The 57,671-nt window shown below is 49.5% G+C and carries 53 protein-coding genes and 1 tRNA gene (2 of these 54 running past the window's edge); 22 read left to right on the top strand and 32 right to left on the bottom strand.

From position 1 onward, the window contains the following. Positions 1 to 113: the end of a type IX secretion system membrane protein PorP/SprF gene (locus IPF95_14520; protein ID MBK6475901.1), read on the top strand. It extends 892 nt beyond the left edge of the window; 113 of the gene's 1,005 nt are visible here — the last part of the coding sequence; its start codon lies beyond the left edge, outside the window; its stop codon occupies positions 111 to 113. Between the two features lie 266 nt (positions 114 to 379). On the opposite strand, the gene IPF95_14525 is transcribed toward IPF95_14520, so the two are convergent. From IPF95_14525 to rocF, 4 genes are all read right to left on the bottom strand, one after another. After that, complete coding sequence (locus IPF95_14525) at positions 380 to 1,084, bottom strand: hypothetical protein (GenBank protein MBK6475902.1); 705 nt, start codon at positions 1,082 to 1,084, stop codon at positions 380 to 382. A gap of 339 nt (positions 1,085 to 1,423) precedes the next feature. Beyond that, positions 1,424 to 3,202 (bottom strand): arginine--tRNA ligase, encoded by a 1,779-nt coding sequence (locus IPF95_14530; GenBank protein MBK6475903.1) that lies wholly within the window; start codon positions 3,200 to 3,202, stop codon positions 1,424 to 1,426. A 47-nt stretch (positions 3,203 to 3,249) separates the two neighbouring features. Then, positions 3,250 to 4,230 carry an amidinotransferase gene (locus tag IPF95_14535; protein MBK6475904.1) on the bottom strand — a complete coding sequence of 327 codons (981 nt, stop codon included), beginning with the start codon at positions 4,228 to 4,230 and terminating at the stop codon, positions 3,250 to 3,252. An 11-nt stretch (positions 4,231 to 4,241) separates the two neighbouring features. Beyond that, positions 4,242 to 5,183 (bottom strand): arginase, encoded by a 942-nt coding sequence (rocF, locus tag IPF95_14540; protein MBK6475905.1) that lies wholly within the window; start codon positions 5,181 to 5,183, stop codon positions 4,242 to 4,244. Between the two features lie 104 nt (positions 5,184 to 5,287). Between rocF and IPF95_14545 the strand changes: the two genes are divergently transcribed. From IPF95_14545 to IPF95_14565, 5 genes are all read left to right on the top strand, one after another. Further along, the gene (locus IPF95_14545; protein MBK6475906.1) at positions 5,288 to 5,992 is read left to right on the top strand and encodes a hypothetical protein; all 705 of its coding nucleotides are present in this window, start codon (positions 5,288 to 5,290) and stop codon (positions 5,990 to 5,992) included. A 325-nt stretch (positions 5,993 to 6,317) separates the two neighbouring features. Continuing rightward, positions 6,318 to 8,843, top strand: coding sequence for a DNA translocase FtsK 4TM domain-containing protein (locus IPF95_14550; protein ID MBK6475907.1), 2,526 nt, complete (start codon positions 6,318 to 6,320; stop codon positions 8,841 to 8,843). A gap of 30 nt (positions 8,844 to 8,873) precedes the next feature. Beyond that, positions 8,874 to 10,913 carry a class I SAM-dependent DNA methyltransferase gene (locus IPF95_14555; protein MBK6475908.1) on the top strand — a complete coding sequence of 680 codons (2,040 nt, stop codon included), beginning with the start codon at positions 8,874 to 8,876 and terminating at the stop codon, positions 10,911 to 10,913. A 357-nt stretch (positions 10,914 to 11,270) separates the two neighbouring features. Then, a complete protein-coding gene (locus tag IPF95_14560) occupies positions 11,271 to 11,708 on the top strand; it encodes a hypothetical protein (GenBank protein MBK6475909.1) in 438 nt (145 codons plus the stop codon). A gap of 106 nt (positions 11,709 to 11,814) precedes the next feature. Next, the gene (locus tag IPF95_14565) at positions 11,815 to 14,031 is read left to right on the top strand and encodes a tetratricopeptide repeat protein (GenBank protein MBK6475910.1); all 2,217 of its coding nucleotides are present in this window, start codon (positions 11,815 to 11,817) and stop codon (positions 14,029 to 14,031) included. A gap of 69 nt (positions 14,032 to 14,100) precedes the next feature. On the opposite strand, the gene IPF95_14570 is transcribed toward IPF95_14565, so the two are convergent. Together IPF95_14570 and creD are read right to left on the bottom strand one after the other, a co-directional pair. Beyond that, complete coding sequence (locus IPF95_14570) at positions 14,101 to 15,540, bottom strand: hypothetical protein (GenBank protein MBK6475911.1); 1,440 nt, start codon at positions 15,538 to 15,540, stop codon at positions 14,101 to 14,103. A gap of 137 nt (positions 15,541 to 15,677) precedes the next feature. After that, a complete protein-coding gene (creD, locus tag IPF95_14575) occupies positions 15,678 to 16,997 on the bottom strand; it encodes a cell envelope integrity protein CreD (protein MBK6475912.1) in 1,320 nt (439 codons plus the stop codon). Between creD and IPF95_14580 the strand changes: the two genes are divergently transcribed. Then, a complete protein-coding gene (locus tag IPF95_14580) occupies positions 16,981 to 17,139 on the top strand; it encodes a hypothetical protein (protein ID MBK6475913.1) in 159 nt (52 codons plus the stop codon). The genes creD and IPF95_14580 overlap by 17 nt on opposite strands. Before the next feature lie 75 nt (positions 17,140 to 17,214). On the opposite strand, the gene IPF95_14585 is transcribed toward IPF95_14580, so the two are convergent. The 11 genes from IPF95_14585 to IPF95_14635 form a co-directional block, all read right to left on the bottom strand. Further along, complete coding sequence (locus IPF95_14585) at positions 17,215 to 18,171, bottom strand: MCE family protein (protein ID MBK6475914.1); 957 nt, start codon at positions 18,169 to 18,171, stop codon at positions 17,215 to 17,217. Further along, positions 18,168 to 18,950, bottom strand: coding sequence for an ATP-binding cassette domain-containing protein (locus tag IPF95_14590; protein MBK6475915.1), 783 nt, complete (start codon positions 18,948 to 18,950; stop codon positions 18,168 to 18,170). The genes IPF95_14585 and IPF95_14590 overlap by 4 nt, the downstream gene beginning before the upstream one ends. 1 nt (position 18,951) lies before the next feature. Further along, the gene (locus IPF95_14595; GenBank protein MBK6475916.1) at positions 18,952 to 19,722 is read right to left on the bottom strand and encodes an ABC transporter permease; all 771 of its coding nucleotides are present in this window, start codon (positions 19,720 to 19,722) and stop codon (positions 18,952 to 18,954) included. 84 nt (positions 19,723 to 19,806) lie between these two features. After that, positions 19,807 to 20,955, bottom strand: a complete 1,149-nt coding sequence (locus IPF95_14600; GenBank protein ID MBK6475917.1) for a prolyl oligopeptidase family serine peptidase — start codon at positions 20,953 to 20,955, stop codon at positions 19,807 to 19,809. 117 nt (positions 20,956 to 21,072) lie between these two features. Then, positions 21,073 to 21,819: a glycosyltransferase gene (locus IPF95_14605; protein ID MBK6475918.1), complete on the bottom strand. Its 747-nt coding sequence runs from the start codon at positions 21,817 to 21,819 to the stop codon at positions 21,073 to 21,075. After that, the gene (wcaF, locus tag IPF95_14610) at positions 21,816 to 22,382 is read right to left on the bottom strand and encodes a colanic acid biosynthesis acetyltransferase WcaF (protein ID MBK6475919.1); all 567 of its coding nucleotides are present in this window, start codon (positions 22,380 to 22,382) and stop codon (positions 21,816 to 21,818) included. Before wcaF ends, IPF95_14605 begins: the two co-directional genes overlap by 4 nt. After that, entirely contained in the window at positions 22,379 to 23,524 is a 1,146-nt protein-coding gene (locus IPF95_14615) for a glycosyltransferase (protein MBK6475920.1), read from the bottom strand. The genes wcaF and IPF95_14615 overlap by 4 nt, the downstream gene beginning before the upstream one ends. Continuing rightward, positions 23,511 to 24,632, bottom strand: a complete 1,122-nt coding sequence (locus IPF95_14620) for a glycosyltransferase family 4 protein (GenBank protein MBK6475921.1) — start codon at positions 24,630 to 24,632, stop codon at positions 23,511 to 23,513. Before IPF95_14620 ends, IPF95_14615 begins: the two co-directional genes overlap by 14 nt. A gap of 78 nt (positions 24,633 to 24,710) precedes the next feature. Further along, the gene (locus IPF95_14625; GenBank protein ID MBK6475922.1) at positions 24,711 to 25,427 is read right to left on the bottom strand and encodes a hypothetical protein; all 717 of its coding nucleotides are present in this window, start codon (positions 25,425 to 25,427) and stop codon (positions 24,711 to 24,713) included. Beyond that, complete coding sequence (locus IPF95_14630; protein ID MBK6475923.1) at positions 25,424 to 26,815, bottom strand: hypothetical protein; 1,392 nt, start codon at positions 26,813 to 26,815, stop codon at positions 25,424 to 25,426. Before IPF95_14630 ends, IPF95_14625 begins: the two co-directional genes overlap by 4 nt. A gap of 29 nt (positions 26,816 to 26,844) precedes the next feature. Continuing rightward, the gene (locus tag IPF95_14635; GenBank protein MBK6475924.1) at positions 26,845 to 28,326 is read right to left on the bottom strand and encodes a hypothetical protein; all 1,482 of its coding nucleotides are present in this window, start codon (positions 28,324 to 28,326) and stop codon (positions 26,845 to 26,847) included. A gap of 39 nt (positions 28,327 to 28,365) precedes the next feature. Here IPF95_14635 and IPF95_14640 point away from each other — a divergent pair, with 39 nt between their 5' ends. Then, positions 28,366 to 29,613 carry a metallophosphoesterase gene (locus IPF95_14640; protein MBK6475925.1) on the top strand — a complete coding sequence of 416 codons (1,248 nt, stop codon included), beginning with the start codon at positions 28,366 to 28,368 and terminating at the stop codon, positions 29,611 to 29,613. A gap of 6 nt (positions 29,614 to 29,619) precedes the next feature. Here the strand turns inward: IPF95_14640 and IPF95_14645 are convergent, their stop codons facing one another. The 3 genes from IPF95_14645 to IPF95_14655 are packed head-to-tail and all read right to left on the bottom strand — an operon-like array spanning position 29,620 to position 33,841. After that, entirely contained in the window at positions 29,620 to 30,480 is an 861-nt protein-coding gene (locus IPF95_14645) for a hydroxymethylglutaryl-CoA lyase (GenBank protein ID MBK6475926.1), read from the bottom strand. Beyond that, positions 30,468 to 31,544, bottom strand: a complete 1,077-nt coding sequence (locus IPF95_14650; GenBank protein MBK6475927.1) for a quinone-dependent dihydroorotate dehydrogenase — start codon at positions 31,542 to 31,544, stop codon at positions 30,468 to 30,470. The genes IPF95_14645 and IPF95_14650 overlap by 13 nt, the downstream gene beginning before the upstream one ends. A gap of 53 nt (positions 31,545 to 31,597) precedes the next feature. Then, positions 31,598 to 33,841: a TonB-dependent receptor gene (locus tag IPF95_14655; protein ID MBK6475928.1), complete on the bottom strand. Its 2,244-nt coding sequence runs from the start codon at positions 33,839 to 33,841 to the stop codon at positions 31,598 to 31,600. Between the two features lie 86 nt (positions 33,842 to 33,927). Here IPF95_14655 and IPF95_14660 point away from each other — a divergent pair, with 86 nt between their 5' ends. The 4 genes from IPF95_14660 (at position 33,928) to IPF95_14675 (ending at position 38,001) form a co-directional block, all read left to right on the top strand. Next, positions 33,928 to 34,590 (top strand): metal-dependent transcriptional regulator, encoded by a 663-nt coding sequence (locus IPF95_14660; protein MBK6475929.1) that lies wholly within the window; start codon positions 33,928 to 33,930, stop codon positions 34,588 to 34,590. A gap of 6 nt (positions 34,591 to 34,596) precedes the next feature. Next, entirely contained in the window at positions 34,597 to 35,418 is an 822-nt protein-coding gene (locus IPF95_14665) for a ZIP family metal transporter (protein ID MBK6475930.1), read from the top strand. 142 nt (positions 35,419 to 35,560) lie between these two features. Continuing rightward, complete coding sequence (gene smpB / locus IPF95_14670) at positions 35,561 to 36,004, top strand: SsrA-binding protein SmpB (protein ID MBK6475931.1); 444 nt, start codon at positions 35,561 to 35,563, stop codon at positions 36,002 to 36,004. Then, positions 36,004 to 38,001, top strand: coding sequence for a glycosyltransferase family 39 protein (locus IPF95_14675; GenBank protein MBK6475932.1), 1,998 nt, complete (start codon positions 36,004 to 36,006; stop codon positions 37,999 to 38,001). The genes smpB and IPF95_14675 overlap by 1 nt, the downstream gene beginning before the upstream one ends. Positions 38,002 to 38,325: 324 nt before the next feature. Here IPF95_14675 and IPF95_14680 read toward each other — a convergent pair whose 3' ends face one another. The 6 genes from IPF95_14680 to IPF95_14705 all read right to left on the bottom strand — a co-directional run bounded on the left by IPF95_14680 (position 38,326) and on the right by IPF95_14705 (position 42,434). Beyond that, positions 38,326 to 39,246, bottom strand: coding sequence for a DUF3078 domain-containing protein (locus IPF95_14680; protein MBK6475933.1), 921 nt, complete (start codon positions 39,244 to 39,246; stop codon positions 38,326 to 38,328). A gap of 107 nt (positions 39,247 to 39,353) precedes the next feature. Beyond that, positions 39,354 to 40,166, bottom strand: coding sequence for a mechanosensitive ion channel (locus IPF95_14685; GenBank protein MBK6475934.1), 813 nt, complete (start codon positions 40,164 to 40,166; stop codon positions 39,354 to 39,356). Positions 40,167 to 40,259: 93 nt separating this feature from the next. Further along, complete coding sequence (locus tag IPF95_14690; GenBank protein ID MBK6475935.1) at positions 40,260 to 41,093, bottom strand: mechanosensitive ion channel; 834 nt, start codon at positions 41,091 to 41,093, stop codon at positions 40,260 to 40,262. 29 nt (positions 41,094 to 41,122) lie between these two features. Further along, the gene (locus IPF95_14695) at positions 41,123 to 41,326 is read right to left on the bottom strand and encodes a hypothetical protein (GenBank protein ID MBK6475936.1); all 204 of its coding nucleotides are present in this window, start codon (positions 41,324 to 41,326) and stop codon (positions 41,123 to 41,125) included. After that, positions 41,323 to 41,910 (bottom strand): RNA polymerase sigma factor, encoded by a 588-nt coding sequence (locus IPF95_14700; GenBank protein ID MBK6475937.1) that lies wholly within the window; start codon positions 41,908 to 41,910, stop codon positions 41,323 to 41,325. Before IPF95_14700 ends, IPF95_14695 begins: the two co-directional genes overlap by 4 nt. Before the next feature lie 449 nt (positions 41,911 to 42,359). Next, positions 42,360 to 42,434: transfer RNA gene (locus IPF95_14705), tRNA-Val, on the bottom strand. Positions 42,435 to 42,805: 371 nt separating this feature from the next. Here IPF95_14705 and IPF95_14710 point away from each other — a divergent pair. Beyond that, positions 42,806 to 43,441 carry a sterol desaturase family protein gene (locus IPF95_14710; protein MBK6475938.1) on the top strand — a complete coding sequence of 212 codons (636 nt, stop codon included), beginning with the start codon at positions 42,806 to 42,808 and terminating at the stop codon, positions 43,439 to 43,441. Between the two features lie 129 nt (positions 43,442 to 43,570). Here the strand turns inward: IPF95_14710 and IPF95_14715 are convergent, their stop codons facing one another. From IPF95_14715 to IPF95_14735, 5 genes are all read right to left on the bottom strand, one after another. Then, a complete protein-coding gene (locus tag IPF95_14715; GenBank protein ID MBK6475939.1) occupies positions 43,571 to 43,951 on the bottom strand; it encodes a DUF805 domain-containing protein in 381 nt (126 codons plus the stop codon). A 267-nt stretch (positions 43,952 to 44,218) separates the two neighbouring features. Next, the gene (locus IPF95_14720) at positions 44,219 to 45,220 is read right to left on the bottom strand and encodes a S1/P1 Nuclease (GenBank protein MBK6475940.1); all 1,002 of its coding nucleotides are present in this window, start codon (positions 45,218 to 45,220) and stop codon (positions 44,219 to 44,221) included. Positions 45,221 to 45,222: 2 nt separating this feature from the next. Further along, the gene (locus IPF95_14725; GenBank protein MBK6475941.1) at positions 45,223 to 45,984 is read right to left on the bottom strand and encodes a 2-phosphosulfolactate phosphatase; all 762 of its coding nucleotides are present in this window, start codon (positions 45,982 to 45,984) and stop codon (positions 45,223 to 45,225) included. Continuing rightward, positions 45,984 to 47,078: a glycine cleavage system aminomethyltransferase GcvT gene (gcvT, locus tag IPF95_14730; GenBank protein ID MBK6475942.1), complete on the bottom strand. Its 1,095-nt coding sequence runs from the start codon at positions 47,076 to 47,078 to the stop codon at positions 45,984 to 45,986. Before gcvT ends, IPF95_14725 begins: the two co-directional genes overlap by 1 nt. A 77-nt stretch (positions 47,079 to 47,155) precedes the next feature. Further along, a complete protein-coding gene (locus IPF95_14735; GenBank protein ID MBK6475943.1) occupies positions 47,156 to 48,259 on the bottom strand; it encodes a glycosyltransferase family 4 protein in 1,104 nt (367 codons plus the stop codon). A 68-nt stretch (positions 48,260 to 48,327) separates the two neighbouring features. Here IPF95_14735 and IPF95_14740 point away from each other — a divergent pair, with 68 nt between their 5' ends. From IPF95_14740 to IPF95_14775, 8 genes are all read left to right on the top strand, one after another. Next, positions 48,328 to 50,211, top strand: a complete 1,884-nt coding sequence (locus IPF95_14740; protein MBK6475944.1) for a polysaccharide biosynthesis protein — start codon at positions 48,328 to 48,330, stop codon at positions 50,209 to 50,211. A gap of 34 nt (positions 50,212 to 50,245) precedes the next feature. Then, the gene (locus IPF95_14745) at positions 50,246 to 50,647 is read left to right on the top strand and encodes a hypothetical protein (GenBank protein ID MBK6475945.1); all 402 of its coding nucleotides are present in this window, start codon (positions 50,246 to 50,248) and stop codon (positions 50,645 to 50,647) included. A 138-nt stretch (positions 50,648 to 50,785) separates the two neighbouring features. After that, entirely contained in the window at positions 50,786 to 51,166 is a 381-nt protein-coding gene (locus tag IPF95_14750; protein MBK6475946.1) for a four helix bundle protein, read from the top strand. A 111-nt stretch (positions 51,167 to 51,277) separates the two neighbouring features. Next, positions 51,278 to 51,679: an acyl-CoA thioesterase gene (locus IPF95_14755; GenBank protein MBK6475947.1), complete on the top strand. Its 402-nt coding sequence runs from the start codon at positions 51,278 to 51,280 to the stop codon at positions 51,677 to 51,679. Then, positions 51,676 to 52,386, top strand: coding sequence for a DUF4197 domain-containing protein (locus IPF95_14760; GenBank protein ID MBK6475948.1), 711 nt, complete (start codon positions 51,676 to 51,678; stop codon positions 52,384 to 52,386). Before IPF95_14755 ends, IPF95_14760 begins: the two co-directional genes overlap by 4 nt. A 9-nt stretch (positions 52,387 to 52,395) precedes the next feature. Further along, positions 52,396 to 53,295, top strand: a complete 900-nt coding sequence (locus tag IPF95_14765) for a nucleoside phosphorylase (GenBank protein ID MBK6475949.1) — start codon at positions 52,396 to 52,398, stop codon at positions 53,293 to 53,295. Positions 53,296 to 53,304: 9 nt separating this feature from the next. Then, positions 53,305 to 54,111, top strand: coding sequence for an FkbM family methyltransferase (locus IPF95_14770; protein MBK6475950.1), 807 nt, complete (start codon positions 53,305 to 53,307; stop codon positions 54,109 to 54,111). After that, on the top strand, positions 54,104 to 54,964 hold the full coding sequence (locus IPF95_14775; GenBank protein MBK6475951.1) for a GntR family transcriptional regulator: 861 nt from the start codon (positions 54,104 to 54,106) through the stop codon (positions 54,962 to 54,964). The genes IPF95_14770 and IPF95_14775 overlap by 8 nt, the downstream gene beginning before the upstream one ends. A gap of 45 nt (positions 54,965 to 55,009) precedes the next feature. Here IPF95_14775 and IPF95_14780 read toward each other — a convergent pair whose 3' ends face one another. After that, positions 55,010 to 56,719, bottom strand: coding sequence for a M28 family peptidase (locus IPF95_14780; GenBank protein MBK6475952.1), 1,710 nt, complete (start codon positions 56,717 to 56,719; stop codon positions 55,010 to 55,012). Between the two features lie 227 nt (positions 56,720 to 56,946). On the opposite strand from IPF95_14780, the gene IPF95_14785 reads away from it, so the two are divergent. After that, positions 56,947 to 57,671 carry the 5' portion of an ABC transporter permease gene (locus IPF95_14785; protein MBK6475953.1) on the top strand. 118 nt of this gene lie beyond the right edge of the window, so only the first 725 of its 843 coding nucleotides appear in the window; its start codon is at positions 56,947 to 56,949; the stop codon falls past the right edge of the window.

Below are 57,671 nucleotides of genomic sequence, written 5' to 3' on the forward strand. Positions count from 1 at the left end.
TAAGCAAATTGGGATTGAAGAGTGGAGGCGCCCACGAGATCAGCTTGATCTACGAATGGCCGAAACGCAGAAAGGAGCGGAATTACAAGATCGTACCGTGTCCGAAATTCTAGTGTTCAGAGGCACGATTTTCGGGATCTGAAAAAGTAGGAGTAATGGACAAAAAGAATGGTTTTTTTGAGACGTTGCTCTCTAATGGACAAAAATGATGGTCTTTATTTTCGAGACTTTGTCGAAGGAATGATAGGACTTGTGAACTTTGACATTGTTGGGTGAAACGGAAACGAGCTCTGCTGGAGAGCAACTCGTCAGGGATACATCCGATGGGAGATAAATGAATGGTTGAACGGTGGGTCATTAACTGGCCTGCCGTTTCCATTTAGAGGCCGGCATGCCTTAAAAACTCATTGATGAACTTGCGTTTCCGTGTAGTTGAAAGTCCATTGTGGTTGCGCAAAGAAGTCTTCAAATGGGCGAAGTGTCCATCTATTGAATTGGTCGTGTTTGGAATGTTGACCTCCGGATGGTCATACCAAGTAAACAACCAATACAGGTTGCGTTTCAGGCTCAGGTATGCACTTCGCAATCGCTTGTGAGTATAGTGTGACTTTCCGGTGTTCTGGTTTATGGTACGCTCATTCAGGAATACAGCCCATTTTGCATACCATTGTTCCAAACCACCAGTAAAGCTCTCTTTATCAGTTCGGGTCAGGATCTTAATCAGGTCCCTCAATTCCTGAGCTGCCGGTAGTTTAGGTCTGCGAGTTAGGTATCGGGTAATGATTGCAATTTGGTGGAACTGGCACATCTGCACCGGCACATCTCCACAAAGTCCAAATAGCCCCCTGCGTCCATCACAGACCACGGCCAGCACGGTTATACCAAGCCCCTTTAAATGCACAATGCCGTCGGCATAAAGCTGGTTGGTCTCATGCTTAACGTAAATCCAATACAAGTTCCGTCTCGTGCGAGCATCCCTGAACAACATTACTCCATAACCTCTGCCGAAGTAGGTAGTGTCCATCAATAGAACTACTTTCTCGGGCGTCTCTATGGGCAGTGAAATAGGCTTATGCCGATCCAAGCAACGCTGAACGGTACGAACGCTACAACCATAAGTGTTGGCTAATTGGACATAGGTCTGTTTGCCCTAATGATATGCATCCCATAACTCTTTTGGATGCCGCCGGACACCACCCAAAAATTGCTTACCACAGACATGACAGAGATAGCGCTGAACTCCCTTCACATGTCCGTATTTCTGTACCTGTTTGCCTCCACAATGAAAGCAGATTTTTTAATCATAACCTTTGATTCGCATCAAACCTAAGCCCAATAAGAGACACAGAGCTTCCGACCATTATTTTTGTCTATTAGGCCAAAAAGTATTATCGAGACTGACAGAACAATGTACCCGATCAGGTCACATCCGCTCAGGAACTTCAATGCCGAGAAGCCACATGGCACGCTGAATAACACGCGCCACGGTACCGCTTAAAGCCAAACGGAATTCTCGTTTAGTGGCATCTTCTTCCTTTAATACAGGAAGGGATTGATAGAAGCTGTTGTAGGCTTTCACCAACTCGTACGCATGGTTAGCAATTGCCGAGGTATCCAGCCTTGCAGCAGCTTCGTTCAGCACCGAGGGAAAATGATGCAATAGTTTAAGAACAACTCGTTCTTCTGCAAGCAATAGTGCAGGATAAAAGTTATGATCAAAAGTTCCTGCTTTGCGCAAAAGCGAACTGATCCGAGCATACGTATATTGAATGAACGGCCCGGTGTGTCCTTGCAGATCGATGCTAGCCGTAGGGTCAAAGAGCATACGTTTCTTCGGGTCTACCTTGAGTAAATAATATTTCAGCGCTGCCAGTCCGATCATTTCATAAAGATCACTACGTTCCTGCTCGCTGAATTCATCGAGTTTGCTGAGCTCCTCACCTTGCGTGCGTGCTTCCTGCACGACTTCTTCCATCAGGTCGTCCGCATCTACCACAGTGCCTTCACGGCTTTTCATTTTGCCGGTCGGTAGATCAACCATGCCATAACTCAAATGGTGAAGTTCATCTGCCCAATCAAACCCTAGCTTTTTCAGGATGATGAACAACACTTTGAAATGGTAGTCCTGTTCGTTCCCTACGGTATAGATCATCTGGGATAATCCCGGGAACTCCTCGAACCGCTTGATGGCCGTACCGATATCCTGTGTCATGTAGACACTGGTGCCATCGCCACGTAGTAACACTTTTTCATCTAGCCCTTCAGGTGTGTTGTCCACCCAGATAGCTCCATCCTTTTCGTAGAACACGCCTTTTTTAAGTCCATCCAGCACGTCGTTCTTACCAAGGACATAGGTATTGCTTTCGTAGTAGAGCTTATCGAACGTTACACCCATCCGATCATACGTTGCATTGAACCCATCATAGACCCAACCGTTCATTTTCTCCCACAATGCACGCACTTCCGCGTCATTGGCCTCCCATTTGCGGAGCATGTCCTGTGCTTCCAGCAAGATCGGTGCTTCCTTTTCCGCAGCTTCCTTTGTTGCACCCTTGTCAATAAGTTCCTCGATCTGCTTTTTCATTTGCCGATCGAACTCCACGTAGTATTTCCCGACCAATTTATCGCCTTTTATACCGGCACTTTCTGGTGTTTCGCCGTTACCGTATTTCTGCCATGCAACCATGCTTTTGCAGATGTGGATCCCGCGATCGTTGATCACTTGCACACGCACCACTTCATTACCTGCTGCTTCTAGGATCCGGCTCACGCTGAAGCCAAGAAAAATGTTTCGTAAATGTCCTAAGTGCAACGGTTTGTTCGTGTTCGGCGAAGCATATTCCACCATCACCTTTTTACCGGTTGCGGGAAATTGCAAGAGGTCCTTCTCCCCAACTTCCGTCAAAAATCGGGTCCAATAGGAGTCCGCGATCACCAGGTTCAGGAACCCTTTGACCACATTGAACCGATCCACTTCGAGAACATGCGTATGCAGGTAGTCACCTATCGTTTGTGCTGTAGGTTCAGGTCCTTTGCCGCTGATCTTCAGGAATGGGAAAACGTTTATGGTAACATCACCTTCGAACTCTGGTCGTGTGGCTTGAAAACCAATTGCCTTTGCATCAAGGTCATGTTCGAACAACTGCTTGAACGCCTGTTGCAATGCGGGTACGAGTATTGCTTGGAGCCGGTCTTGGAACATGGTCTGAATGAAAGCTATAAAATAAAGGGTTCGATCGTAAACACGTGTCAATCAGTTTTGCCGATGATCGTTTTCGGGGTCAGAAAATTCTCGGCGATCATGCAGCGTACACTCCCCCCTCCTATCGTTTCGATCGTTGATACTGGAACCGGGATCAATTGAGCGTATTTCTCCAAGGCGATCCGCTGTTCCGGCCTCAGGGCATTGAATGCTGTTTCACTAAGGAAAATATAGGGATATCCATTCACCATATCCCCAAGGTCCGCTGCCCCCTTCGTAATGGCCTTTGAACCTCGTAATTCCAGCATATTGCCAACGAAGTGATTCATTTGTTCCACAGTAAATGTTATCACCTGCTTACCTGCTTTGCGCAGCTCTTCATCCACCTCCTGTCGCTCCGCAGGAAACGGCATGGCATCAAAACAAACGGTAGCATACTTTTCACCGATCGACATCATTACATTGGTGTGGTAAACCGGTTCCGCATCCATGTGGCCGGTCACCGTTGCGGTAAATGCAATGAGTGTATAACCGAATGAATTACACCAGCTTTTCAAAGCACTCTCGGTGGTGCGCGGTGAAAGACAAGCGAATGCCAATTTTCTTGCGCGATCAAGGACCATGGACCCGGTCCCTTCCAGGATCCGGCCATTGTGCTCCCAAGCACTCAGGTCTTCCGTACCGGACGTTGTGAAGCCTTCAGATCCAAGAACACGCTCCATATCCGGATCACGTTCAACTCTACGTGATCCAGTAAGCATTGGGTAGAGCACTACTTTTCCATCCTCGTGGGTGCTGAACCAATTGTTCGGAAAAACTGCATTCGGGGCTTTAGGATCTTTGGGATCCAATACTGTGAAGCCGATCCCGCATTGACGTAACCGCTCCAATAACCCATCGAACTCCTCTGCGGCTTTCTTCTGAACATCCACGAGGGGCTCGGATCGCTGAAAACCATTACTGGCGGATGTTTCTGGGTCAAAATCAAAGCCCGTTGGACGGATAAGGATCACGTTCTTGGCGGTCATAATTCAATCGGTCAAGGACGTGTCCTAAGGATCGGGAACAGAGGCTCCAGGATCCCCAAGGTAGCCTCAGCCATATCATTGGCTTGACCAAGTGCGGGGTTGATCTCCACCACATCCAACGTCACCGTCTTCGGGTCCTTACAAAAACCTTGGAGTAGTTCAGACGCTTCGTTGGCCATAAGTCCATCGGGAACCGGAGTCCCGGTACCAATGGAAATGGAAGGATCCAAACAATCCACATCAAAACTCACGTGGATCTTATCGCACAAAGTCAAGTGAGCCAAGGTTTCCTGAACAACGGCCTTAGCGCCTACCTTACGTAGCTCTGCCACCGTGATCACCTTGATCCCATGTTCTTCAATAATGGCACGTTCTTCTGGCTCGTAATCACGTAAAGCAATGATAACGAGATCCGAAGGCTGCATTTTAGGTCCATTCACACCGATCTTGCGCAGGCGGTCCCAAATATCCATAGTATAGACCAAGGGATTATTCTTCCCCTTCTTCTCGATCTGCATCAGTAGCGCCAACGGCATACCATGCACATTGCCACTTGGTGTGGTCCACGGCGTATGTAGATCGGCATGTGCGTCGATCCAGATCACTCCGAGCCGCTTATCCGGGAAAGCCATTTTCGTTCCGGAAACCGAACCGATGGAGATTGAATGGTCACCTCCTATAATGATAGGAAAAACACTGTTCCTCAAATACTTGAACACTTCATACGCCAAGTCGCTTTCGAAGCGGATCAATCCATCGATGTGGTGTGCACTTGGGTTGTCATCATCCTCATATAACACATCGTTCTCATCTCGCAATATCGTCTCTTCGGCATGTCCGAACAGCTCGCTACCAAGCTTCCACGCCGCAACGCGCAGTGCCGCCATACCCATACTTGCTCCACGCTTACCCGCACCGATCTCCGAAGCGGCCTCGATCAATCTTAATTCCATTCACTTGCCTGTTTGTGGGCTCCACAAAGGTAGGCCGTGAGCTGTGATGTAACTCCCACTGGTATACAAGCGTACAACGATGGACTGTACTTGAATTCACGAAGATGACCAAGAACCTAAACCACTATGCTATCGCGATCTCTGCTTTATTGGTTTGCAATAGCTGTAGCACTGGTCTTCTTCAGTCCCGTATTGCGGAAGGCGTGATCGAGTATGAGTTGAGCTTTCCGGATTATGACCCATCAGGGATAATGGCCGGAATGCTTCCCGAACACACCACGCTAACATTCAGTGATAACAAGCAAGTTCAGGAGGTCAACGCTGGAATGGGAATTTTCAGAACGTCCATGATCACCGACAATGAACAGGAGTCGATGGATTATCATTTAAGTCTTATGAGCAACAAGATGGTTGCACATCTGGTACCATTGGACTTTTCACTGTTCAACACGGAAAGCAACAAGCCGACGATCATCTATACACAGGACATCGATACCATAGCCGGATACTCATGCAAGCGAGCGGTGGCCATTTTCGACAAGGTCGATGAACGAGAGATCGAACTCTGGTACACGGATCAGATCAAAATGACCAATCCTAACTGGTTCAGCCCATTCGCAGAGATCAAGGGGGTATTATTACGCTATGACATGGTGCAATACGGCATGCGTATGCGCTTGGATGCCATTTCAGTTACCCCCGGCGAAGTGGATCAAGCCAAATTCGTGACCAAGACGGACTATACGTCCGTTCCAGCGGCTGTTCTGCACAACGAACTTAAAGAGGTTATGGGTACGTTCTCTATGTAATTCCAATTACCCATAGGACATCCTTGATCGATCCACTATTATTCCGGATCGGAGTTGGCAATTGGCCGTTGGTCGAGAACTTGTCCTCATATTGATACGAATGCCTGTTGCGTTCCAGCACCAGCGGTTCCATTCAGCTACATAGCCAGCTTTCAGTTGCTCCTTAGGAGCCGTCCGAACGGAGGCTATTTCCCGAACCAACCCCAACTTGTTGATAATAGCCCAGCACATTCACCCGTTCTAAGCTGGTACCCGGATACTTTTGAACGCATCCATAACCATCTGATCGCGTCCTTGCGTGAAGTTGGCATATATCCGTATTCCAGTGGCTAGAGAACGACAAAATCGTGTCCGAGAGGACCGAAACGAGGAAGCGACAAGCAAAAAGAGTCGAAAGAAAGGATCAACCGTTGATGGTGAAGGTCGATTTGCTCGGTTCAAAGCCTTTTGGTCGGACGAGCGAGTCCATAAGGTCGGTGGCCTATTCCTGATCCTATTCTCTGCCTATCTATTGGTGGCATTCACCTCATTCCTCTTTACATGGCGTATAGACCAAGATCTGGTTGGCCGTTCTCTCGGTGAGATCTTCAGTCCGGAATTACGTGTGGATAATTGGCTGGGTAAGATCGGAGCGCTAACGGCACATCAGTTCATCTACAAATGGTTTGGTATTGCTGCCTTTGCCATGCCGATGTGGAGTTTCCTTGCGGGAATTCGCGTGTTGCTCAATACTTGGTTGTTGCCACCAAGCCGCACATTGGGCTGGACGGCAATGGTATTATTCTGGTTCCCTACCCTGTTCGGCTTCGCTTTCCGTGGCGATCTGATGTTCCTCGGCGGTGGCGTTGGGCATTTCATCACGAAGCACCTCACTACTTTATTGGGTGAATTCGGAACAGGTGCTTTGATCGTCTTTGCAGCAAGTGCTTTCGCGGTGTTCACCTTCAACCTTTCATTTGGTTGGATCGTTGATGCTTTCGAGCGGATGAAGAGCAATGTAGAAGCAGCAGAAATTGAAGATGACCAAGAAACAGTGGTCGTTGCGGCCAATGGCGTTCGTGCTCGAAACACGGTCGTTCAGGACTTCGCCGATGAACTGATCGAACAGGAAGAAGAAGCTGAAGAAGACGAGATCGAGGAGGAGGAAGTAGTCGAAGAAAGCAAACCTGCGTTGGAACTGGAGATGGAACCGATAGAGATCGTTGAACCCATCACTCCGGCTGTTGTTGCCTCATGCGTAACGGAGATCGATGGTATGGACGTTACGGCTGGTGCAGAAGATGCAGTACTCAGCGAAGACGAATTGGAAACAAAGTTGAAGGAGTTCGGTGAGTACGACCCTACATTGGAACTGAGCAGCTACGAACTGCCACCGATCGATCTGCTTATTGACCACGGTACCGGCGAACTCACTGTAACCAAAGAAGAGTTGGAGCAGAACAAGGACCGCATCGTTGAAACCTTGGGCCATTACAACATCGGCATTGAGAAGATCAAAGCCACCATTGGACCAACCGTAACGTTGTATGAGATCGTACCAGCGGCAGGTGTGCGCATCAGCAAGATCAAGAACTTGGAGGATGATATTGCTCTGAGCCTTGCCGCCTTGGGCATTCGCATTATTGCACCGATCCCGGGTAAGGGTACCATTGGTATCGAGGTTCCGAACAGCAAGCCACAGATCGTAGGTATGCGAGGGGTCATTGCCAGTGAGAAATTCCAGAACAGCAACATGGAATTGCCATTGGTGTTGGGTAAGACCATTAGCAATGAGACCTTTGTTACGGATCTTACTAAAATGCCTCACTTGCTCATGGCAGGCGCTACCGGCCAGGGTAAATCGGTTGGACTTAACGCGATCCTGGTGAGCCTGCTTTATAAGAAACACCCGAGCCAGATCAAGTTCGTATTGGTCGATCCGAAGAAAGTGGAACTCACCCTGTTCAACAAGATAGAGCGTCACTTCCTTGCCAAGTTGCCCGGTGATAGCGATGCCATCATCACGGACGTGAAGAAAGTAGTCGCCACGCTCAACAGCTTGTGCATTGAAATGGACGAGCGCTACGAGCTGCTCAAAGATGCGCAGGTCCGTAACATTAAGGAGTACAACACGAAGTTCATAAAGCGCCGGTTGAATCCGGAGAAAGGGCACCGCTTCCTACCCTACATCGTATTGGTAGTGGATGAGTTCGCTGACCTGATCATGACAGCTGGTCGCGAGGTGGAAACCCCGATCGCTCGTTTGGCGCAGTTAGCTCGTGCCATCGGTATCCACTTGATCATTGCCACGCAGCGTCCGAGTGTGAACATCATTACCGGTACCATCAAAGCCAACTTCCCGGCGCGTATTGCGTTCCGTGTAACCAGCAAGATCGACAGCCGCACCATTCTCGATGCAGGTGGAGCCGATCAATTGATCGGTCGTGGTGATATGTTGCTCAGTACGGGTAATGAGGTCATCCGTATCCAATGTGCATTCGTTGATACTCCGGAAGTCGATAGGATCTGCGATTTCGTAGGCGCGCAACGAGGCTATCCAGATGCCCATATCCTACCCGAAGTACCAACCGAAGATGGCGAAGGTGGTGGCGATACCGACCTAGGCGACCGCGACAGCATGTTCGAGGATGCCGCCCGTTTGGTGGTAACCATGCAACAAGGCAGCACAAGCAATATCCAACGGAAGCTAAAGCTGGGCTACAACCGCGCAGGTCGCATTGTGGACCAATTGGAAGCAGCAGGTATCCTTGGTGGTTTCGAAGGCAGCAAAGGACGTCGCGTTCTTGTGGCTAATGAAGCTGCGCTGGAGGCGATATTGAATCCAGTAAACGCAAACGGTGGGGAGTATTGATGTTGGAGCTTATTCTTTGTAGCTGAGATCATGAAGCCATCGACGCCCCTTGAATCTTTTGTCGAATATTGTAACACACATATTCGGGGAGATGAAAAGGGAGAAGCTCAGACCTTCCTTGATCGCTTCTTTACTGCACTAGGGCATACAGATGGCCACAAAGGTGCTGGGGCCACCTTCGAGCACCGCATCTACGACAAACGCAAGCGCAGCACCAGTTTCGCTGATCTTGTTTGGCCCAAGCGTGCCATTATTGAAATGAAGAAACGTGGCGAACCGCTTTCGCTGCATTTGCAACAGGCCACCAATTATTGGTTCCGGTTGGCTGGAGATCGTGCGCGTTACGTGATCCTTTGCAACTTCGATGAGTTCTGGATCTACGACTTCGATACCGACCCGGACGAGCCGCAAGACATTGTGAAGTTGACGGACCTGGCCACGCGCCGCGAGTCGTTCTCCTTTCTCCTACCCCGCCCTACCGATCCGGTGTTCCGCACGAACCGATTGAACGTTACGGAAGAGGCCGCGAAGAAAGTGAGCGAGGTCTTCCGGAGCATGGTGAAACGTGGTGTACCTCGCGATACTGCCATGCACTATACGCTACAATGCATTCTCACCATGTTCGCAGAGGATGTGAAGCTCCTGCCCGAGGAGATCTTTACACGGCTTGTACACGAATGCTCCGAAAGTGAAGGCAGTGCATATGATAAATGTCCGCCGAGCTATGATCTTATTGCAGGTCTTTTCCGCGCCATGAATGACGAGGGCATAACCGAAGCAGGCAAGTACCGCGGGGTGGACTATTTCAATGGTGGCCTATTCCAGAAGGTGACCCCGCTGGAACTCACTATGCACGAGGTTACCATGTTGGAGTTCGCTTGTATAAAGGATTGGAGCAAAGTGAACCCGGCCATCTTCGGTACCTTTTTCGAGTATGGCATGGACGCAGCGGAGCGCCATGCCGCAGGGGCACACTACACTTATGAGATCGACATCAAGAAGATCGTGGATCCCGTGATCGTACAGCCTTTCCAGAACAAGATCGCCGAAGCCTTGGAAGCCGCCATGCCTATAGATGCGCTCTACAAAGTGCTCGACAGCCTGCGTGCCTACCGCGTGTTGGATCCTGCTTGTGGCAGCGGCAACTTCCTCTTCGTTGCCTACCGCGAAATGAAGAAGTTGGAAAAGCAATTGCTCCGCGTGATACGCGACCGTAGCACCAAACGCGAGGATGCCAAACGCCTGCGGACGTGTTTGGAGAACACGCCTTACGTGAGCATCAAGCAATTTCACGGCATGGATCTAAAAGGCACCAGTGTGGAAGTGGCCAAGGTTACCCTGATGACCGCCAAGGAACTTTGGGTTACCGAACACGGTGAGGACTATGACCGCGAAAAGGCACTTCCGCTGGACAACTTGGACGAGCATATCCTATGCGTAGATGCGTTGCTGAACGACGATGGCAGCCAACGCGCTTGGCCCGAAGTGGATTGCATTATCGGCAACCCACCCTTCCAGAGCAAGAACAAAATGCAGCAGGAACTGGGCGCCGAATATGTGGCCAAGTTACACGCCGCCTACCCCGAAGTACCGGGCCGCGCCGATTTCTGTGTGTACTGGTTCCGCCGTGCGCATGACCATTTGAAAGAAGGCCAGCGCGCGGGCTTGGTGGGCACTAATACCATCCGTGAGAATTACAGTCGCAACGGAAGTTTGGATCATATTCTAGCGAACGAAGGCACCATCTTCAACGCTGTTTCCTCCCAAGATTGGAATGGCCAAGCCGCCGTGGATGTTAGTATTGTGTGTTGGCAAAAGGGAGATTACGAAGGCGAATTCCATCTCTATACGCAAGTCAAAAACGGAGATATGCACCTACACGAGGTGCCAAGCATTAACAGCAGCTTGAGTACCAATACCGATGTGGCAAGTGCAGTGCAGTTGAATTGCAACAAAGAGCCCACCAAATGTTTCCAAGGACAAACCCATGGCTACAAAGGGTTTCTGGTAAGCAGAGCTGAAGGTGAAAGACTGATCAAGCGTGATAAGAGGAATGCCGTACATCTCTAGCCTTACTTGAATGGAGATGAACTCTTAGGCGCGTTTGAGTCCGAACCACATCGTTATTCAATCGACTTTTCCTTCTCAAAGAATATTTCGGAAGTGGCGAAAGTTCCAGATTTATTCAAGTTACTTGAGTCCAAGGTACTGCCTGAAATCAAGAGGAAAGCAGAGGCTGAGATAACTGGGGGTACAAAGGCTAACGGAAGGGAAGATCATCTTGAAACGTGGTGGAAGTTCTGGCGTCGGCGTGAAGACATGCTCCAGATTATCGCCCCATTAAAACGTTTCATCGCCTGTTCGCGGGTCACTTCAAGATCGATCTTTGAGTTCGTCCCTCAGGCAGTTCGGCCGAATGATGCTCTGATGGTTTTCGCCTTCGAGGATGATTACTCATTCGGGGTGATCCAAAGTGATGCTCATTGGCAATGGTGGAAAGCGAAGTGCAGCACATTTGAAGCACGCTTGCGTTACACCACCACCAGCGTATGGGACACCTTCCCATGGCCACAACGCCTCAGTAAGAAGCAGCAAGAGACGGTGGCGCAATCGGCAAAGAACTTGCGTGATGCACGAACACAGGCCATGCAAGACCACCGCATGAGCTTGCGCGACCTGTACCGCCTGCTGGAGAAGCCCGGAAAGAACCCCATAAAAGACCTACACGCCTCATTGGATAAGGCCGTATTGGCAGCCTACGGTTTCGATGCGAAACAAGACCTGCTAGCCCAATTACTGGCGCTGAACAGGGAGGTTGCTGAAAAAGAAGGGCGTGGTGAGAAGGTACGCGGTCCGGGGCTTTAATAAGCAGAAGAACTTTTAAGGCCATCCGTAATTATTCGTACGCTTAAGTTTTCCTATGGCTTCCTTTGTGAGAGTAACTTGCAAAGATCCTCCGAGCCGAACTCCCATGTGCCGATATACCCTTTCGTTGGTCTTTTTGTTCCTGATAACGGGAATTCATGCACAAGACCAGAACCAAGCGATCCTCGATTCGCTTTGGCTTGAGCATGCCGATCCGAAAACTTCGGCAGATGCGCGGTTGGAAGCATTGGATAACATCATCTACCACATGTCCTACATTGACCAGGATAGTTGTGTGGTGCTTTCGCGGCAAATGGTGAATGAGGCTAGAGCAGCTGGCAATGTGTTGATGCTGGGGCAAGCATTCCGGAACTATGGGATCGCGCTGTTCAGGTCGGGTGCCGGAGAAGGCGCATTACCGTACATGGACAGTTCGTTGCAAGCACTCTCCACACGGCAGGATTCGGCCTATTCACGAGGTGCCGGGGCCACGTTGAGCAGTATAGGCACCATGTATCAATCCATGGGAGATCTGAATTCAGCCATCTCCAATTATCAACAGAGCGTTGAACGGCATTTGGCTGCGAACAATCCACGTGGCTTGGTTTTTTGCTACAACAACATTGGTGTTGCACACGAAACACAAGGTCGATCCGATAGTTCGTTGATCTATTATGAAAGAGCCGCAGAATTGGCCACGGAACTCGGCCTGGATGAAATGGCCAGCACCGGATACAGCAATATGGCGAACGTACATGCCGAAGTGGGTAGGATCGGTGAAGCGATCGACCTGGTGTATAAGGCCATGGCCATTGCGGAACGGATCGGGAGCAAAAGCGGTATCGCGAATTGCTTATCACAGATCAGCGACCTGAAGGCGCGTTTGGGCGAAAAAACGGAGTCACTTGCATTATTGCGCCATGCTTATGCCTTGTTCCATGAAGCCGATGATCGGGAAGGTGCCATAAATGCAGGCGGTTCCATCGGTGCATTATTGATGGAATTGGGCAAATTGGATAGCGCGGTGATCATGTTGGAAACCGCATTGGCATTGGAGCGTGAAGGCGGATATAAGCATCTCATGGACCATACGTTGTTGGATCTTGGTGCGGCTTATCGGCGCTCAGGAAGACGACCAGAGGCTGAAAAAGTCCTACAGGAAGCATTGGGTCTTGCACGGGAGGTGAAAGATGCGACACAGGAATCCATGGTGCTATCCGAGTTGGGAATGATCGACCTGAACGCCAAGAATAGCGACCGTGCGATCGAGCGTTGTAAGAAAGGCCTTATTCTAGCGGAACGAACAGGTGCGCGTAACGCGCGACAGAACAACTGTGAATGCCTTTATCTGGCTTATAGATCGCAAGGAAACGGTACACAAGCATTACGCTATCACGAGGCATTCATCGGAGTACGCGATAGTCTAACGAATGAAAAGTCCCAGCGGCAATTGACACAGCGTGATCTGCTGTACACATTCGGAAAGCAACAACTGGCTGATAGCTTGGCCTATTCAGCTGAGCGTGAACAATTGGAAAGTGAGCGTACCATTGAAGCGTTGCGTGCCGATCAGAACAGGAACCGGGCATTTGGCATCGGTGCAGGCGCTGTACTTCTGGTGATCGGCGGCGGAGCATGGTTCGTTGCGGATCGCAAGCGGAGACAAGAGCGTTTCGAGAAAGAAGCTGCAACACTAGAGACCCAAGCACTACGCAGTCAAATGAATCCGCATTTCATCTTCAATGCATTGAACAGCATCAATGCGTTCGTGCAACGGAATGATCAGGATAGCGCCACAAGCTACCTGAGCAAATTCGCACGTGTAATGCGGCTTGTACTGGAGAATAGTCGCCATGCCGAGGTACCGCTCAATGATGACCTGGAAGCTTTACGTGGCTATTTGGACCTGGAGCGCATGCGGATGGAAAAGAAATTCGATTTCACCATTACCGTCGACCCCGGTATCGATCCAGAGAATGTGATGGTTCCTCCGTTGGTCGTGCAGCCCTTCGTGGAGAACGCGATCTGGCACGGCATGGCAGGGAAAGAAGGAAAAGGCCATATCACACTGACTGTTGCGGAACGAAATGGCCAAATGCGCTGGACGATCGAAGACGACGGCGCAGGAAGGCAAGCGAAAAAAACACCCCCTCTTGATGGCAAGGCAATGAAGAAAACATCATTGGGGACAGCTATTACACGTGCCCGATTGGACCTAGTGCAAAAACAGCACGGAGGTAAAGCGGGTTTCCACTACACGGATCTGCCGCAAGGCACGCGCGTTGAAGTGGATATGCCCATCTTAAAGATGCATGATCAGTAGTACGTCCAACGTTATTTGTTCAGAGCAATCTCGCAATATGGGATGCGGAGCCAAGGTGCGCTCGAGACCCTAAGGCATTTCACACGGCACCATGGCTTTGGTACCGTTGCGCGTTTGGATCGCTGATCCTGCGCGTTTGCCTTTACATGCTGGGCTTTTGAAGATCATCCAACGCAACCGAACGTAGAAGTCCATCGCATAGACGTCGCGTTTGCTGATGAATGGAAGAATGTGATCCGAACCTACGACCAGCCCTTGGAAACGAAGCATGAATCCGATAGACGGGTGTTTAATATCGTATTCATGCATCACCATAGGAAGGGCTGCCTCGAAATAGCGTGTTTCGTAGCGCGGCGTAATTGCGATCGAGTTGGTGCGCCTTAAGCGTAATGTACGTTTACCTGCAAGGTTCTGCACCGCTGCAAAAGCGACATAGGTGTTCTTCGCTAATCGCTGATCATATTGAACTGAAATACCAGTTGGCAGACCGACCTTAAAACCATTCGATCGTTTCCATTTAGTGGAAGTGGCCAACAAACTATCGACGTCCTCAACATCCTCGACCGGTATATGATCGTAATCAGCAATTGCGATGGATCCTGCATTGATCCTACCTGCTTCACCGTTCCGGAAACGGATCCCACCAAGGTCGATCACCGATACTCCTATCCGATACCGGTACCCCATGGGCGAGCATCCTATCGCGGCTTTGTGCGGACGGTAACCATCAACTTCGGAGAGTGTACGCTCGAAGGAAACTCCTAGGTCCGCGCCCCAGCCACGTCCTGCGCTTGCCTCGGGCATTGCAAAGCCATAGCTGGCCGATGCTTCGTGTATATCAAGTTGAGCCGTATCAACTACGGTGAATTCCGTTCCGTTGAATTGAAATGCGCCTGCTGCATGCCCGATGTTGTAGCGCAATCCCATGCCAGCGCTGAGCATATTGAATCCTTCGGCTTTCAGGATATGTGCATAATTCACGCCGATCTCCGTCCACGCAGCACTACGGATATGTATTGCGGGTATCGAATATCGTTGTCCTAATTGAGGTGCATACTGCAAGCCTTCGAACATGTAATTGGCCACTTCCGGAGTTATCCCGGCAGCGCTTACGTAAGCGCGTGATCGCATTCCGACACCGACCGTACCACGTCCTAGCGCCACGGATACAGCTGGTCCCAGCACATTGGCAAACACAGTAGCACGGTGCGAACCTTGAACCATTGAACTCCGGCGAACAACGGAACCGTTCGTCTGACCTGCTATGCCATTTCGTACTTCACCTACCAACGGAGATGTGCGATCGGTCCAAGCAACGAGGCTGTTCCACGCGTAGAGGTCGGCTCCGGCGAGTCGGATGTCGATGAAGGGCCATTGTCCTGCCGCACGAGCGGGATTCAAGGAATAGGCATCATTCCCACCGTAATTACTGTGCGCAATACCGAACCGCTCTTGGGCAAACGTGCCAAGGGCTATCAATAAAGCGCAATATGTAACCAATGAACGCATTGAAACGATGTGATACGGAATTAACGCTCAGAAGGTTGGGAGAATTGCCTTCTCATCTCGTTGCTTCTCAACTCCGTTCGAAGACCTCCGGAGTCGAGAAGCCCTAGCGCACCTCAACTCCGCTCGGCGAGCTAGGCCTATTCCACTGCCTTCTCCCCATTCCAATCGATCTTGCGGCTCACCCACATGACCAATGCCAAGGTGATGAACAGCCCAATGCTACCGAACAACAAGGCGTAATCCTGTTCGTTGATCAGCGCGAACATGAACCCGAAGACGAGCAACATGATAAGACCCAGCAATTGCGATGCGCGTTTCACATTGAATACGCTGTGTGCGTAGAGCACCACCAAGCCAATGACGGCAATGGCAGAAAGGATATAAGCCTTCGCAAAGCCTAGATGCTCGCTGATGGCGATGAGCAAGGTGTAGAAAATGCATAGGGCAAACCCAACCAAAAGGTATTGAATAGGATGGATCCGTAGCGCCTGCAATACTTCCACAAAGAAGAACACCAGGAATACCATTACTATCAGCATTACACCGTATTTACTGGCGCGTTCGTTCTTCTGGTATTCATCCACTGGTTGCATAAGACGTACCCCGAACGCACTTCCTTCGATCTGCGCTTGCCTGTTACCCGTGAATTCCTGTGGATAAGGCCTGTTCAAATGAAGGACGGTCCAGTTAGCGTTCAACCCATCACCGGGTTTTGCAACGGAATCCACAGGGTCCGGCAGGAAGGCCCCGTGGTAGCTTGGATCTTTCCACGAGCTGGTGCAATGAGCCTTGGTCACCTTTCCAACAGGCACCAAGTTGTAGCTACCGCTTCCGTTAATGGTGAGCTTCGCAATAAAATTGATCGGCACTCCGAGCAAACTATCCAATGGGAACGGCACACTTAGACCTGTGCTGGCGACGTCATTGCTCGGTAGGCCCGGTTCGAACTGAACAGTATCATCACCGATCACCATCGACACTTGCTCTTTAATGCTGCGTAGATCACTTATCCCGATCACGAGTTCTGCATCATTCCACCGCATCTTGTATCCGATATTCAAACGAGCATCGGAAATTGGTGCAAATGATCCCGTGATATGGGTTCTTGAGCCATAAACGGCAACATCATAGATACCGCGGTGCTTTTTGTACGGATCCAACACCACGTTTGCATTCAATGATTCAGGTAGGAATTGAGCGTGATGGATCTCTACACGATCTTCCATTCTACCGCTACCATCGCCCACCGGAACACGCACCGGAACCTCATACGGCACGTCGATGATCGGCCCAAGAATGGTCTGTTCCCCACCCCAATCCCGACTGATGCCTTCTTCTGCTTCCTGCTTGCGGTAGGATCGTTCCCGGATCAGGTCATTGACCATACCGAGCGGGATCAACAACAACAAAGCGAGTATGCCAACAACGATAGCACGGAACGTGAGCGAGCTACGCATCCACGCGAACCGCGATATACGTGGCATTGGAACGGAAGGAAGTGGCGGTGTTGAAGGGTCTGGGGTAATAGGTGGTTCGTTGATCATGAGCGGGCGACCGGAGAGTTTGAGGCCGGTCTTGATCAACAACGGGGCTTGGTAAAACTAGCGTATGGTTTTGTGATTTTTTAGGTACCCACTTGGGTTTGCTCCACCGTCACAGCTCCAAATCGACTGCTCACCGTTTCTCCTTTTCCTTGAAGTATTTACGTAATAGGAAATTGCGTTGGAGTGCCCGCAGGTCTTCGTTCAGAAGCAGAGTCGTAGTATCCAAACGCACCATCATCCGGCGCACATCATTGGTCAGCGTTGAGTCGTTCGTTAGCAGTCGTGCAAGTCCATCTTCGCTTTCCAAATTCTGCGTGAATCGTTCCACGTTACCGATCGCCGAACCAAGGGTATCGGCTGATGATCGCAGGCGTTCCAGAGTGAGCCTCATTTCGTTCTGGGCATGCTCATCCGCCAGCAATACACCCAACGCTCCTTTGCCTTGCTGTACATCAGTAACGAGTTCATTAACGCCGTTAGTAAGCGACTTGGCATTCACTGCGGCAGTGTGTAACTGACCAACGGCATCTTGCAGTATCCTTCCCATCTCTGGATCAGTAAGTGAACCCAGCAGATTATCCGGGTCCGCCATACGTGCGGAAAACTTTCGCAGATCATCAGTAATGACCGCCAGATTCTGGTTCGTCCGTTCCAGTGTGCTCAACATGGCCTCTGTATCCAATGTAGGGATGGACTGAAGCATGCTCTCGTTGGTAATGGGTTCTCCGGCACCTTCACCTGGAAGCAAGTTCACAAGCTTATTTCCGATCAATCCATCAGTGCCAATGCTGGCCATTGCATTGGTCCGGATGTGGGCAGTATTCTCTGAACTGATCTGCATAGTGACCAGGACAGTGGTATCGTTCACGATCTCGATCGCATCCACGATCCCGACATTGATACCAGCGTACCGTACGTTATTCCCTGCCCGCAAACCGCCGACTTCCCGGAATTCAGCGTGTACGGTCACGGACCGGGAGAACATCTCCTTGCGCGATCCCATGACGTACAGGATCAGTAATAGGACAGCAGTACCTGCTAGAACGAATACGCCGAGTTTGAAACGTTGTGATCTCTGTTCGTTCATGATAAAGAATCAAAGAAAAGACGAACCACTGGATCAGTGGAACGCATGAGTTCATTGTAGGATCCCTGTGCATAGGCCCGTCCTTCATGCAGGACAACAACACGATCCGCTGCCAATTTTGCGACGTTCAGATCATGACTGATCAATATCGATGACGTTCCGTAGGCGCGTTGCAGTTCAAGGATCAATTCCACGATCTCACGTCCGGTTATGGGATCAAGGCCGGTTGTCGGCTCATCATAAAGGACAATATCAGGCCGCATGATCAGCGTGCGTGCTAGCGCGATCCGTTTCCGCATACCACCTGAAAGTTCATTCGGCATAAGGTCCATGGTATGCAACAACCTCACGTCTTCCAACGCTTTCACCACCCTACTGTTCCTTTCATTTGCCGGAAGTCCACTCCAATGACGACGCATTGGAAATTCCAGATTCTCCCGAACGGTCATGCTATCGTACAAGGCGTTACTTTGGAAAAGGAAACCGATCCGTACGCGCATATGATCGAGACGGGTATGATCCATTCCGAGCATATTCTCCCCAAGTACTTCAATGGATCCAATATCAGGTCTCACGATACCGATGATGCATTTGATCAGCACGCTTTTACCTGAGCCCGATTTACCAAGCACCATAACGCTCTCTCCTTTATGGACTTCGAGGTCAAATCCCTTAAGCACTTTATTCGAGCCGAACGCCTTGTGCAGATCGTGTATGCGTAGGACGACTTCATCGCTTTGGGCAATTCCGGATCCATTCACGTCGGCAATTCGTTCCATGCTAGTTATATCCCAATAGCTCGGTGACCTGCACAGCGATCAGGTCCAAGATAAAGATCAGCAATGAGGCGACTACAACGGCACTATGTGCAGCTTGACCAACACCGGCGGTCCCTTTTTCCGTGCGAAATCCTTTGTAGCAACCCACGATCCCAATAGCAAAACCGAAGAAGAACGATTTGAAGAATGCTGGCAGGTAATCACTGAAAATGAGTGAATCGAATACTTGTTGAAAGAACAAAGGCCAACTGACATCACCTTTAATGTTAACGCCGATATAAGATGCATAAATGGCGATCGCATCCGCGAACACGACAAGCACAGGAAGCATAAGCGTGGTACTGATAACACGTGTGACCACAAGGTATTTGAACGGGTTGGTACCACTGACCTCCATCGCATCGATCTGTTCGGTCACCTTCATGGAACCAAGCTCTGCGCCCATGCTGGAACCGATCTTTCCCGCACATATCAGTGCAGTAATGACCGGGGCGATCTCGCGCACCACCGAAATAGCAACCATTGCAGGTAGCATGCTTTCCGCCCCGAACCGTTCCAACGTAGGCCTACTCTGAACGGTGAGTACCAATCCCATGATGAACGCAGTAACGGCCACCAGAGGCAGGGAACGGTATCCGTTGATGAAGGCTTGCCGCAATAACTCCTCCCATTCCATATTCGGACGGAAAAGTTCGCGAAAGAACCTACCGGTAAATCGGGCGAGATCACCAACCTCTTCAATGAAAGCGCGAAACGGATAGGAGCCTAACATTACGCCAAGCTACGTCTGATGAAAGATCAGGAACCTAACGATCGTCAGCCGATAAATGCTTCGGATCATAGCACGCCATACTGTCTATAGCTTCACCACTCTTTGAATGGAACTGGTGGAACCTTCCAGTACATGGACGAGGTAAACACCCTCCGCCTCCAGCGTGAATTCCAGCATGGTTGAAGACGTGACCACTTGCCGTACCACTTGTCCGGTTGCATTCTCGATCCTAATTGTACGTATAGTTGGTTGCTCGAAGCGCAGCGTGAAACTGTCCAATGACGGATTCGGCCCTACAGTGAAAGAAGCAGTACTATGCACTTGTTCCGCCACCCCAACGAATTGGCTCAACGTATATTGATTGAAGAACCGCCAGATCTCTTTACATGCATTTATATCCAAGTTTGTAACACCGACGATGAAGGGTGCACCCGGCCATGTATGACCACCGCCAATGATTTTGAAGAACTCTACCGAACTGCCAAGGTCTCCACCCGAGTAGACATAGTGTTGTGCGGTACAACCATCTGTTGTGTTGACATTCGGTACATCGGTGATCACCGGTGTGGCGCTACAATTATTGAACTGGACCCAATGCTGGACCAGATCCTCTATCCCAACGAAACCTCCTCCTCCGCCATAATTCACCGTAGGATCAGCGGTACCGTGGATCTGCATGACCGGAGTTGGATGCGTGGCGTTGCAAGCTGCTAAACGCGGTGTGATCATGGTCCCGGTGACCGAAGCGATCGCCGCAAAACGGTCACTTTGGAAACAGGCCAGATCATAGCTCATGAATCCGCCGTTGCTCATTCCGGTGCTGTACACCCGATCCGCTTCGATCGTGTATTGCAAGCTGAGTGTATCCAGCAAAGCAGCAACAAAACCAAGGTCATCCACCTGCCCTAAGCCGAAGGTATCCCAGAACCGATTTCCCTGAGGATCCAACGTGCCATTGGGCAGGACAATGATGAAATTGGCAGTGTCCGCGATCGATCTGAAATCGGCGTAGAGGGATTGCTGGAAATTATCACTGGTATAGCCATGAAAGTTGAAAACGACCGGAACTGGAGTGCCAGGCTGATAGATCGCTGGTACGTAGATCTTATAATCGCGTTGAAGGCCATCGTGCATAATGCTGCCATCCATATAGTTCTGGGCAGAACCAATGGATGCGGAGACCATCAGCAGCGAACCAATGGTTAAGCGTGAAAAAGACTTCGAACTTCTCATATTCATGGGATCTAAGATCATAACAGACACGCCGTTGAAATCGGTCGTTGCTTGGTTTCCCAGCCAAAGTAATGCTGGATCTTATAACTTGAAGCAGACGCGGCAACTATTACAGACTCAATGAAAGAACTGCATCACTTTACTCCACAGCTTACGGGTCACGAGCAATGGAGGTGCTTGGAATCCATTCAACCGCCAAGAACGGCGAACTTCAGTATTTGCTTTTAACACGTGTTTGACGCTTCCGTTGCTCATGCCGCCGAGACGGAAACGCACGAGGATCTCCGACAAGTGCACTGTGCTGATCTGTTCTTTATACAGCATGCGGAAGAGGATCTCATAATCCGCGGCAATACGCAGTTCTGTCTTGAAATGCCCGAACTTATCATAGGCACTTTTGCGGATGAATGTTGCCACGTGAGGAGGCATCCATCCTTCTTTGAACCGGTTCCGGTCGTATGCACCGCTCAACCATGTTCTCTTGATCTTCGAGATGTCGCCTTCGTCGACCATGATGATATCACCGTAAACAGCATCAACGTTCTGTTGCTCAAATGCTTTTACCACTTGATCGATGGTCCGTGGTGTCATCAGGAGATCACCTGCGTTCACGAAACCGATCACATCGCCGGTAGCTCTTGCAAGGCCTTTGTTCATGGCATCGTAGATCCCTTTGTCCGGCTCACTCAATAACACATCGATCTTGTTTCCATAAGCGTTCAGAATATCCAGCGTACCATCCGTACTTGCACCATCGATCACGATGAGTTCTATTCCCGGATATTCCTGGCCTAGAACTGAATCAATGGACTCCGCAATTACTGGAGCCACGTTGCGGCAAACTGTGATCAATGACAGCTTCATTCCATCACCCGTTCACGCACTGGTTTCGCAGGATTTCCTTGGTAGATCATATAAGCGTCCAGGTCCTTCGTGGCCACGCTACCAGCGGCCAACACCGCGTGAGTGTGCGCCGTAACTCCTAGTGTGACTATCGCACCAGCACCTATCCAACTGCCATCTTCCAACACCACCGGTCTGCTGTAGGTCGGATATTCGATCTTCTTGTAGTCGTGGCTTCCCTGAATGATCATTGCGCCTTGGCTGATCACCACGTTATTTCCTATGGTAAGTGAGTCCAAGTTATCAAGCCAGACGCGTTGTCCGATCCAGCTATTATTGCCGATGGTCAGCTTCCATGGGAATTTGATATTGACAGCAGGGTGGATCACTACCCCTTTACCCACCTTGGCGCCAAAGAGCCGCAGCAGCGCAGGTTTTAGCGAGCGGAACGGGAACATGGGGTTCAAGAAGAACATGGCATTGGTAAAATACCACAATGTTCGCTTAATGAACCCTGCACCAGGATCGAACGTTGCCGTGTTGTCGAATCGGCTCAAGTCCACTTTCGTTCGTTCGTTGTTCATCCGCGAAGCATCTTCATCATGCCAACTTTGGTCGTTGGATCCTGCACTTGCGCCATGCCCATGGCATATGCGCCTTTGCAAAGATGGTCGAATCCTGCTTGGTCCATATCCACCAGCGTTTGCATGGCCTGTGTGAATTGTACGGGTTGATCCAAAGGGATATCCCAACCGGCATGCTTGGCCTGTAGGTCTCTCCACGGAGAAGTATTGGCCAAAAGCAGGGGTAATCCGGTGGTCATTGCTTCGACCATGGTATGGCCGTAGTTATCTCCTTCGTTCGGCATGAACAGCGCGTGATGCTGGCCGCTCAAAATACCGAGGACTTGCTCGGAAGCAATTGGACCGTTGTAATTGAACGTGATGTTCTGCGGCAATGTCTTGATCGCGGCCTCACATTGGGCCCAGTATTCTGCATGATAGACCGGACCGTAGAGGTTGAACACCACTCTACCCTTAACACCACGCAATGTTTCGATGATCAGGTGGATATTCTTTTCCGTTGCTATTCGGACCACATTCACCAGATGTGCTTCACCAGCGACCTTGATCCTCATTGGAATGCCGTTATCGGACACCTTTCTTGGTAGGTTCGAAACCAAATGGATCTTGCTTGAGCGCCCTATTTGTTTACGGATGCTTTCTGTTTCCTCATCGCTCGTTGCCTGGAATTCTACCCCGCTGTATAAGCCAAGGGTACGCGCAATGAACAGGAATGCTTGTTTCTTCAATGCGCCTTGACCGACAGGCCCTGGCAGGAGCATGCCTCTGGCCACTACTATGCGGCGCCGTTTGCTTCCTCGCGTCAGCCACAAAGGCAAGATGGAATACCAAAATGAGAAGATACCGTTCACATAGATCGCATCCCACTTTTGTTCCGTAAGTAGCCGTTGCCAAACCTTGCTGCTCGTCTCTTTTTTGGAAGCATACAATACCCGCTCTCCTGTAGGCAGATCTGTCCACTGGTCGGGAACAATTCCTGGATATGGTTGGGTGTTTGTATAATCGGTATCGGCTGTTACAATGTGGAAGTGGCATTGATCCCCCAAGTGATCCACCATGTTGATCATGGAACGCACGGGACCACCACCGCGATAGCCAGGCTTATACCAATCCACGAAAACAAGAACGTTAAGCGTATCCATTTCCCATCAATTCAGCAGCCACCTTTGCCCATTGCGTTGGCCCCCACGTATCGCCTAGTTCTTTGCTCTTGGATCCCATCGCAGCCAGTTCAGCATCTGTAGAATCGATGAACGTGAGCATGGCATTCTTCAATTCGACCTTGTTATCCGCAGCAAATGAAGATCCATTCTGCCCAATTTGAAGGAAGCGTTCCGCAGCACGTATTTCACTGCTAAGAGCAAGCGGAAAACCAGCGCAGGCATGTTCCTGTACAACAACGCCCCAAGGCTCATACGTACTTGGGAGAATGAACACTCCACATTGTCTCAGTACCTCGGGCATGGCTTCCGGTTGAACGAATCCCATGTGCCGGATCTTGGGATTCTTGCCTGTCGGAGAGTTGGATACTTGATCGAACAATTCCCCGGTCCCCGTGAACCAGAGTTCCCAATCCTTTGTCCTGCCTTCCTCCGTAAGTTCAGCGAATGCATCACAAAGCAATTGGTGCTTTTTGATGGCAATGTAACGGGCCACGCAGATAAAGCGGTGAGGCCATTTCTCGGTCCTTTCCTTTAAAAGCTGATCACCTAACGCGAGGAAACGTTCGGTATCAGCAGCATAGAAACCTGTTCGGATATTCTGCTCCGCAAAACCCAAATTCAGGGCATAGCGCTTCTGGCCTTCACCGGTAACCCAAGCGTGTGAGAAAATGCTCGGGAATAGGATCCGCCCAGCAACGGAAGCTGCAATTTGTTTGGCATCACCTCTCCATGCGGTGTCGCTGCACATTACGGTAACAGTACCCTTTTTACGCAGTCTTCGGCAGACCTTCAGATAACCCTTATCGATCCAACCACTGCAAAGAACGAGGTCCGGCTTAAGCTTCAAAGCGAGACTTACGAGTTCATCTGCACCTAATTCCGCGCGTTCATAATGATGGAGGCCGTGGCCATACTTCAACTGGAAAGGTGCCTCGCTGTTAACAGGCCAATGGACAATGTGCACCTGGGTATTATGGTCGTTCGCAAGCGTTTGAAGGCACCCAAGCACATACGGTGCAAGTTCCGTATACAGCACAAGCACTTTACGCGGAGCACCTGTCGGGTTTGAAGTAAGAGGCAAAGCCATGGATCGGGATCAAGCCGGAAAACGTCGCCAAATGTACCGGATCAGGGAGTTAAGGCGCTGATCAACCTCAGTGAATGACTACGACCGATAACTTTTGATCCGCACGTCCATTATATGTTTTGGCCTGCGCCCATTTACAAAGCGCGCTCTATAATACCGGACCCAGAGCATAATTAGTGGTGCACCGATCAGCGTAGGCCATATCCATCGCAGCCAACTTGGTTCTATGAATTCCATATTCACAACACTAAAAGCAGACAATGTTGCAATGTATCCGGCCAAGAATCCGGTCATGTGTCCATAGAGCCATTCCTGCTTATCGTGACTTTTCTTGAAGAAGCGGCTCGTGTTCTTTACAACCAATAAAATTCCAATAGCACCGAAGATGAGGAATATCCAACCTCTTTTGTCGCTGTCATTAAAGATCGTGTGCGCGGCTCCCCAAAGAAAAAGCGCAACATTGAACAGGCCTGCCACGCCTTGAAGGATCCAATCCAAACGACCGGCTCGCTGCCCTTCATGAAGCTTTTTGTGGTACAACGAACGATACCCCGACGCAACGAGGTGAAAGCTGAATATGGCCAACATTGCCATGACCAAGTTGGGGCGGAGAATGCTCAGAATGATGGCAGTAAAAGTGACCAGCACCATGGAATAAAAGAACAGCTTACCCCAAAGTCTATGCTGGTTGCTTCCTTTTGCAACATACATGGCAACTGGAGCTACTATCAGCGCAATTATGCCGGCCGCGCCATGAATGGCGAACAATAGGTCTACAACGTAACTTTCCTTCATTCATCGGTGTTCAACAACGCTGGGGAGAGGCGTTCAGGGTGGGTATCAACTATTCTGAAGTACTGTTGCCGAAGCGATCCGATAGAATAGGAAGGCTCAAGATCCAACAAAGATATGTCACGCTTCTTATTTCCTGATAAGGTCTTATCGGTATGCACAATGACACATTCATTAGGCCCATCGACTGCGCTCAAGAGCAATGTTTCATAAGCGAGTGCCCAATGGATATGCAACCCGGCATGATCCAACTCGGCTCCAGATACGATGGCGTTGCGAATGCCTTTCTCTCGGACCTCTCCTACCAGATCATGTATCAGATCGAAGCGTTCATGGGCGGGCCGAGACGCGAAGGCGATCCCACGGAACTGAATGAATAGGACGACCAGGAATGGCAGAACGGCCCATCGCTGATAGCGCTCAGTGCTTACACCCAACGCCATCATAAGGGGTAGTGATATGAGCGTCGCCAACGGCAGAAAATTCTTTTCCATCATCATGGCAGCTTCACCAACGGAGTACGTCAATACGTTGAGCAGTACATAACCTATGATCGACCCGACGACCACTAGAAGCGTGTACCATTTTTTAGAATATGCGAGAATGCCGATCAATATGGAGAGCAAAATCCAAGTGGCTAAATAGTGGGTTGTCAACTGCCAAGAATGCCCCACCAGGAATTGTGACGCTGGTAGTTCCAGCAGGTCACTTAAATGGCTCAATCCTTGACCAGCTGAGGAATACAGCTCTGTTTCATAACTGGACGGTGGGAGTACTACACGAGAAAAAGCACCCCAGAGAATACATAATGCACCGAGAAGTAGAACGGTCTTGCGCGCCGAGGTAAGCAACGGAAAGAAAAGCGCTAGAATAAAAAGTGCGATCAAGAATCCCACTGGGTGAACAGTTAATACCAGCACCAATGCGCCCAGAACCATGGCTCCGTTTACTGAACTGCGCTGACGTTGGTATGGCCCTAACAATGCTCCAGCGAACAAAATTGGATAGCAAAGGAGGTAGTTTGCCTCCAGCACAATACCGTAAAATGTAAGTCGTGTACAGAGTACTGCTGCCAACGCACACCCCACCGCTAACCAAGGCATTCTCCACAAGTGAGCAAGTACGATGAAGATCGTGTATGGCACAAGCACATGTGCCAGCGACGCGACGATCAGTAGCCTATTCAGGTCCACATTGAACGCACGGAGCAATTTTACGATCAACTGTGGGAACACGGCACTAAAGCGGTGAACTTCTACTTCCACACCACTATTGTTCACCCATTTGAAGATCTGATAGGCAGAATCCACATGGATACAACGCACCATGAAATACTTGTATGCAAGTAAGAAAAGACCCAGAAAGAGCAAATGTCCGATCGCAATGAACAAGCTGCTCGGAACTATGGAAGTGAGGCGCTTCAGGGGTGGATGATTACGAGGCGGGAATAACTGAAACTTCCTGATCGATCCATGGTCCCAAGCATGTAGATGCCGTCACCGACCGAAGTTGTAACCTGTTCATTGTCCTGTATGGCGCCCGTATCAACGATCTGACCATGCATATTGGCCAATGTCCAACTGATATAATTATGGTGACCTGAATAATGGAATGAGCCGGAATTGGGGTTTGGTCCGATAGCTATGGCTGTGCTCGGTTGCTCCTCGACCGGAAGGGGGTCGAAATTTGATTGAACGGTTTCAAACTGCGTTGTGCCATTCAGGTCGGTCCGAACTATGAACATGTCTTTCCCACCTGCACCGTATGATTCTGTCCACCCACCGCATATGAATCCATCATTGAGTAGCGCAATAGTTGCCCCAGAATCATCACCGAACCCACCGAATGTTCGACCGAATTGAAAATCCCCATTCCAGTAACTCATCAACATGAACATATCCTTTCCACCGCCTCCTGTGGTCTTGGTATATCCTACTTGAATAAAATCGCCATTAGGCAGCTCGTAATGCTCAAAGCTTTCCTGATCGTTGATCTGCCCCCAGTTCTTATGCCATTGTTCGGAACCATTCGCATCGGTTCGCACGTGAAAAGCTTCTGTCCACACTGAATAGCTATGGGTTGACCCTACCATGGAATATCCACCATCCGCAGTTTGTATTACATCGTATGCAATATCAAGGCTATCTCCCCCATAACTATTCAACCACACTTCGTTTCCAGCAGCGTCCAGTTTCACAAGGAGCGCATCCTTATCTCCACTTGCTGAAATGACCGAACCCGCCAGAATGAATCCTCCATCGGCAGTAGGTTTTGACGATGATCCTTCCCGTGCAGTAGGTCCGCTAAATAAATTAGACCAGATCAGTTCGCCATTGCCATCCACTCGAACGTGCCATAACGCACCGCTCACATTCCCGTAACTATATGTAGTGCCCGTCAGAACAAGCCCTCCGTCCGGGAGCAGAGCTACATCATTGAAAAAATCCCAATCGCTTCCACCATAGGTTTTTTCCCAAAGGATATTTCCCGAACCATCCAGCTTAGCCAAATACCCATCGTATCCCCCTTCACCGGAACTATTGGTGTAGCCAGTTATGTAGATGAAATCATCAACCGTAACAATGGCGTCAGTTGCGTGCTCTATCCCCGCATTCCCAACTGCAACCGACCAGACCATCTCTCCCGAATTCCCCAAACGCACGACATAAATATCTGCCGAACCATTTCCAAAACTGCCAGTGGATCCCACGGCAATGAATTCATTGGTGCCGATCTTGCGAATGGCGCTGCATTCTTCGTCAGCAAATGCACCGTATGCTTTTCGCCACGTAGTCTGAGCACTTATGCCACTGCTTGTGACCAGGTACAAAAATGTTATCAGAACTAGCTGTTTCACGATATTCATCAGGGCAACTCCACGATAGGGGTTAAAGTTATTCATGCGTCCTTGAATCATGGAGCATCACTTTACCTTTACACCATGTCCCCACAAGCGGTTCGCAATTTCGGTATTTTTTTGGTGGTATTGTTCTTGATCGATCTCTATGCATACCGGGGTGTAAATACTGCTTTGGGCAATCACTCGGTCACGATCCGACGGATGGTTCGGTTCATTTATTGGGCGATATCGCTTGGCATGTTCGCTATGCTGGTGTGGACCATGTTCAGCTTCAGCAACGTTCGTCGGGATCATAGCTACTTATTCTCATTGGTGGCGCTTTTCCTGCTTTTCTTTCTACCCAAGTTGGTCATTGTGATCTTCCAAGCGTTGGATGACCTGCTTAATGTGGGACTCTTGGGCATATCAAAATTGACGCCCGGACCGGTCCTATCAAAAGGAGAATCGATCGGGCGGGTGCGCTTTTTGAGCCAATTGGGATTGATCGTGGCAACGGTTCCATTCGCAGGTGTTCTTTATGGCGTAACCAAGGGAAGAAGGACGTTCAATGTCTCTCACGTGCCTATCCGGTCCAAAAACCTTCCATCAGCGTTCGCCGGTGTTAAGATCGTGCAGATCAGTGACATGCATTTGGGTAGCTACGGTAATGATCTTTCAATGGTCCGCAATGGTGTGGAATTGATCAATGAACAACATCCGGATCTGATCATTTTCACTGGTGATCTGGTAAATGATTATGCAACGGAAGCTGAACCGTTCATTGAGGCGATCGGTGAATTGAAAGCACGGATCGGGAAATTCTCCATTCTAGGGAACCATGACTACAGCGATTACACCAACTGGGAAAGCGCAGAGGCCAAGGCTGCCAATTTGGATCGGTTGAAAATGATCCATAAGGAAATGGGTTTCCGGTTAATGCTTGACGAGAACCTTCCATTGGAAATGCAGGGTGAACAGATCGGCTTGCTTGGGGTACAGAATTGGGGTAAGAGTTTTCAGAAATACGGTGATCTGGGCAAAACCATCAAGGGGTCTGAACATTATCCGTTCCGCATATTATTAAGCCACGATCCCACCCACTGGGATGCTCAAGTAATGGGAACTGGTATAGACCTGATGCTGAGCGGCCATACGCATGGAGCGCAATTGGGGGTTAAGATCGGGTCCAAGACCTATAGTCCTGCGCAATGGGTCTACAAGCAATGGGCAGGGCTTTATTCGGAAGGAGATCAGAAACTCTACGTGAACCGAGGGTTCGGTTTTATCGGCTTCCCGGGTCGCGTGGGTATGCCACCGGAGATCACTGTTCTAGAGCTACAGAAAGGCTGACCAGCTTCATGCTGGGAACACCCTACCCGCTTTTTCGACCGACCGTGCCAATAGATCGAGGTCCAGTCCGGTAATGACTCCGCGGCTTTCCAGGTCACCCACGAACAGTTCCATTGCGAGATTCCCTACAAGGTCATCATCGGCCATTGGGCATCCACCATATCCTTTCAGAGCACCATCAAACCGTCGGCATCCGGCATTCCACGCAGCGTCCACTTTCGGTTTCCAGTTATCTAAGCGTGCGTGAAGGTGAGCTCCGAATTCAACCAGCGGTAGTTCCGGGATCAATGAGGTGAACATTGCGTGAATGGCATCCGGGCTTGCAATGCCTACCGTATCGCTCAATGCTATTATTCGAACCCCTAGCTCATTCACCAAACGATCGGTCCAGTGAATTGCGATCTCAGCATCCCATTGATCCCCATACGGATTTCCGAACGCCATGCTGATGTAGACTATCAACTCCTTATTGGCCTTGCGCGCTATTTCCGCTATGGCAGCCGTTCGAACCCAAGAACCTTCGATGCTGGTATTGGTATTGCGCTGTTGGAAAGTCTCACTGATGCTGAACGGATAACCCAGATAATTTACTCGCTCTTGCTTCGCAGCATCCTCTGCTCCACGTTCATTAGCAACGATCACGAGCAATTTGCTTTTGGAATTCTCCAGATCGACCCGTTCCAACACTTCCGCGGTATCGGCCATCTGCGGGATCGCCTTGGGACTTACGAAACTACCTATGTCGATCGTATCGAATCCCACCTTCAATAAGCCGTTCAAATAGTCCACTTTCACATCTGTGGGAATGAATTCGTGGATGCCTTGCATGGCATCCCGAGGGCATTCGATCAGTTTTACTTTTTCCATTTCACGTACACCTTATTGATCTGCTTTAACAATGCCGGGCCTTCATAAACAAGCCCTGTATAAACCTGAACGAGGTCTGCACCGGCTTCGAACTTTTCCATGGCCGCTTCTGCATTATCGATGCCCCCAACACCAATGATCACGACCGGTCTTGGAAGTCGAACACGCAGATAGCGCACAACCTCAGTGGATCGTGTCCGTACCGGAGAGCCACTCACACCACCTGCGCCCATGGCTTCCACATCGGCTTTCGGGGTAATAAGGTCATTGCGAGAAATGGTCGTGTTCGTCGCTACCACTCCTTCAATACCACTTTCTTTCACCACGGCTACAATATCATCCAACTGCTCATCTGTAAGATCCGGTGCTATCTTCAATAAAATCGGACGCACGGGCATTTTCTCTTCAGTCACCCCAGAGAGCGCGAGGCGATCATCAGGGGCTGATATTCTGATCCTCTGATCTTTTAATGCGCTTAAGATCTCCAACAACGGTCCTTTTTCCTGCAACGCACGTAGACCGGGTGTATTCGGACTACTCACGTTTACTACGAAATAGTCCACAACTGAATACAGCGCTTTGAAACAGATCACATAGTCGTTGATCGCTTCCTCGTTAGGTGTGTCCTTGTTCTTACCGATGTTGCCTCCGACAATAATGCCAGGTTTGCGCTGTTTCAAGCGCGCAACCGCTGCTTCTACACCTTCATTATTGAAGCCCATACGGTTGATCAATGCCCTATCCGGTTTCAATCTGAATAAGCGGGGTTCTGGGTTACCGGGCTGCGCCTTCGGTGTAACAGTACCGATCTCCACAAAACCGAACCCGATGCGACCTAACGCATCCACATGTTCCGCATTCTTATCCATTCCTGCTGCCAGACCAACTGGTCCCGGAAACCGAAGCCCCATCAATTCAAGTGAAGCATTCGCCGGAGGGCGCTTCCCGCCAAAAAGCCCTAATGCACCGGGAATGAGTTTAACAGCTTCGAGCAATGAAAACGTAAGCCTGTGAGCTCTCTCCGGGGAGAATTGAAATAGTAATGGTCGAATAAAGCGATACATCGAAGGCGCGAAGGTAGCGCGACCGGTTCGGTTGAATTCAGGTCTTCACTTCCTCAATTCAACGCCCATCGTACCCCAATAAATCCGCGCGCACCCTGCACTGGTGCGTACATATAGCTCGTATCGAATGTGTATCCGTTGGGGTTTGTACTAGGGTCGTTCGCGTTACGATCGAACGGATCGGATGGACGCATCAACGGATCCCTCGGCATGAAGTTCAGCATGTTCTTCACACCACCATAACATTCGAAACGGTCATTGAATTTGTGCGTCACCTGTAAGTTGATCAATGCATAGGTTGGTGAGTATTCCGGGCGAAAGTCGTTGGTTTGGATCGGTAACCGCATGGGTCCGTACCATTGTCCGGTCAGGTCGGCGGTCCATTGCTTTGGGAATTCATAGCTCGCTGTGATGGTTCCTGACCATTCAGGTGCAAAGTATTGGGTGGAACTAATTCCGTCTTGTACTGTAAAGACCTGCATCCACGTGGCACCAGCAATAACGCGCAATGGGTTCCCGATGCGTGCTTCGAGGTTCAAACTTGCACCGCGCGAAGTGCCATGACCATTGAGGTTCCGGTATATGATCTGATCTTGATCAGTAGTGTAATCCGGCAGAATGCGATTGCTGAAATGGGTGTAGAACAAGGACCCATCTAAACCAAAGAAGCGTTTTTCACCAGGCCATTTTCGTATGATATTCAGCGTTCCGTTCAATGAACGCTCCGGCAACAGATCGCCTTCTATCAATACTTGGCGTGAACCGGTAAGCGCTGCGTGCTCCTCTGTGAACAAATTCACCACACGATAGCCGGTTCCGAAGTTGGCGCGAACAGCCCAGCGGCCATTTGGGGCCCATTTATAGGCAATGCGAGGGCTTTGCACCAATCCATGATTCCGATCATGGTCAACACGATAACCGAGCAATAATTTGTGGGTTTCCGTCACGCTCCATTCATCTTGCAAGAAAAGGCCAGGGAGCGGTAAGATCTGTGGTGCATTGTGTCTCACTTCGCCTTCGTACCGAGCAGTCCCTATAGTGTTGTCATCATACCATGTGTAACGATAGGCCAAGCCGTATAGGGCATCATGTCGTGCTCCGAAACGCTTGCTACCATAAAGTTGTGCGAAGAATACGCGTTGGTCGGCATCGTACGGTGTAGTTCCATAGAAGGATCGCTGCTGATGTCCATTTGCACTTAATTGTGCGGTCAAATTTCCGGGTACTGGGAGTTGATACTGACCGATCACTTCCCATCTGCGTGTGGCGATGTTCTCGCCGTACAAACTATCACTACCTGCAAAGGCCGGAGTCCACTTCATGTCACCGCCCCACCGATCTTCGTGCACATAACGAACGGCAATACTTGCCACTTTACTGTCAGGTCTACGAACGGTGAATTTGTTGAATAAGGAAACCCTTTCTTGCAGTGTTACATCGGTAAAGCCGTCGTTATTGTGATCCACTGGAACTGAGTAATTGAACACGCTAACACCCAATAGATCGCTTACCTTCTTTTGACCAAACCGCAAACCAATATCCGCATTGTACTCTTGGTAGGTAGTTGCCATAAGGTCCACAACAGCGCGTGGTGCTAGTACCGGGTCCTTCGTGATCACGTTCACCAAGCCACCCATTGCCTCGCTACCATACAAAGAAGAACCTGGACCTTTAACGATCTCGACGCGCTCAACCAAACTGGTCGGGATCCCGCTAAGGCCGTACACGGTGCTCAGCCCACTTACGATCGGCATACCATCGATCAACACCATCGTATATGGGCCCTCCATACCGTTGATGTGGATATCTCCAGTGTTGCATACGCTGCAATTGATCTGCGGTCGCACACCGTTCACCATGCCAACAGCATCGAACAATGATGGGCTGGGGTTTTTACGGAACAAGGCCGGAGTGATCACCTCAACCGAAACCGGACTATCGCTGCGCGAAACTTCACGCATGGTACCTGTAATGACGACTTCTTCGAGACCGTTGATATCCCCCACGAGTTCGATATCACCAAGATCCATCGCATCAGAAGTGGCCTTGAAGGAGATCTCCTTCCTCACGAAGCCCAGCCCAGTTGCAACCAGAACATAGTTTCCCGGAAGTTCCAGTTCGATCATGAAATGGCCATTCATATCGGAAGATGTCCCTTGAGAAGAGCCCTTCAGAGCAACGCTGGCGTATGGCACGGCACTTCCCTTAGAGACGAATCTTCCACGAATGGAAATATCCTGTGCGAAAGAGCCCAACTGCAAGGTCATGACCGAGAGAATAGCCAGCCAGCGAAACATCATGCGTCAAAGCTAACTTAAAATTTAGCTGAAACTAAATATATTTAGAGACAAGTAACAATTACTATCTTCGTACCAGGAACAAAATGTTGAGCCGTAGCGAAGAAGACCATATCAAAGCCGTGCATGCCTTGTTGCAAAAAGGACAAAGTGCAAGCACTACTGATGTTGCAGAGCGCCTTGGCATCAAGGCAAGTAGTGTTACCGTAATGTTGAAGAAGCTTGCTGAAAAGGGGCTGATGAAGCATCAACCGTACCATGGAGTGCAGCTAACAGCAAAAGGCAATGTGGCGGCATTGAAATTGGTACGTAAACATCGGCTATGGGAAACATTCTTGGTAGAGCGACTAGGATTCGGTTGGGATGAGGTACACGTAGTGGCCGAACAAATGGAACATGTGAGCAGCGATAAACTGACCAACAGTTTGGATGATTATTTGGGTAATCCGAGTTTCGATCCGCACGGCGACCCTATACCGGACCGTAATGGAAAAGTGAAAAGCCGGACCGTAAAGTCATTGACCGAATGCGCTATTGGTGATCGCGTTCGAATAGCTGCGGTTAAGGACCCGAGCGATCCTTTATTGAACTTATTGGACCAAAAAGGTATAGGGATCGGAATGGTCTTTCAAATAGAAGCGCAATTGGCCTTTGATGGGAGTGTGGAATTGCGGAGCAAACAAGGACCAACCTACACCTTGAGCGCATTGGTGGCCGATCAACTTCAAGTAGAGCCCGCCAAAGCGTAAATCAAGATGAGAACGATCATTGAATATTTTGAGAGCATCGATCCGGTATTAGCTGCGTTCCTAGCTACCATGTTCACTTGGTTGGTCACGGCAGCTGGTGCCTCGATCGTTTTCTTCTTCAAGACCCTGAGCCGCAGGTGGCTCGATGGTATGCTCGGCTTTACCGGAGGCGTGATGATCGCAGCCAGCTTCTGGAGCTTGTTGGCACCTAGCATTGAGATCAGTGAGCGCCTAGGCATGATCAAGTGGCTTCCACCGGCCATCGGATTTGCAGCAGGTGCCATGTTCCTGTTCGTGTTGGATAAATATGTGCCCCATCTACATATCAACTTCGATCCGAAGAACAGCGAAGGCCCGAAAACGGAATGGCGTAGCACTACCCTATTGATATTGGCAATAACCCTACACAACATTCCGGAAGGTCTGGCTGTTGGCGTGTTGTTCGGTGGCGTAGCGGCGGGAATGCCAGAAGCGACAATTGGTGGTGCGGTGGCGCTAGCGATTGGTATCGGGCTCCAGAATTTTCCTGAGGGAATTGCCGTGAGCATGCCGTTACGCCGATTAGGTGTAAGCCGGAGGAGAAGCTTCTGGTACGGCCAGCTCAGCGCGATCGTAGAGCCGATAGCCGGTGTGATCGGCGCGTTGGCCGTGATCTGGATGCAGCCCGTTCTCCCCTATGCGTTGGCCTTTGCCGCAGGTGCCATGATCTATGTGGTCGTAGAAGAAGTGATCCCGGAAACACAGCAGGACAACTACACGGATGTTGCAACACTTGGTTTCATCGGAGGCTTTCTGGTGATGATGATCCTGGATGTGGCTTTGGGTTGATAGTTGTTAGATCTTGGTTGTTCTTAGTTGGTGTAGATCCGTGGCTTCCTTGTGAAACGATCTTATTGGGAAACGTACCATTCCTTGATGTCGACTAACAACCAGCAATGATCAACCAAGGTCTCCGTAGTTTCGCGCCGCTATGGCCAGTCCTAAGATCGACGTAAAGAACCGTAAAGCGGGTTTCGAGTATCACTTGCTCGATACGTATGAGTGCGGCGTCATTTTGATGGGCTCTGAGATAAAGAGCATTCGGGCAGGAGGTGCCAGTATCAGCGAGGCGTTCTGTGCGTTCTTGGGGAACGAATTGGTTATCCGGAACATGCAGATAAATCAATATGGCACCAACATACATTTCGTACACGAGCCTAAGCGCGATCGCAAATTGCTTTTGCATGCCGCGGAATTGGCGAAGTTGAAAAAGAAGCTTAAGGATGTGGGTATGACGATCATCCCTACCCGACTTTTCATTGCTCCTAACGGCATTGCCAAAATTGAGATCGCATTGGCGAAGGGCAAGAAAATGTTCGACAAGCGCGAGAGTTTAAAGGCCAAGGACCTACAACGCGATATGGAACGCGATTGATGCACTGGCGGGAGCACATCGCAAGGTACGGAACCGCTGCCTTTCCCGGTGCCGGTTGGGTGCGTTGGACATTCATTTGTCTTTTCGTTGTTGCGGCAATACTCCGCTTCTGGAATTACACGAGCATACCGTACACGCATGATGAGATCAGTGCGTTGGTGCGCATTTATCCTTCGCTGACCGAAACCGTGCAACACGGTGTTATGGACCTGGATACCCATCCACCGGGTGTGCAGGTCTTCGAATGGGTCTGGACAGGACTTTTCGGGATGGAGGAGCATGTTGTGAAACTTCCGTTCACCCTACTAGCACTAATAGCTCTGTTCTTTCTTTTTCGGTTTGTGCAAGCATGGACAACGTCCTCTGTCGCCTTGGTCTTATTGGCCCTTCTTGCCACACTTCAATATACCGTGATGTATGCCCAGATCGCACGCCCTTATGCGATCGGATTCTTCACCACCGCAATACTGGCAGACCAATTGACCCGGTATTTGGCCAATGGCCGTGTTAGCGCGTTGATCGGTATTGGTGTTGCTGCGTTGCTTAGTGCATACACGCATCACTTCTCAATGCTGCTCGCTATGCTGATGGTGGTTTCCGGTTTTTTATTGATCCGGAACGAACAACGAAAGCACTATTTGATCGTGTGTGGCATCGCGATCATCGGATACCTGCCCAACATCCCCATATTTCTGCATCAGCTTGGGCAAGGCGGTCTCAGTGAATGGCTTGCTGTACCTGATCGGAACTGGATCTTGGACTATGCATGGTGGGTAGCCCATTGCTCCATGGCATTCGCCTTGGTTTTGATCGCGCTCATCATAACAGCGATCGGACGTGGAACACGGATCAGATACGTTAAAGGTCCTCTGAATTGGGTACTAGCATTTTGGGGCATCATGCCGTTGGCGATCGGGTTAGCATATAGCATTTGGCATGCGCCAGTTATACAGTATTCGTTGGTTCTTTTCAGTTTTCCGTACATGATGCTTTTGCTTTTACAGGGACTTGGCAACTTGAACAAGTGGATCACCATTGCGCTCTGCGCCCTACTAGCAACCGTTTCCACAGTAACGTTGATCAAGGAACGGCATCACTTCGACCTGTTCTATGCTTCGAAATATGAAGCCATCGTACAAGGCGTAATAACCGCACACGAGAACGACCAACTCGCCATTGTTGATGCACCGAATGAAGTGATCGCGTTCTATGAGAGGCTTTGGAACATTGATCCAAAAGCGATGCCCCACGTTCAGATGCGAATGGACCCGGAGCGACCACAGTTGGACAGCCTTCTTCGCAACCCCAGCGTAAATACCGTGTTCTACGGTTTCAGCAATGGCGCACCTTCAGAGCAGTTAGCACGGATCCAGTATTATTTCCCGAGCATGGTTGAACGCCATGACTACATGGAAGGACAAACCTTTCTGTTCCAACGATCAAGACCATCCGATCAAGGAACTTTGAATGATCGTAATTTCCGTACATCCATTCATCCCGGCCAAGCTATTCCTGATGATCGCAACATGATACGAGGCTATAAGTGGCAGATCAATTCAGATGTTCCAGTGGCTTACGATGAGGAGTCCTTACCGTTTTGGGATCTCACCGATCGCGAATACGGCATTCTGATCGAGTTAAGTGGCCATTGGCTCAACAGTGTGCGTGATGATGAGCTCGAAGTGATACTGGAAATGGATAGTGTGGATGGCGACAGCGATGTTGCCGTGGCCTTCGAATTTGTGCGGGACGACAGCACCGTATTTTACAGAACTGGCGAACTGAAGTCAATGCTGCCGATCAATGGCCGGGTACCACTTGTAGTTGTAGGGTCCATTAGGAACGCTGGCCCCGGAACATCGGTAGTTGCGCGTGCCTATGTTCACAACCGTACGAAAGGCCCGATCCGGGTCCGCGGGATGGAGGTGTACCGTAGAGATGCGAACCCTGTGCAGTATGGAATGGTGGAACCGATCCGGATATTGGGGAATCGCTGATCTGAATAGTTCGATCCAATTCTATCTGAACTGGAACCTCGTTGAATGAAGAGGATCATTTTACAGCACGTGCTCCTGTTCCTGGTCTTTACAGGAATTTTTGTGCTATCGTCGGAATGGATCCTGAACCTATTACTGCCGGATCTCATCAGGTTGAACACTGGCTCCTTTTGATCACGATCGGTACGACCCTGTTATTCATGCTCACCTTGATCTCTTGTATTGTATTCCTTTTCCGAAGGAAGCGTAGGTCAAACACGTAAGCAATACGCATAACAAAAAGGGCCACCCGAAGGCAGCCCCAATTGATTGTCCGGTAAAGGATCAAAGATTGAATGTCAATCCGATTCCAAGCGTTTGCTTGAACTGCGTTCCTGGACCGGTGTACTCGATATCATCCTTATCGGTCTTGGTCAAGTTGGTGTCATGATCATACAACAACAGCGTATTAAACGTTGCTGCGAACCACTTGTTGATCTGTAGGGTCCACAAGGTTTCCCAGGTAACATCCATGTTCTGAGGGTTACGCAAGTAGTTGCTGAAAAGGTCGCCGCGGGTCATGAAGGTGAAATTCTCAGAGAACTTCGTCTTGTACATGGCGCGGATGTATCCACCCAACTCGAATTCCGTGGTGCTGCCATTCTTCACGCCGTAAACGCGTAGTTCCGGATCCGTACTGCCTCCGAACAATTTCTTGTCGTTCATAATGACCAAGCGGGCCGTGGCCGGCGATAGGAACACGCTGAAGTTGTCGTTAGGTCGATACTCTGCACCTACACCAAGCAATGTATAACCAGGTGCCAAGAAATTGGAAATACGGTTCATATCGGCATCAAAACCTTCGGTGAATTGGGTCTTGAACTGGAAAACGCCTGCCAAATACCATTTGGGTTTCAAGGCATAGCCGTATTTGGAGTTCAATTCAATACGGTCATCGGTCTTAACCGGGTCGCCATTGTTGATCTGCTGACCGCCGAAAGCAAGCACCAAGCTATTATCCCAATTGGTACGCCCTTTCTTGCGATTTGCAGCACCATTGAACATGGCAATACCGCTTACGGTGTTGAACCCACCTGCGGCCCAATTGGTCAGATTGACCTGGGTCAGATTGATGTTGAAGACACCACTTTTGGTCCATCCATCAGGAATGGTATCAATAGGACGGGCTGCAAGTGCAGCATCCGTAATATCGGTCTGTGCGTTCATTATGCCACCCACCGCAAGGGCTACGTTTAGCAATGTCACACGTAGGAGTGTTGATCTAAGTTTCATTCGGGTTAAAGATTTAGCGTTGTGTCCTGGTTTTTGGGGCGCGCAAAAGTACACGCTTGGTTTTGAGTTCATTTCGGTGCTTACTTCACGGGTATCATGTGCACATCACGCTGTGGAAATGGGATACTTATCCCTGCTTCATCCAATGCGACCTTACAGCTCTCCAACGTGGTGAAATACACATCCCAATAATGTTCTGGTGCACAATGCGGACGAACGGCCAGATCCACAGAGCTTTCGTTCAGGTTCACTACACCAACGAACGGTGAGGGATCCTTTAGCACCAATGGTTGGTCATGCATTACCTTCATCAGGGCCTGCTTCGCTGTAGCGATGTTACTGGTATAGCTTATGCGTACGGTGAGGTCCACACGGATCTTACCTTCAGCAGTGTAGTTCACAATCGTTCCATTGGCCATTACGCCATTTGGGACAATGGTCAACTTATTCTCTGGCGTGATCAAGGTGGTCGTGAAGATCTGGATCTCTTTCACATGGCCCAATGCACCTTGTGCTTCGATGAGGTCGCCTACTTTGTAAGGTTTGAATAACAGGATGAGCGTCCCACCTGCGAAGTTGGCAAGTGTTCCTTGTAAGGCCAATCCAATAGCAAGGCCTGCAGCACCAAGGATAGCTATGAAGCTCGTTGTCTGTACACCCAACATACCGATAACGGTAACGAACAATAGGATACGAAGTCCAACGGATACCAAGCTGCTCAAGAAACGCTGCAACGTAGGTTCAACCCCGCGTTTCACCATGATCTTGGTGAACATTCTGGAGAGCATACCGATGACCATGCTTCCGATCCAGAACACGAGCAATGCTCCGATCGCTTTAGGTCCGTACTCCATGGCGAAGTCCATTATCCGGTTCGACCAACTTTCTGCCATTGTGATCTCATCATTCATCTTTGATCCAGGGTTTTAATGGTTCAGTTACTAATACTTACGCCGGTGATCAAGGGAACCGGGAACAGCATTGAATTATTCAATGTTCGGTGTTTCAAGGATCTCAATTCTCTCGGTGATCAAACGGCTCGTAGGGATCAGTACTTCGCCTTTGACGGTCCGTAGGGTTACGGTCATACTATCGATCCTATCAATAACACCTTCATCCTCTCCTACTTTGATCCGCATACCGGGTTTGAACCGATCCTTTCCGTAAAAGCTACTTAGGATGTTCGTAAGAATGTTACGAGAGGCGTAGGCATATGCAAGGCCAAAGGCAAATAATACCCCAGCCAAAATTATTTGAAGATTAGAAGTGATCAGTTCAGTATCGACACCAGCTACGTTCAGTGCAGTAATGGAAATGAAAAGCACGATAATACCTCCAAGGACCTTACCCATGCTGCGACCACCGCTGATCCCCAAGGTCTCCGTTAAGTTCGTAATAACCGTGTTCACTTGCTCCCCGACCCAGAGTCCGGCCATGAAAATGACTATGGCAGTGATCAATGTGGGGAGGTAGACGAAAAATGCGCTTACGCCATCCTGTACGCGGGTCATGCCCATTATATCCGCAGCAGCCATAATAAAGACCAGCATGATCCCCCCATAGATCAGCATGCCAATGAAATTTCCGAATGAGTGGATACCGACCTTTCTCATTACACTGGCTATACCGCTTTTCTGGGCCAGCTGGTCCAATTTGCCGCTAATGGTGCGCTTAAGGATCATTCGGATCAGTTTCGCGAACAGCCACCCGATCAACAGCACAATGATCCCAGCAATAATGCTGGGAAGCGCATCAATGATCCCGCTCAAATAGGTGTCGAAGGATTTGTTCAATCGGTCCAAAATGTAATTAAGATCCATGTCGTTCTAGGTGTTATCGATCCGCTTTGTTAAGGTTTTGGATCATGTACACTATTATCGTTCCTACCTACCAATCTAATGTTCTCAAAGAATGCCATTCCAAAATCGGACATGAACAATTGCATGAAGCGCATAAGGAGCATAATGCGTTTGACGTTTCCGATCACCTCTTTCTTGAGGTTCTCAGGCGGTTGGTCCGAAGGCCGAATGATCTGGAAGGGATTCTGGCTCATCGCTCTTCCGGATAAAGTTCGTAATACTTGGCCAAGGCACGTTCACGTGCTCGAAGGACCCTCATTTTCACAGCACTCTCGCCAATGTTCAATAATTCACTGATCTCCTTGACCGAATGCTCCTCTTGATACTTCATCAATAGCATGGTCCTATCAGTAGGATCCATTGCCGCCAGTACCTCGTCAATATGCTCGCTTCGTAGATTCAACAATTCGCTCTCGTAGGTATCTTCTGCAATATCCTCGGTCATGGACTCATCATCCACTTGCGTTGACCGTTGACGTTGTGCTTTGCGCAGATGGTCCAAGCAATAATTGTAGGTGATGCTATAGACCCACGTCCCGAATTTAGAACGGTGATCGAACTTGGAGAGGTTGACGAATACTTTCAGGAAAATATCGTGCGTGAGGTCGTGTGCGAGTTCCTTGTCTCGCGTCATACCGATGCATTTTTGATAAACCTTCGTCACGTAACGATCATAAAGTAGCCCGAACCGATCAGCATCCATGGAATGCTGTAACTCCGCAACGAGTTCTTCGTCACTTAGCAGGCTATCGGCCTTGGCTTTTTTCTTGAACAGCACTTTATTGGTAGGAGATGGCTTTTGGACGCACCGACCACGGATCGGTCACTTTGATGGCTCAGGAAGAAAGTCATGATCCATAAATACCAAGCCAAAGGACTCTTTGATCCGAATGAACGGAAAGCCACTAGTGACATGGCATGCATTGCAATTCTCGATCATTACGTGTCACTGTGCAGCAATCTCTTAAAAAACACCTTACTCTTATCGTGTGGTTTCCTAGGAGCCAGTGGTCTTTTCGCCATAGATCCGTATAAAATTACTCTCATCCACACCATCAGGCATCACATTTCCATCCGCCATGACCTTCTTGGCCTCTTCCATTTCATTAAAATGGAATTTGACCAAAAGAGAAGATCGCAATAGCTACGGCAAAGAGCGCCAGAACGATCGGTGTACGTGACATTTTTAGCTTATCGAACGAAGTCCATCCGTATCAAAAGAACTAGTGGGCAATGCCGGATTCGAACCAGCGACCCCTACCTTGTCGAGGTAGTGCTCTAAACCAGCTGAGCTAATTGCCCTAGTGCTTTTTTGCGGGGGTGTAAAAGTAATATTGTACTGGACAATTGATCCTTGATCCCCAAGGCTATCGCCTCTTAAAATTCACGCAACTTATTTCTGCGACCCATTTCAGGGTCGAAATTCTTGCTGGGTATTGCCGAGACCTAATTTCTGTGACCTATTTCAGGGTCGCATAATGCAGATGCTACGATCCGCCGTACGGCGGATCGTAGAAATTAGAAAATCAGAACGCGATGCCCGTCTTTCGACCCGGAAAGGGTCGCAGGATCTGAGTTTCAATATAAACAAAGGTAGCCCTGCTTGATCACAAATACCTTACATGATCCATTCGTAAAAAGTCTATTATACCTTTGCAGAGGAGTAGAAGAATATGGCGAAGAAGATCGATGATAGTGGTAGGATGTTCGAAAGCCCTCTTATGGAGGCACTTACTAAAACGCATATAGCATTCCCGCTTACAATTTTCTTCGGTACCGGGGCACTTGCTCTCTATTGGTGCATTGGGCCGCTTGGTCTTGGGATCATCGGTTCATTGTCCCTATTCATCGTTGGTGGCATTTTCTTTACGCTGGTTGAATATCTGGTGCATCGCTATTTCTACCATATGGGTGTGGATACAGCTCGTAAGGCCAGACTCCAGTATCTTTTTCACGGCGTGCATCACGATCACCCTCGGGATAAAAAGCGTTTGGCAATGCCACCACTTATGAGCGCATTCATGGCAGTACTGTTCGTGGGTATCTACCGCTTATTGATGGGGAATTATGGTTACGCATTCGGTGGTGGATTCATGACGGGTTATGCCACTTACTTGCTGATCCATTACGCCATACACATCTACACACCTCCAAAGAATATTTTAAGGATCATCTGGAAGCACCATAACCTGCATCACTTTGTTGGGGACACGGGGGCGTTCGGAGTTAGCTCTCCTTTGTGGGACCACATCTTCGGAACCATGCCGGAAGACCCACTGAAGAAGCGTAAAATGCAGACCAACACATGAGCTCTTCCCATATGAATAGAGCCTTCCAAGCTGCATCGTTCAACAATTGAAAAAAACGTTGAAAGAGAAGGCCCAGTATGCGTTTCATACTGGGCCTTCTTTTTATTGAACGAAGTTGATCACTTCATGCTAAACCGGATCTGGAGCTTCCTTTGGGTTCGGACCCCATTTGTTCGCGCCAGGGACACTGTCCTTAAGGGCTAAAACTAGCAGCCAAATACCACCGATAAGCGGAATTAGAACTATCAGAAACATCCAACCACTTTTACCAACGTCATGCAACCGTCTTACCCCAACAGCAAGACCTGGAACCAACAAGGCCAAAGCAACCAGTCCATAAAAAGGCCCATAGGGTACCTCTTCGCTCATTGTTAAACCAAGGACATTATCAAGAACCATAGCGACAATTGCCGCAATAATGTAGAACAGAGTGAACATCCAGTATTCTTTTCTTCTTGCTCTGCTGCTAAAGTCCGCGTATTGCTTCAGTGCTTTTAGAAACCAATTCATGAGAGTGGGTTTTAGGTGAGAAAATGAATCCAATCCCGCTCATTCTGATGCGGAACAGATGCAATATATGCTGGATCAATAAAGCTCGAACTAACTCCCCTCCGATGTTATTAACAACTTATTCACCTAAGGACCAAGTTGTTCAAGATCATCGAACCTAACAATACAGAAGCGTGATCTCAGTGGACCTGGGTTGATCCCTAACGTTGAAATGATGTTCACGCAAAGAGCAGTTATCCCTATCGGATCACTGAGCACGGATCCGGATCACTCATGATCCCTTCCAAAGCCCTTTCCTCCTTCTTTCCAAAGTTCAGCTTCAGCTTTCAGAACGGCTTTAAGGCTATCACTCACTTCCTTATCCTCAAACCGTTCAAGATCCGGCTGACCTGCTGCAACCCAAGCGGAGTACCACAAACTTCCTAGTGTAATAATGGACGAATTCATGCGTGATTCTACCATACCACCCATGGCCGCTTCATACGCCATCGTGAACTCCCTTGAATAGGTGCGCATTCCACTTCTTCCTCGATCCTCGAAAACGAACTTTCGGTCCTCTGGAAATTCAATGCTCAAACGCTTTTCTATCCCAAATACGGAATCCAAGTGTGAGTGGCTGTCCTTAACGGCGATCCAAGCAGCATCCAAAGGCCTGTCAATGATCTGCGCTCGACCGACCAAGTGATCATAGTTCTCTGCGCTCAACTCAGGGATGCGTGATTCCCAAAAAGCATGTATCCCGTATTGGTCCGTGAACTGTCCATTGTAATTCTCGGTCGTGTGGAGCGGCACATGTGCATCTGCGATGTAATGGCCCAGTTCGGTCGCGTTCCTCAATATCCGGTCCACATCGCCACGTTGGAATGCCGCCACTAATCGCCCGAACATAACTTCGATGTGCCAAGGCACGATCCCGTATGCCTGTAAAGTATCTTCCGTGTATTTCGTAATGGCATCATCCCATTTCTTGGGCATCACATCAAATACGTCCTCTCCCGCCTTTTCATAGTGATCTATGTCGATGTAATGGCGTTGCGCCTCCCCTTCGACCGCATACCGGCGTGCATCCGGATCAACGGCATGGTCACTGATGAAATCGATGTGCCGTTTAAAGAACCCGAACATCTCTGGAGGCAACGTATAGCAGGCCATTCGGTTGATCCGCTTGTGGCCGTAGAATCCCCATGCATTAGCATCCGGAGCCGTACGTTCAGGGAATGCAAGGAAGATCGCCAATAGAACGATCAGAACGACAAATGTCCTTTTCAACATTATGCAGGAACAGGAGTTTCCAAGCGAACGAGTTCGCCATTGCGCAGCACTGGGATAACGTTACACTGATCCTGTGTCAGGCAATACTTCACGTCAGCATGCATTTTGAGTTGATCGATACGCCGTCTACGTGGTGCAGCTTTCAGTATTCCCATAACATTCTCTTTTGCCGCGAGGTACATGTACTTGGCAGCTATGCTCGAATCCTCTTCTACCCCGAATTTACCACTTTCCAATAATCGATCCATGACCGCACCCGCAAAAACGGAATCCTCCAGATTGAACTTATCCTTCCAACCAGAGCAGAGCAGTAGAATATTATCATTCTGTTGCAGCAACCAATCGGTCAATGCGGTCAAGTTCAGAAATGAACCGATCACCAACAAGCGTGCATCCATAGCAAGGTTGATCGCTTTGGTACCGTTCGTGGTGGTCATAACAATGGTCTTTCCTGTTAGATCTTCATCGATATAAGCCAACGGGGAATTACCGTAAGAGAAGCCTTCCACTATTTCACCATCACGCTCGGCAGCCGCGATGTATCCAGGCTTACCAATGAATTTACGCGCTTCCTCGATCGTGGACACCGGAATGATCTTTTCCACGCCATTGTCGAAGGCTGCTACCATGGCAGATGTCGCGCGCAGGATATCAATGACCACTACGATACCCATATCTTCTGCGTACAACGGATATTGACCCGGCGTAAAGCAGACCTCCACGCGGTATTTATAATCTACGTTGTTGCTATGGTCCGCCATTATGAAACAATATGGAAAGGTAATTTCACAACTACACCTTTCAATATTTTTCCACGCACATCGATCAGGATCTCGCTACCAACACCTGCATTTGCAGTTGGCACGTATGCCATACCGATGGGCTTCTGTACAGTTGGCCCCATCGTGCCCGAAGTGACCCGTCCGATAACACTACCATTGGCATCAACAACCGGATGGTCATGACGTGGGATGCCTCGGTCGATCAATTCGAACCCTACGAGCTTCTTTTCCACTCCTCTTTCCTTCTGTTCCTTGAGTGCTTTGGAATTGGTGAACTCCTTGGTGAATTTGGTGATCCATCCAAGACCAGCCTCAAGCGGTGAAGTAGTATCATCAATATCGTTGCCGTAAAGACAGAATCCCATCTCCAATCGGAGCGTATCGCGTGCAGCCAATCCAGTCGGTTTTATGTCAAAAGGTCTACCCGCTTCCATGATCTCGTTCCAAGCCTTTTCAACATTCGGGTTGGGTACATACACTTCATAACCACCGGAACCAGTATATCCTGTGGTGGCTAGCAGCACCAGACCGACGCCTTTCATTTCGGCATACATCGCCGTGTAATAGGGCATTGCGCCAATGTCCTCCGTAAAGAATCCTTTCAATGTATCTGTTGCCTTGGGCCCTTGTACAGCCAAAAGCGACATGTGGTCACTAATGTTCTCCAATTGGGCATCGAAGGTGTTGTGCGCGTTGATCCAGTCCCAATCTTTTTGGAGGTTTGATGCATTCACAACGAGCACATAATGCTCATCGTCCTTATGCTTCATGTGGTATACGAGCAGGTCGTCCACAATGCCACCTGTATTGTTCGGCAGACAACTGTATTGCACTTTACCCGGCGTAAGTTTACTCGCATCGTTGCTGGTAACTTTTTGGATCAGATCAAGAGCTTGAGGGCCGCGTACAATGAATTCACCCATATGACTTACATCGAACATGCCAACTCCTTGGCGAACGGTCACGTGTTCATCATTTACGCCACTGTATTGCACCGGCATTAAATAGCCGGCGAAGGGTACCATTTTGGCACCGAGCTTTTCATGAACATGAGAAAGAGCCGTGCGTTTCAATTCGGTATCAGTATCCATTTCGTATGTGATTTTTATTGATTGTATCCATCATTCCGTGATCCCAGGACCGGAGCGGATCAAGAAATGGATGGTTTATTTTCGATCAAAGTACGGAAGAGTTCGAGGTAACGATCCCGCCAAGCAATAACAGAGTATTTCTGCTCTACCGTGGAACGCGCTGCCCGACCCAACCGACCGCGAAGATCGCTATCCTGGATCAGTTGTCCCAGTTTTTCGATCCATTCATCTTCAGAGTCGGCTAAAAAACCATTCTCACCATCGTTGACCATTGACACATTAACGCCCACCCTGCTCAATACAACGGCCTTTCCCATGCCCATGTACTGCAAACCTTTGAACCCGCATTTTCCACGGCTCCACTCATTATCGGGTATCGGCATAATACCAATATCGATGGGTGCAAGGTCCTCGGGCTCGGTTATGCTGTTCCAGAGTATATTCTCAATAGGTAGCCCCGGTGCTTCGAACGCTCTATCACTGATCACTCGAAAAACGATCCTGTTCAGATACTTCGCATAAAGGCTTCGTAACATGGGGATCACTTGGATAAGGTGGGCCATACTGGTGTGCGACCCGGTCCATCCGATCACTATCTTTCCATCGGGGCGCGGAACATATCCTAGTGGCACGTAGCGTTCAGTATCCACAACTGTAGGGATCACTTCAACGTTCGGATTAAACGGTCGCGCATAGTCCGCCAAGTATTCATTCCCAGCAATTACATGTGTAGCCAGTGGAATGATCTTCGCTATTTTACCAGGATCCTTGAGCCATGCAAGCTTTCGGTTCCCTTCGCTAACATCCAAATGCCAGATCGCATCATCGAATTCATAGATCATGGGCACGCCGGTTCGCGCAAGCAATTTCTCGAACCGCGTGCTCCCGGTCATGAACGCTTCACGCTGAACGAAGATCAGATCGTACTCCTTTGCTTCGCGCACATGTATGGCCCTGCGCCTGAGGCACTTCAAAAAGATCGCACCTTTTGCAGCTAGATTTCCGGATGCATAGAACTTCTTATCATCGGCCTCATCCAAAAGCCAAGCCGTGCGGTGCGAAAACCCATGCTTTTCCCAATACGGCGTGAACTGTTCGAACCGATACCGCTGACTAGGCGACCGGTCTGGCCGGTGGGCGGCTATAAATAGGATCTTGAGCATTCGAGGTCGTTGCAAAGAAAGCGCGTAGGAGCATAGCCATCGCGTCGGTTATCTTTCGCTCCGATCCAATGGTAAGGCAAGGACTCTTTCCCCGCTGGGGTGTTATAGTGGTAGATCTGGCGTTGTGCCTTGTTGCCCTAGGCGTAGCGTACTCACTTCGCTTCAATTTCAGCATTCCCCAGCATGAATTGGATCTCCTGTGGCCGGTTCTTCCGATATTCCTATTGGTCCGGTTGGTCTCATTCTTGATCGCCGGCATACATCGCGTAATGGTGCGCCACACCAATACGCAGGATGCAAGGAGGATATTTCTGACGGTATTGGGAGGTTCATTGACCTTCCTCCTAATCGGAGCGGTGCGCTATTTTCTTGTGGATGAAAAGTATCTTCTACCGTTAAGCATTATCGCGATCGATTTCATGGCCACTGCCATGCTGATGATCTCCACGCGGATCGTTTTCAAGCTCCTACATCTAAGAGCGATCGGCGCAGGAAAGGAAGCCAAGAACGTGGTGATCTATGGAGCTGGCGAAGCCGGATTGATCACGAAGCGAACCCTTGAGCGCGCAGGCACTTTACGTTATGAAGTGGTCGCCTTTGTAGATGACGACACACGAAAAGCAGGGAAACTGCTAGAAGGAGCAACCATTTTTGCGAGCAATAAATTATCACGGTTCCTGGCTGATAAGGCCGTGGATGAAGTGATCATAGCAATAGGCCGACCGGACCCCGAGAATCGCCGAAAAGTGGTTGATGCGGCTATGAAGGCCAACGTGAAGGTCCTTACCATTCCGCCTGTGAACGATTGGATAAATGGTCAGCTGAGCGCTGGGCAGATCCAGGAAGTTCGGATAGAGGACCTTCTTGGAAGGCCTGTGATCCATTTGGACGAAGCCGATGTGATCGCGCGCTTCAAAGGCAAGCGAGTACTGGTAACGGGCGCTGCAGGCAGTATTGGGAGTGAGCTTGTGAGGCAATTGGCCAAATTGGATGTTGCTTCTTTAGCATTGGTCGATATCGCTGAATCCGGGCTGTACGACATTGAGATGGAATTGCTTCGTTCGGGGAACATACCCGGAACACAAGTGATCATTGCCGATGTGCGCGATGAACTTCGCATGAACCGTGTTTTCTCAAGTGTACGTCCCCAGGTGGTATTCCATGCGGCAGCCTATAAGCACGTACCGTTGATGGAGGCACAACCTGCTGAAGCGGTACGAACCAACATCCTAGGGACGCGTAATGTCGCTGAGCAAGCATGTATACATGGTGTAGAACAATTCGTTCTGATCAGTACGGACAAGGCCGTTAATCCTACAAGCGTCATGGGCGCGAGCAAACGGATAGCGGAGATGGTCATCGATAGTATGGCCAGCAAACCAGGCGCACCGCAGTTCATCACAACACGCTTTGGGAATGTACTTGGCAGTAGTGGTTCCGTGATACCGCTGTTCCGGAAACAGCTCGCGGCCGGAGGCCCGTTAACGGTCACCGATCCGCAGGTAACACGCTTTTTCATGACCATACCGGAAGCATGCCGGCTCGTATTGGAAGCAGCGACCATGGGTAAAGGCCGCGAGATCTATGTATTCGACATGGGAGAGCCAATGCGGATAGCTGACCTTGCGGATAAGATGATCCGGTTAAGCGGCTTGGAACCCGGCAAGGACATAGAGATCGCTTACACTGGATTGCGACCAGGTGAAAAACTGTATGAAGAATTACTGGCCACTACAGAGAACACTTTGCCTACGCACCATCCTCGAATTTTGATCGGAAAAGTGCGCCCTGCCGATCCAGAGCAAATACTCTTGGCGGTAGTGCAATTAACGTCGTTAACGGATGAAGGAAACAATGCAAGGATCGTTGCATACATGAAAGCCTTGGTGCCCGAATATAGAAGCCATAACTCCGTGTTCAGTAACTTGGACGCCCCTAGCACAAAGCCCTGACCGTATTGGCGTCACGGGTGTAAAGAACTTCAGAATGACACGTGATAAGAACCTTGAAATAGGTCGTCTGCAACAAGAGATCGGCAACTACATCGGCATGGGTGCTGATAGTTTGGTCTTCAGCTACGAAGAGCACGCTAAAAGTGTAAAGCTATTCTTGACCACACTAAGCCGGACACACAACCAAAGCTTTCTTTTCCAGGCTACTGAAGGAAACGACAAAGTCGATGCGCTCCAACAGATGCTGGATTATGTAAAAACATACAAGGAACGTACCAGCAGCTACACGATCCAGTGGAGCGACAGAGGACGTAATGATCTGGAAACATCCTACTTCAGAGCCAAGAACATCCTCGAAGCGCTGGACAAGCTCTTTTATGACCGCGACCCGAATAGCATTACGGTGTTCAGCGTGATGTTGAATCCTATTTCATAAAGAAGGAGAGTTGGCAGTTTGCAGTGGACAGTTCACAGTCGTTACATAGTTCCATGATGCGAAACTGGTATCAAGAAACTCTTTGGTCAGTATTACAGTCAGCATCAAATTACTTCGATCACCACAACCCTCTTGCCCATGGCTAGTTTCAAAGAAATGATCGCATATCGCAAGGGCTTTGAAATGTCTCAACTCGTGTATAAGCTGAGCAAGAAGTTCCCGAAAGAAGAAACGTACTCCTTGACCGATCAAATTAGAAGGTCATCGCGATCCGTGACCGCGAATTTTGGCGAGGGTTATAGAAAACGCAGGTACCCGGCTCATTTCGTATCGAAAATGACGGACTGCGACGCAGAGAATGCCGAGACACAAGTTTGGTTGGACCACGCGCTGGCATGTGAATATGTAACCAAAGCGGATATAGCACCGATCCTCTCACTGACCGAAGAAGTTGGCAAGCTCCTTGGACATATGATCGACCACCCCGAGAAGTACTGCATCTACCCGAAAAAACCATGAACTTGGCAAGGCATTGCAAACAGTCCATTGCCAACTGCCAACTGCCAACTATAAACTGCAAACTATAAACTGCCAACTGCTACTTGCCCACTGCAAACTGCCTATTACCAAATGAAAACCCCTATCCAGATCCGGTTCAGCGATGTAGACATGGCTCGCCATGTGCACAACGCGGTCTATTTGCACTGGTTCGAGCTGGCGCGTATGGCACTACTGCGTGAAGTTGTTCCTCCCGTGAACGACTGGCGAACGGAAGGCCTGATCCTTGCGCACAATGAAATTGACTACGCGAGGCCTGTGCATTTGAACGATACCATTGAGGCCGAAGCATGGTGCAGCAAGGTCGGAACCAAGAGTTTTGAAATAAGCTATGCGATCCATCGCATTGATAACCATGCTGGTATCTGCGCAACCGGGAAGTGCGTAATGGTCTCTTTCAATTACGTAGTGAATGCTACCATTGCATTACCGAATGATTGGCGCGTGGCGCTGGAAAAGATCGTGAGAAAATGAAAAAGATCGTTGCCTATATCTTCTGTATCGCTTTGGTCGCTTGCTCTCCGCAGGAACTTCAAAGCATTCTTGATGGCACAACTACTGCGGCCTTGAGCAATGACGAGGTGATCTCCGGATTGAAAGAAGCATTACGTATCGGCACTGAACGGAGCGTTGAAAAAGCGACCGGAAGCGATGGATTCCTTAGCAACTCGTTGATCCGAATTCCTTTTCCTCCTGAAGCCATCAAGGTGAAGAACACACTGCTGGATATCGGATTGAACAAACCGGTCGATGACTTTGAGCTTACACTTAATAGAGCAGCTGTAGAGGCGAGCAAGGAAGCAGTGCCCGTGTTCGTGGATGCGATCACCAGCATGTCCATTCAGGACGGTTTCAACCTATTGAAAGGCGGAGAAAATGCAGCCACCAACTTCCTACGGGAAAAGACAGCTACAGCGCTGACCGCCAAGTTTGCACCGGTGGTCCATAATGCCACACAGACAGTGGATCTAACAAGTTATTGGACGCCTCTTGCAACGACGTACAACACCACTACCCTCTTAACCGGTGGCAACGCGGTTGATCCGGATCTGGATGCGTACATTACCACGAAGGCCATTGATGGACTTTTCATTCTATTAGCAGACGAAGAAAAGAAGATCAGGCAAGACCCGTTGGCACGTACCACATCGTTACTTCAGAAAGTATTCGCACAGCAATAATCCCAATTCATGCATCCCATAGTCCTTACTGAACCAGGCGTAGAGATCGCGCCGAGCGAGTTGATCATCAATCCGGATGGCTCTATCTATCATATTGCATTACGCCCGGACCAAATTGGAGATCTGGTCTTCGTGGTCGGTGACCAAGGCCGTGTTGAACTGTTGAGCCGACATTTCGAAAAAGTTGAACACCGCGTTCAGAACCGCGAATTCGTGGCTCATACAGGCGTCTTCAATGGAACCCACGTTACGGCGCTCAGTACGGGCATTGGTACGGACAACATTGATATTGTAATCAATGAATTGGACGCATTGGTGAACATCGATCTGGAAAAGCGCACACCGAAAAGCACGCAAAAGTCATTGCGCATCATCCGTTTGGGTACTTGTGGTGCTCTGCAGGAGGACATTCCATGTGATACTCGGATCGTTAGTGCGTATGGCGTAGGAATGGATAATGTAATGCATTACTACGCTTATGAGAACACGGATGACGAAACGCGCTTATTGAACGACCTGATCCATACTACGGAGTGGCCGGAGAACCTTCCACTCCCGTACGTTGCTAAGGCAGATGCGAAGTTGGTGGAAGCATTGGGCCATGACAACGTGGTTGGTATTACACTAACATCAGGAGGATTCTACGGACCGCAAGGACGTCAATTACGGGCCGTTCCAGCGGTCGGTGACCTGAATGAAACATTAAGCGCTTTCTCGCATGAAGGTCTGCGGGTCTCTAATTTCGAGATGGAGACCAGTGCTTTGTATGGCCTAGGCGGAATGTTAGGACACCGCGTCTGTACCATGTGTACCGTTGTAGCGAACCGTTTACGCAAAGAGTACAGCAAAGACCATCATGGTGCGATCGACCGTATGATCAAAGAGGCGTTGGAACGCGCAACGGCGTAATGTGATCCAATGGCATTCCTCCGATCATTCTTCAAGTACTTCAATATTGCTGTAACGAAATACAGCACGTTGGAACGATTGGAGCGATTGCAAAAGGAGGTTGTCGGTGGTGTTCATTATGACCGTAAAAAGCTTGAACGCACGGGCGAACTGATCAAGTCAAGCAGATCGCAGATACTACAGGATATATTCGTGTTGCATGCATTGAACTTTCAACGAGAAGGCTATTTCGTGGAATTCGGAGCTACGGACGGAAAGGAGAAAAGCAATACCCATTTGCTGGAAAAGGAATTCGGATGGACCGGCATTCTCGCCGAGCCAGCCACGATATGGCATAGCGCGCTCAGGTCTAACAGATCCTGCCACATTGACACCGCTCTCGTTCATGCCAGCACGGGCGAAACAGTGATATTCAACCAAACAGAAGATCCGGAGCTTTCCTCCATTCAGGGACTTGAGCAGGAAAATGAACACTCCAATGCCAGAAAGAACTTCGAATCGTATGAAGTAACAACGATATCGTTGACTGATCTGCTGAGAAAATACGAAGCACCTAAGATCATTGATTACTTGAGCATTGATACGGAAGGCAGCGAGTTCCAACTACTACAGGCATTCGACTTCGGCTCCTATCAATTCCGAGTGATCACGTGCGAGAACAACACGGACAAGAACGGAGTAAAGAGTGATAAGATCGAAAAATTGCTCGGCCAGCATGGCTATGTAAAAAAGTACACAGAGCTATCGCAGTTCGATGATTGGTATATACTTCCGGATCTGCTTCCAAAGCGTAAAGACCAAACTAAAAATGACTGAACCGATCAATAAACTGATACGCACTGGGGTGGTTCAAGAACTGACCATGTTGCGATCCAGTAGCATGGGTGTGTATGTAGGCCACGACAATGACAGCGAGGTCCTTATCCCGAAAGAAGGAAACAACGTAACCTTCGTTCGAAATGGCAAATTGAACGTGTTCGTATACCGCGATGCCAACAACAGGCAGATCGGCAGCACCAAAGAACCTAAGCTGCAACTCGATGAATTCGCACAACTGAAGATCACCGCTGTGGATAAGTTCGGAGCGTATGCGCATTGGGGCTTTGACCCATCTCTAATTGTACCCCATAGCGAGCAAAAACGAGCATTGGAGGAAGGTAGGTGGTATGTGATCCGATTGACGCTTAATCCCGAAACGGATCGATTGTATGGTACAACACGGATCGAGGACCACTTGGACAATACGACACTGACCGTAAAAGAGAAAGATGAGGTAGCGCTCATGGTCTTTGGTAAAAGTGAACTTGGCTTTTCTGTGATCGTGAATAACACGCACCAAGGTCTGATCCACTCGAACGAAGTATTTCGGCCTATATCCATTGGTGACCGGATCACGGGCTACGTAAAGACCATTCGCGAGGACAACAAGCTGGATATAACGGTTCAAGCCATCGGATATCGACAATTCAACGATAAGAACACCGAACTCTTGGCCAAGCGATTGCAACAGACCGGCATCCTGCAATTGACCGATAAGAGCAGCGCCGAAGCCATTTACCGCGAGTTCGGGATCAGCAAGAAAGCCTTTAAAAAAGCACTTGGCGCATTGTATAAGGAACGAAAGGTGCGTATCGAGGAGGATGGCGTTATCTGGATCGGTGACCGGTAAAGGTGGACGCATCCGCTACGTGTGATCCAAGTAGTAACCGAGCGTTCAACGCAGCACCATCAACTTATTGGTCGCAATGATCCTGCCATCCAGTTCTAGTCGATAGGCGTACATACCCGGCTCCATGTCCCGTTCCACGTTCACTTCTTGTCTACCAGGCCGGTTCGCCACTGGAAGTATGAATAGATCCCGGCCCAACGGGTCGGTAATTATGATCCGCGCATATTCCATTTTAACCCCGTTCAATGGAACTACCACAAAGGTGGTATTGGAACTGGTCGGATTCGGAAAACAAGACATGAAAACGCTCGGATCAGGTTGTGAATGATCCAGGATCCCGATCGCAGAGCAGTTTATTCCGTATGGTAGATCATCCATAGGGGCTTCAGGCGTATCGGCATCACTCACAGCCAACAATTCACTCGAGAACGAACTGGTGACTCCATTATCATCAATGGCTGCGGCGCAGATATAATAGCCACTTCCTGCTACCAGCCCAGGGATCAAGAACGAAGTTTCAGTTGTTAGATAGACCGCAGTGAACTCCACGGGGCTGTTCACCCTGCGAGCGGCAACACGGAACGTACTGCACCCGGATGGTGGCACAATGGCGACACGCAATCCCGTGGGTTCATCGGCCAATGTTATTTCCGGTGCCTCTGGGCCCAATGCAAGTAGTGTAGCGGTCATCCCATTGATCAGGGTATTGCGCTGGAGGTAATTGAAGTCCACGAAGAAACTGTCAATTACAAGGTCACCGTCCGTATCAACTCCCAGAATATCATCGCTTGTATGTTGCCTATCCGTATACCCCGGTGATAAAGGGTTCCCAGTACCGTGTTCATTCGCTGCGGTGAAACGTACACTGGTGAAACCCAGTTGGCGGAAAGGAATATGGTCTCCGCCTCGACCAACCCGATCCTCCATATTCATGACCTCAATGGTGGTGGGCACTGCAACTTCGGTCCGCAATTTTTCCTCGTAGAAAAGTTTGATCGACCGAGCCAGGCCACGATTCATGAATTGTGCAGTGCCATTGCTGAATATGCGGAGGTTCAAACTATCCACGGCACCCGGTCCAGGGCAGCTTGGCGGAGAAGAACTGTTGCCACAATAAATTCCCCCAACCACATCATTGTTCAGTACGGCCTTGATCGCAACATCCTTATCAGCGCAATATTGTGCCATTGCTTTAGCACCCAAAAGCCCTTGTTCCTCGCCCGTAGTAAGCATAAAAACCAACGTATTGTCAAAGGTGTACTTGCTGAGGGTCCTAGCCAATTCAAGCACTAAAACGGAGCCGCTTCCATTGTCCTCCGCACCAGGAGCATCGCATTCCAGATCGCAGAGATCCGTGCAACGGCTATCATAATGCGCTTCAATAATGATAGTACGGTGTTCATTGACGGATCGCCCGGGTAACACAGCGATCACATTTCGCAAACCATTCGCGCTTCCACAAACGCCTTGGTTGTCGACATTATCGAATTGAATGTAGGCCGGAATCAATCGGGAATCATTTGCTTCACTTATCTGTTGGAACCGGTCAAAGGCCCAGCGCTGTGCGGCACCGATCCCGGTGACATCCGACGCGGTATCACTGAACGTATTTCGCGTGCCGAACTGCAGAAAGGACATCAGGCTCTCCTTCAACGAATCCGCAGAGATCGCGCTTCGTAGTTCACAAATGATCTCCGCGTGATCATCAATGACATCCGAGGCTGTATAATTCAATGGGTCATGTAAGCCACGCATCGCAAGTTCAGCTGCTGAGCTTGAGCACGAAATATTGCTGACAACTTGCCCATGTAAATACAGGGAGAACGCAATAAATGAACATACGAGCAATGATCTCATGGACTCCGATGTATTGGATGAAGGTAATTACCAAATGCCATAGCCAACATCTTGTGCAATGTTCCCAAAGCCAGCGCTTACCGTAGTTTCGCTCCCGATCGGGTTGAAAAAGAAGAAGGCTCATTATGCACGAACACCGCATCATTCTCGAACCAGGCTCTGCCGATAAGCACTACTGGCGGGACCTGTGGAAGTTCCGCGGGCTGTTCGGCTTCTTGGCTTGGCGCGACATTCTTGTGCGATACAAGCAGACCACCATCGGAGTAGCATGGAGTGTGATCCGACCTGTATTGACATTGAGCGTTATGGCTTTCTTAGGATGGTTGTTCGAGAGCAAGTTGCCCGGAGATGTACCACGGTTATTACTAGTAGGTGCCGCAACACTTCCATGGACCTTCTTCAGCACGGCGTTCAGTGAGGCGGCCAATAGTCTGGTAGCGAACAGGAATTTGCTGACCAAGATCTACTTCCCGCGCTTGATCGTACCGGCAAGCACCGTGATCGTGTGTTTGATCGACTTCTTGATATCATTCATCATCCTCGTGCTTTTGATGATCTTCTATCAATTCGCGCCGGACGTTAAATTACTGTTGCTTCCCTTCTTTCTACTGCTTGCCTTAGTGACTGCAATGGGCACTGGTATACTTATCGCGGCATTGAATGTGAAATACCGCGACTTCCGCTACATCATTCCGTTCATTGTGCAATTCGGTCTATACGTTTCACCCGTGGCTTTCAGCAGTGCGGACATCTACGAAAGCATACGCATCCCTGAAGCGCTGAAATTGCTATACGCCATGAACCCGATGGTTGGTGTGATCGATGGTTTCCGATGGTGCATCCTAGGCGG

The sequence above is a fragment of the Flavobacteriales bacterium genome, assembly GCA_016704485.1.
In the GTDB taxonomy this organism is placed as follows: Bacteria; Bacteroidota; Bacteroidia; order Flavobacteriales_F; family PHOS-HE28; genus PHOS-HE28.

What these genes read in the sequence shown, in the direction of transcription:
- IPF95_14530 (MBK6475903.1), bottom strand. Translation starts at nt 3,202, where the DNA reads ATGTTCCAAGACCGGCTCCAAGCAATACTCGTACCCGCATTGCAACAG.
- IPF95_14535 (MBK6475904.1), bottom strand. Translation starts at nt 4,230, where the DNA reads ATGACCGCCAAGAACGTGATCCTTATCCGTCCAACGGGCTTTGATTTT.
- rocF (MBK6475905.1), bottom strand. Translation starts at nt 5,183, where the DNA reads ATGGAATTAAGATTGATCGAGGCCGCTTCGGAGATCGGTGCGGGTAAG.
- IPF95_14545 (MBK6475906.1), top strand. Translation starts at nt 5,288, where the DNA reads ATGACCAAGAACCTAAACCACTATGCTATCGCGATCTCTGCTTTATTG.
- IPF95_14555 (MBK6475908.1), top strand. Translation starts at nt 8,874, where the DNA reads ATGAAGCCATCGACGCCCCTTGAATCTTTTGTCGAATATTGTAACACA.
- IPF95_14560 (MBK6475909.1), top strand. Translation starts at nt 11,271, where the DNA reads ATGGTTTTCGCCTTCGAGGATGATTACTCATTCGGGGTGATCCAAAGT.
- IPF95_14565 (MBK6475910.1), top strand. Translation starts at nt 11,815, where the DNA reads ATGTGCCGATATACCCTTTCGTTGGTCTTTTTGTTCCTGATAACGGGA.
- IPF95_14570 (MBK6475911.1), bottom strand. Translation starts at nt 15,540, where the DNA reads ATGCGTTCATTGGTTACATATTGCGCTTTATTGATAGCCCTTGGCACG.
- creD (MBK6475912.1), bottom strand. Translation starts at nt 16,997, where the DNA reads ATGCGTAGCTCGCTCACGTTCCGTGCTATCGTTGTTGGCATACTCGCT.
- IPF95_14585 (MBK6475914.1), bottom strand. Translation starts at nt 18,171, where the DNA reads ATGAACGAACAGAGATCACAACGTTTCAAACTCGGCGTATTCGTTCTA.
- IPF95_14590 (MBK6475915.1), bottom strand. Translation starts at nt 18,950, where the DNA reads ATGGAACGAATTGCCGACGTGAATGGATCCGGAATTGCCCAAAGCGAT.
- IPF95_14595 (MBK6475916.1), bottom strand. Translation starts at nt 19,722, where the DNA reads ATGTTAGGCTCCTATCCGTTTCGCGCTTTCATTGAAGAGGTTGGTGAT.
- IPF95_14600 (MBK6475917.1), bottom strand. Translation starts at nt 20,955, where the DNA reads ATGAGAAGTTCGAAGTCTTTTTCACGCTTAACCATTGGTTCGCTGCTG.
- IPF95_14605 (MBK6475918.1), bottom strand. Translation starts at nt 21,819, where the DNA reads ATGAAGCTGTCATTGATCACAGTTTGCCGCAACGTGGCTCCAGTAATT.
- wcaF (MBK6475919.1), bottom strand. Translation starts at nt 22,382, where the DNA reads ATGAACAACGAACGAACGAAAGTGGACTTGAGCCGATTCGACAACACG.
- IPF95_14615 (MBK6475920.1), bottom strand. Translation starts at nt 23,524, where the DNA reads ATGGATACGCTTAACGTTCTTGTTTTCGTGGATTGGTATAAGCCTGGC.
- IPF95_14620 (MBK6475921.1), bottom strand. Translation starts at nt 24,632, where the DNA reads ATGGCTTTGCCTCTTACTTCAAACCCGACAGGTGCTCCGCGTAAAGTG.
- IPF95_14625 (MBK6475922.1), bottom strand. Translation starts at nt 25,427, where the DNA reads ATGAAGGAAAGTTACGTTGTAGACCTATTGTTCGCCATTCATGGCGCG.
- IPF95_14635 (MBK6475924.1), bottom strand. Translation starts at nt 28,326, where the DNA reads ATGAATAACTTTAACCCCTATCGTGGAGTTGCCCTGATGAATATCGTG.
- IPF95_14640 (MBK6475925.1), top strand. Translation starts at nt 28,366, where the DNA reads ATGTCCCCACAAGCGGTTCGCAATTTCGGTATTTTTTTGGTGGTATTG.
- IPF95_14645 (MBK6475926.1), bottom strand. Translation starts at nt 30,480, where the DNA reads ATGGAAAAAGTAAAACTGATCGAATGCCCTCGGGATGCCATGCAAGGC.
- IPF95_14650 (MBK6475927.1), bottom strand. Translation starts at nt 31,544, where the DNA reads ATGTATCGCTTTATTCGACCATTACTATTTCAATTCTCCCCGGAGAGA.
- IPF95_14655 (MBK6475928.1), bottom strand. Translation starts at nt 33,841, where the DNA reads ATGTTTCGCTGGCTGGCTATTCTCTCGGTCATGACCTTGCAGTTGGGC.
- IPF95_14660 (MBK6475929.1), top strand. Translation starts at nt 33,928, where the DNA reads ATGTTGAGCCGTAGCGAAGAAGACCATATCAAAGCCGTGCATGCCTTG.
- IPF95_14665 (MBK6475930.1), top strand. Translation starts at nt 34,597, where the DNA reads ATGAGAACGATCATTGAATATTTTGAGAGCATCGATCCGGTATTAGCT.
- smpB (MBK6475931.1), top strand. Translation starts at nt 35,561, where the DNA reads ATGGCCAGTCCTAAGATCGACGTAAAGAACCGTAAAGCGGGTTTCGAG.
- IPF95_14675 (MBK6475932.1), top strand. Translation starts at nt 36,004, where the DNA reads ATGCACTGGCGGGAGCACATCGCAAGGTACGGAACCGCTGCCTTTCCC.
- IPF95_14685 (MBK6475934.1), bottom strand. Translation starts at nt 40,166, where the DNA reads ATGGCAGAAAGTTGGTCGAACCGGATAATGGACTTCGCCATGGAGTAC.
- IPF95_14690 (MBK6475935.1), bottom strand. Translation starts at nt 41,093, where the DNA reads ATGGATCTTAATTACATTTTGGACCGATTGAACAAATCCTTCGACACC.
- IPF95_14695 (MBK6475936.1), bottom strand. Translation starts at nt 41,326, where the DNA reads ATGAGCCAGAATCCCTTCCAGATCATTCGGCCTTCGGACCAACCGCCT.
- IPF95_14710 (MBK6475938.1), top strand. Translation starts at nt 42,806, where the DNA reads ATGGCGAAGAAGATCGATGATAGTGGTAGGATGTTCGAAAGCCCTCTT.
- IPF95_14715 (MBK6475939.1), bottom strand. Translation starts at nt 43,951, where the DNA reads ATGAATTGGTTTCTAAAAGCACTGAAGCAATACGCGGACTTTAGCAGC.
- IPF95_14725 (MBK6475941.1), bottom strand. Translation starts at nt 45,984, where the DNA reads ATGGCGGACCATAGCAACAACGTAGATTATAAATACCGCGTGGAGGTC.
- IPF95_14735 (MBK6475943.1), bottom strand. Translation starts at nt 48,259, where the DNA reads ATGCTCAAGATCCTATTTATAGCCGCCCACCGGCCAGACCGGTCGCCT.
- IPF95_14740 (MBK6475944.1), top strand. Translation starts at nt 48,328, where the DNA reads ATGGTAAGGCAAGGACTCTTTCCCCGCTGGGGTGTTATAGTGGTAGAT.
- IPF95_14745 (MBK6475945.1), top strand. Translation starts at nt 50,246, where the DNA reads ATGACACGTGATAAGAACCTTGAAATAGGTCGTCTGCAACAAGAGATC.
- IPF95_14750 (MBK6475946.1), top strand. Translation starts at nt 50,786, where the DNA reads ATGGCTAGTTTCAAAGAAATGATCGCATATCGCAAGGGCTTTGAAATG.
- IPF95_14755 (MBK6475947.1), top strand. Translation starts at nt 51,278, where the DNA reads ATGAAAACCCCTATCCAGATCCGGTTCAGCGATGTAGACATGGCTCGC.
- IPF95_14760 (MBK6475948.1), top strand. Translation starts at nt 51,676, where the DNA reads ATGAAAAAGATCGTTGCCTATATCTTCTGTATCGCTTTGGTCGCTTGC.
- IPF95_14765 (MBK6475949.1), top strand. Translation starts at nt 52,396, where the DNA reads ATGCATCCCATAGTCCTTACTGAACCAGGCGTAGAGATCGCGCCGAGC.
- IPF95_14770 (MBK6475950.1), top strand. Translation starts at nt 53,305, where the DNA reads ATGGCATTCCTCCGATCATTCTTCAAGTACTTCAATATTGCTGTAACG.
- IPF95_14775 (MBK6475951.1), top strand. Translation starts at nt 54,104, where the DNA reads ATGACTGAACCGATCAATAAACTGATACGCACTGGGGTGGTTCAAGAA.
- IPF95_14780 (MBK6475952.1), bottom strand. Translation starts at nt 56,719, where the DNA reads ATGCGTGGCTTACATGACCCATTGAATTATACAGCCTCGGATGTCATT.